This is a genomic window from Lysinibacillus sp. FSL L8-0126, assembly GCF_038630385.1.
In the GTDB taxonomy this organism is placed as follows: Bacteria; Bacillota; Bacilli; order Bacillales_A; family Planococcaceae; genus Lysinibacillus; species Lysinibacillus fusiformis_D.
Genome location: NZ_CP152028.1, coordinates 921456 through 979126, shown reverse-complemented (window position 1 = coordinate 979126; position 57671 = coordinate 921456). Strand labels below are relative to the sequence as shown.

Genomic DNA, 57671 nt, shown 5'->3' with positions numbered 1-57671 from the left:
TCAGCAACAGCCGTGAAGCGTGAAATTTATGAGGCGTTTAAGGGCTCAGATGCATACAGCTATTTCCGCCATGTGAATACATTTGGAGGCTCTCCTGTGGCATGTGCAGTTGCATTAAAAAATATTGAAATTCTTGAGCAAGAAGCGTTGTTTGAGCGTTCCAAGGAAATTGGCGCTGCAACACTACAAACATTGCAGCAACAATTGCAGCATCATCCAAATGTAGGAGATGTGCGTGGCAAAGGTTTATTAATTGGGATTGAATTAGTTGCAGATAAAGTCTCGAAAGAACCTTTACCAGTGGAGAAGGTGAATGCTGTCATTGCCAAATGTAAAGAACAAGGGGTTATCATTGGAAAAAATGGAGCAACTGTTGCAGGGTTTAATAATGTCTTAACGCTATCACCACCACTTAATATTGTACAAGAAGATCTTGATCGTATACTCGATGTGGTTGTGGATAGTGTAAATAAGCTGTAAAGAATATTGATATGGTTCTAAAAGCCTTGGAGTAAAGGCTTTTAGAACTTTTATTTGTGAAGCTTTATAACGCAGATGCTAGATAGCAGTATTTATTATAGCTCGATAAAAATAATTATAAAATTCTGAAATTTAATAAAAAAATACTGGAAAAATTGTATTTCGTAGTTTATAGTTAATAAAAAATTAATTTTTCTGATAATTATATGTAAAAAGTGTCCTGTAGAGAATATTTTTTTGATTACTTATTTTCAGCAGTGGAATAAATAGGTGTTGTTGGTTGAACTATAGTTTCTGATGAAAAGCAATTGTAATAGTTGAGAGAGTCATGTCTTCCTCTAATTGAATTGTCTAATCGTAATGAAAGTATAGTTTATTTTTTGTCTATTTATTTTCATCAGTGGAGAAAATAAGTGATTTTAGTAATTATATTTCTTAATTTAAGTGTTAAGAAATATTTTTATATATTTTTACAAAGGGAGTAGATGAGATGAATTATGTTAAAAAGTTGGTTTTTGTAATTCTATGTATGTTGCTTTTAGCAGCATGCGCAGAGAAAGATAATTCTAATGCATCAAACACTGGGGAGAAGTCTACTACAGAATCAGACACAGCAAGTTCAAAGAATGAACTTGTCATTGCTGTAAATGAAAACTTTATTTCCATGGATCCTCATAATACAGGAGATACAAATTCGAGTTCTGTACAGGAGACCATGTTAGAAGGTTTACTAGGCTTCGATGCTGATGGACAAATTATGAAGGTTTTAGCTGATGATTATTCAATTAGTGAAGATGCTCTGGAGTATACATTTAAGCTACAAGAAGGGGTCACTTTCCATGACGGGGAACAGTTTAATGCAGAGGCTGTAAAAGCCAACATTGAACGAATCATGAATGATGAAAGTTTACGTTTATATTCACGTGGTTTTAGCTTAATCAGCAAAGTTGAAATTCTAGGTGACTATGAAATTAAAGTTACTTTAAAAGAACCATACGGACCAATGATCACGCGTTTCGGAGTGGCTAAAATGATCAGCCCAAAAATGATTAAAGAAAATTTAGCTGATATTCCGAAGCAGCCTGTTGGTACAGGACCTTATAAATTTGTTGAATGGGTACAAGGGGATCATTTAACAATTGAAAACTTCGACGGCTATTGGGGTGGTGGTGATCGTGTTTCTAAAATTACGTATAAGCCAGTACCAGAGAACGGATCACGTGTGGCAATGCTAAAAGCTGGGGATGCACAAGTGATCTATCCAGTGCCAGCACAAAATATCGACGAGCTTTCTAACAATAAAGATGTAGAAATTAATAAAGTTCCTTCTACAATTGCTCATTATGTGTCGCTAAATACGTATAAGAAACCTTTGGATGATATTAAAGTACGACAAGCATTTAATTATGCGGTAGATAAAGAAGCTTATTTAAAAGTTGTAAATGCAGGTCTAGGTTTACCACTAGACTCTATTATTCCTTCCAAAACGGTTTATTATAAACAGCAAAAAATGTATGAACACAATATTGAAAAGGCAAAAGAATTATTGACTGAAGCTGGCTATCCTAATGGCTTCGATATTGAAATCTGGGGGAACACAAACTCAGATACGATGAAGGGCATGCAGTTTATTCAACAACAGTTGAGCCAAATCGGTGTAAAAGTTGAGATCAAATCAATGGAAGAAGGTACTTTGTCAGATGAAATCTACGGTGCACAAACTCCAGATGATGCGAAATTGCAAATGTGGTATGTGAGCTGGTCAGCCTATGCTTCAGATATAACGAATGCGACAAAACCTCTTTTCCATAGTGTATCATTCCCACCAAATGGTGCAAACACAGCCTATTATCAAAATCCTGAGGCAGATCAACTAATGGATGAAGCGAATTCTATTTCAGATGTAGATCGTCAGGCTGAACTGTATGAAAAATTACAGGAAATCGTTTACCAAGATACGCCTTGGATTTTCTTAGGGGTAGATGAGGTCGTATATGGTGTACGTTCAAATGTCAGCGGTGTGTTAGTAAATCCAACAGGTGGACTCGATGTGAAAAACGCAAAAGTTGAGTAATGTTGCACAATAAAAGGAATTGATGATGGTCAATTCCTTTTCTACAACATAGAAAGGAGGAGGTTGTCTTGTGGAAATATACAGCAAAAAGAATTGTTGAAATGATACCAATATTAATTGTTATTTCAATCTTAACATTCTTGTTTATCCATTTAATACCAGGTGATCCTGCACGATTAGTAGCTGGTAAGGATGCCACGTTAGAAGATGTTGAAAATGTACGGCATGAGTTGGGTTTAGATAAACCCATTCTTAAACAATACGTGGATTATATGAAAAATCTGTTGACGGGTGAACTTGGAACATCCTTAACAACTGGATTACCGGTAATTGATATGTTTAAAACAAGGTTTATGCCTTCCCTCCACCTTACTTTCCTCTCCATGTTTTGGGCTACATTAATTGGTTTAATGATTGGCGTTTTTTCAGCCATCAATAAAAACAAATGGCCTGATTATTTTGGAATGGTAACAGCGGTTTCTGGTATTTCAATTCCAGGATTTTGGTTGGGACTATTGTTGATTCAATTATTTTCAGTACAGCTAGGATTATTCCCAACAGGTGGATTGGATGGCTTTTCTAGTTATATTTTACCTTCCTTGACCTTAGGGGCAGGCATTATGTCAATGATCGCTCGATTTACTCGTTCTTCCATGCTTGAAACGTTACAAGCTGATTTTATAAGAACGGGGAGAGCAAAGGGATTAAAGGAACATTCCGTGATTGTGACGCATGCATTACGAAATTCCTTAATTTCTGTTGTAACGGTAGCGGGCTTACAATTTGGTTTTCTACTAGGGGGTTCAGTGGTAGTTGAGACGGTATTTAGCTTTCCAGGAATGGGACGTCTGCTAATCGATTCGATTGCATTTCGAGACTACCCTGTCATTCAATCAGCACTGCTGTTATTCGCATTTGAATTTATTGTAGTGAATTTAATTGTTGATGTGCTTTATACCGTGTTAAACCCAAAAATCCAATTAGATTCTTAAGGGAGGGAATAAAATGACTTCACCAACTACTATGCAAAATAGCCAAGTGCAAAAAACACAAAGGAAATACTCTCCTCTTAAAGAATTTTGGAAGTCCTTTAAAAAACAAAAGGCCGCATTGTTTGCAAGTATCTTTATAGGATTGTTAATTGTAGTTGCTTTTATTGGACCTTATATCGCACCGTACGATCCGTTTGAACCGAATTATGATGCTTTATTAGAGGGACCAAGTGCCAGTCATTTGGCAGGAACGGACGAGTATGGTCGAGACATTTTTAGTCGTTTAATAGTAGGCGCAAAAATATCCTTGATGGTGAGTTTCAGTGCCGTATTTTTAGGCTTAATACTAGGAACTATTTTAGGTTTAATTAGCGGTTACTTTGGTGGTTGGATTGACAAAATCATCATGCGTAGCTGTGATGTACTGTTTTCATTCCCTGATTTATTGTTAGCCATTGCCATTGTCGCATTACTTGGTCCTGGTATTAATAATGTCATCATTGCTGTCATGATTTTTAGTGTGCCATCCTTTGCACGTTTAGTGCGAGGTGCCACTTTGAATGCGAAAGAAAATGTATACGTAGAGGCAGCACAATCAATGGGTGCTTCGCATGTCAGAGTGCTGTGGAAACATATTTTCCCTGAAACGATTAGTGAATTAATTATTTTCGTCACAATGCGTATCGGAACAGCTATTTTAGCAGCTTCTAGTTTGAGCTTTTTAGGCTTAGGTGCCAGCCCTGAAATGCCTGAGTGGGGAGTTATGCTAAGCAGTGGCCGTGACTACTTAGGGACATCTTCTCATGTAGTTATTATGCCGGGTATTGCCATTTTTTTAACCGTACTAGCATTTAACTTAATAGGTGATGGATTACGAGATGTATTAGATCCAAAAATTAAAAATAATTAAGGAGAATGCCTATGACAGAACATGTATTGCGAGTAAGTGACTTAGAAACGTCCTTTACGCGTGATAAAACAGAAATCAAAATTTTAAGAGGTGTCAATTTTTCAATCCATAAAGGAGAGATACTAGGCTTAGTTGGAGAATCGGGTAGTGGAAAAAGCTTGACGTCATTATCCATCATGCAATTATTTCATGGTACTACAGGTAAAATAGTGAATGGCTCTATTCATTTCAATGGAGAGGATTTAACGAAAATGTCTGAATCAGAAATTCGGAAAATTCGTGGTAAGCAAATGGCGATGATTTTCCAAGAGCCTATGACTTCTTTAAATCCTGTTTTAAAGATTGGTAAGCAGTTAATGGAAGCAATCGAAATGCATTTGAAGCTGCCAAAGAACGAAAGTAAACATCACGCCATCCAAATGTTAAAGAGTGTAGGCATAGGAAGGGCAGAGGAAATCATTCATGAATACCCGCATCAGCTATCAGGAGGAATGAGACAGCGAGTAATGATTGCTATGGCAATGGCCTGTCAGCCCAAGCTACTTATTGCTGACGAACCAACTACTGCGTTAGATGTAACGATACAAGCTCAAATATTAGAGTTAATGAAAAAGTTAAAGGAAGAACATGAGACGGCTATTTTACTGATTACACATGATTTGGGGGTTGTTGCTGAAATGTGCGATAAGGTAGTCGTTATGTATGCAGGGCAAGTTGTGGAGGAAGCAGACGTCTTTGAACTATTCGCTAGCCCTAAACACCCGTATACAAAAGGTTTAATTGCATCAGTACCTAAAATAGGAGATAAAAAAGAAGTATTAGATTCTATCAATGGGCAAGTGCCGTCCCCGCAAAATATGCCAAAAGGTTGTAAATTTGCTCCACGATGTGATCATGCGATGTCTATATGTCATCAGGAAAGTCCACCGACATTGAAAATTTCAGCTACACGTCAATGTAGCTGCTGGCTATATGCGAAAAAGGATGTGGAAGCTAATGTCTAACAGTATTTTAAAAGTGGAAAATTTAAAAAAGAGTTTTCAGATAGCAGGTGGACTATTTCAAAAAAGGCAACATGTTAATGCCGTAATAGATGTTTCCTTTGAAATAGAAGAGGGTACGACATTTAGTCTAGTAGGAGAAAGTGGTTGTGGAAAATCTACCACCGGCAGATTAATCACTCGATTAATAGCACCAACAAGTGGAAGTATCGTTGTGGATGGAAAAGAAGTAGCTACTGCAAAACATTCAGACTTAAAGCATTTAAGGCGAACTGTTCAAATGATTTTTCAAGATCCCTATGCTTCATTAAATCCGAGAATGAAGGTAAAGGAATTAGTTGGGGAGCCTTTAGAAATTCATACAAAACTTTCAAAAGCTGAACGTGAAAAGCTTGTACTCGAAATGCTTGAAGTGGTTGGATTAAATGCTGAACAGGCAGATCGCTATGCACATGAGTTCAGTGGCGGACAAAGACAGCGTTTAGGCATTGCACGTGCTTTAATAACAAAACCAAAATTAATTATTGCTGACGAGCCTGTGTCTGCATTGGATGTGTCGATACAATCGCAAATTTTGAATTTATTAAAGCAATTGCAGCAGGAATTTAAAATATCCTATCTCTTTATTTCTCACGATTTAAGTGTTGTAGAACATATAAGTCATTATATTGGTGTCATGTATTTAGGAACCATTGTTGAAATTGGACGAAAAGAAACCATATTTAATGATCCTAAGCATCCTTATACGCAAGCTCTTATTGCTTCTGTACCAATTGTAGACCCAACGTTAAGAAAAAAGAAAAAAGTGTTAATAGGTGATATTCCAAACCCTAAAAATCCGCCAAGTGGTTGTACCTTCCATACAAGGTGTCCCCTTGCATCAGATATATGTAAGCAAGTCATTCCGGAAATGAAAAAAATGAACGAAGAACAAAGTGTTGCATGTCACTTTGTCAATTAATAGAGAGGTGTTCACAAATGAAAGTAGGATTAAGCACATATAGTATGGTCAAAAAAATGAAGCAGGGAGAAATGAATGTTCTTGATGTTCTACAGTGGGTAGCTGACAACGGAGGACAACATGTCGAATTAGTGCCCTATGAATTTACTGTTGTAGATAACTATGAACTGGCATCTCAAATTAAAAAGAAAGCAGCGGAGCTAGGATTAGAGCTATCGGCCTATTCCCTACCTGCTAACTTTATCCATGATACAGAGGAAGCTTTTTTAGAAGAAGTTGAACGCTTAAAAAAACATGTTGATGTAGTACATCATATGGGGATTAGCATTATGCGCCATGACGTTACACTCTTTACTTTACCAAAGGAGCAAACAACCATTCATTATTACAATGACCATTTTGATGAAATGGTTAGAGGCTGTCAATTGATTGCAGATTATGCGAAACAATTTAATATCACGACAACGATTGAAAATCATGGCTTTAATGTTCAAACAAGTGATCGTGTACAGCAATTAATTCATGCGGTTAACAGAGATAACTTTAAAACGACCTTAGATGTAGGAAATTTTTTATGTATTGATGAAGAACCTCTAATCGGTGTCATGAAAAATATTTCTTATGCTGCTACAGTGCATTTTAAAGATTTTTATATTCGTCCTTTTTATGAAAATCCAGGAGATGGCGAATGGTTCCGCACTGTTCATAACAATTACATCAGAGGAGCGATTGTTGGACATGGTGATCTAAATATACGAGAGATTATAAAGCTTGTTAAAGGCTATGGCTACGATGGTTATATTGTGGTGGAGTTTGAAGGTATGGAAGATTGTCAAGTTGGTTCAAAAATAGGGATGGATAATGTGCGTCGTTTATGGGACGAATGCAAGCTCTAAAGGGGGGAAGAACATGAATAAATTAAAAGTTTGTGTAATCGGTACAGGTTCTATTTCCGATTATCATTTAGGCTCCTATATGAAAAATCCAGCGGTTGAGTTATATGGTGTGTATGATGCCTCTATTGAACGAGGCAAAGCAAAGGCTGCTCAATTTGGAGCAACCCATGTTTTTTCTTCTAAGGAAGCGTTATTTGCAGACAAAAATGTAGATGCTGTAAGCATTTGTACATGGAATAATACACATGCCGAATTAGCCATTCTTGCTTTAGAAAATGACTTACATGTGCTTATCGAAAAGCCTTTATCCATGACCTATGCCGAGGCTTTAAACATTCAAAAGGTTGCAGAAAAACATCGTAAAATATTTCAAGTCGGCTATGTAAGACGTTTTGCAACAAATACCAAAGTACTCAAACAATTTATTGACGATAACAAATTGGGGGATATTTATTATGCTAAAGCTTCTTGCCTCAGAAGGTTAGGGAATCCAGGAGGCTGGTTCGCAGAGATTGATAAATCTGGTGGAGGCCCATTAATTGATTTGGGTGTCCATGTGATTGATATATGCTGGTATTTAATGGGTAGACCAAAAGTAAAACGTATAACTGGTCATACCTACAATCAATTAGGAAATAGAAATCATATTGAAAATTTATCCTTTTATAAAGCAGCAGACTATGATGCTACTAAAAATACAGTAGAAGACTTAGCGAATGCTCTTATTACATTTGAAAATGGGTCATCACTAATGGTGGACGTTTCTTATACGCTCCATGCCATAAAAGATGAAATCAGTATTAAATTATATGGCACAAACGGTGGAGCAGAACTAGAGCCTGAGTTGAAAATTGTAAGTGAGGAGCATAACACCATTTTAAATATTTATCCTCAAATTAATGATTTAACCTTTGATTTTGCTACAGCCTTTCAGAATGAAATCAATACGTTTGTTGATTGCTGTCTTCATCAATATGATTCAGTTGCACCTGTGGAGGATGGAGTAGAAATTATGAAAATTTTAGAGGGAATTTATATTTCTGCAATGCAAGGAAAGGAAGTCGTTTATTAAAATGATGAAATTGACCAATGGGATTGGCGTCATTGTAGACAGCTTTAGATTACCTATTCGTGAAGGATTGCAAAAAGCAAAAGAGGTTGGTGCACAAGGTGTGCAGATGTACGCAGTTTCAGGTGAGCTAGATCCAGATCATTTAAACGCTGCACAAAGAGCAGAATTGAAGCAATATATTTTAGATTTAGGGCTTGAGATTTCTGCATTATGTGGTGATTTAGGAGGGCACGGCTTTCAAGATAAAAATGAAAATGCCTGGAAAATAAAAAAATCGAAGGAGATTCTGCAATTAGCAAAAGACCTTGGCACATCGATCGTTACGACCCATATCGGCATCATTCCTGAAAATGAGAATGATCCAATCTATCAAACGATGCTAGAAGCCTGTGAAGAATTAGGGCAATTTGCTACATCATTAGATGCTTACTTTGCGATTGAAACAGGGCCAGAAACGAGTAGAACTTTAAAGGAATTTTTAGATAAGCTTTCGACAAATGGTGTATCGGTTAATTTTGATCCTGCCAATATGGTAATGGTAACGAATGATGACCCTGTAGCTGGCGTTAAACTTTTAAAGAATTATGTTGTACATACACATGTGAAGGATGGCATTCAATTACAGCCAACGAATCCAAAAGATGTGTATGGGTACTTAGGATACGATTCTGGAACATCTCATGATAAAATAGAAGAAATGGTGGAAAATGGAGAGCTTTTCAGAGAACTTCCATTAGGTCAAGGGGATGTCAATTTCGAGCTTTATTTTTCAGCTTTGCATGAAATCGGATACAATGGCTATTTAACTATTGAACGAGAAGTGAGATCAAATCCCGAAAAAGACATCAGAGAAGCTGTACAGTTCATAGAAAAGTTTAAATAGGGGTTGAATCAAATTTGAAAAAGCAAGATCAAGTACAAATGAGAAGACAAAATAAATATATTGTGCTTGACGCAATCAGGCAGATGGCGCCAATTTCAAGAATTCAATTATCAAAGTATACAAAAATGAGCCCTACGACTATTACCCGTATCGTTCAGGAGCTAGAAGCGGAAGGCTTTATTCTTGAAGGAGTATCGGAAGAAACAGCTATTGGTAGACGTCCCACATTAATTCATATGCGTGGAGACGCCTTATACACTATAGGGATAGAGATTGATTGTTTTACTATTCGAATTGGTATATTAGATTTTTTAGGGAAACTTATTGCTTTTCAGGAAATCAAATGCAGCATCAAGCATCAGTATGAAGAAGCTGTACATCTACTAAAACGTTCAATAGTTAATATCATGACAGAATATCAAATTGCTCAGGAAAAATTATTAGGCATTGGAATAGGGATTCCAGGAGTAATTAATAACGAAGAAGGTATGATCGTTTCTTCCGAGCAATTGAAATGGGAAAACTGTCATATAAGAGAAGATTTAAATGGTATTTTTAGTTGTGAAGTCATTGTAGATAATGAATTAAAAATGCAAATCATTGCTGAAATCGGTGATATCTATACACCCCTTTATTCAAATTGCATATTAGTCGGCATTGGAACAGGCATCGGAGCAGCCATATTACTAAACGGAGAAGTGTATCGTGGTATTCAAAATAAAGCAGGAGAGATAAGTCATATTACGATAAATCCATTTGGTGAAATGTGCCACTGTGGTAAGAGGGGTTGCTTATCGATGTATATTTCAGAAGTTACTTTGCTAAAAAGAACACCCCAAAATCTTAATATACAATCAATAGAAGAAATCTTACAATGTGTGGATCAAGGTGAGCAATGGGCAGTAGATATTCAACAAGATGTAGCCACTTTTCTAGCTATCGCCATCAATAATTTAGTTTGTTTATACGAACCAGAGGCTGTCATCGTCAGTGGAGAAATTATTGAGCACAATGTAACATTTCAGAAACTACTTAGTGAAAAATGCAAACAGTATATATGGAAAGAACTACAGCCTTATTTTGATTTGCAGTTTTCAAATCAATTAAAAGAGGGAGTTGTCAAAGGGGCGGCATTACAAGCACAAAAGCAGCTGCTGTCTGTTTAAAGAAAGGTTGGTTGATTCGTGGCTTACTCAGAATTTTTGAAGGAGTATCGTTCAGGATTAATGGAAAATGTGCATTATGGACAAATGAGTGCTGTGAATCTAACAAAGGGAGAATTCGTTTCTGTTGGCCAGGATTATGAGCCTGTGTATTTTCGTTCTGCAGCCAAACCATTTCAAGCCATTCCAATTTTCATGACTGATTTTATAGAAAAGTACGAGATTACTTCAACAGAAAGTGCCTTATTTTTGGCGTCACAAAGAGGGGAATTTTATCATCAAGAGGCGCTGGTCTCATTGTTGGAAAAGATCCCTGTTAATGAAAATGATTTAATATGTGCAGCTTCATATCCATTAAATGAGGAACCAAAAACGCAATATATACAACAGGGATACGAAAAGAGGCGATTATTTCATAATTGTGCGGGCAAGCATTTAGGATTTTTAACTGCATGTCTTGCAAACGGTTATGATTTCAAGCACTACTATCATCCAGACCATCCATTGCAACAAATGATAAAAAAATACATTGCTTATTTGAGTGAATATGATGAGGGGAAAATTCATACAGGAATAGACGGTTGTGGCGCACCAGTCTTTGCCATTCCACTAAAAAATATGGCAATAGCCTATTTAAAGCTAGCGCGGCCAGAATTAATTGATAATCTACCAATTCGTGAAGCAGTAGTAAAGCTTAGCGCAGTCATGAATCAAGAAAATCATATTATTGCGGCTCAAAACTTTATTTGTACAGCATTATTAAAAGATCCTAATATTGTAGCGAAGGGCGGAGCACAGGGCGTATACTGTTTTGCCTTGCGAAATGAAGGAGTAAGTTTTGCTTTGAAAATTATGAATGGCTCAGAAAGTCCGTGGCCGAATGTAATTGCTTCTGTATTGGAACAAATTCAGTATACAAATCAAGAAACGATTGAGCGTATTAAAGCCTTGTCTCCTGCATTTGTGCGTAATGACGCAGGGCAGGAAGTAGGAGAAATTGTTTCTACAATTAAAATCGTATAGAGGTGAAGGTACTTGTATGTTTTGGCAATTGACGGTGGTGGAACAAAAACAATTGCGACAATCTCAACATTTCGTGGGCAAGTTATAGCACTAGCAGAAACAGGTAAAAGTAATCCCACATCTATGAGCTTAGAGCAATTTACGCAGACGATAACAGAACTAATAATTGATTTAAAAAGACAACAACCTTATGATTTTCATCAAATTACGAAGTGCCATGCGGGACTATCTGGCGTAACGGAAAATAATAATGAGGAAATTACCCACACATTATTAACCTCGCTATTACCTGAAGGCTGTCAATTATCACTGTCGAATGATGGGTTGAACGCGCTGTATGCTGGTACATTAGGTCAGTCTGGCATTGTACAGATTTCTGGTACAGGTGCAATTACATTAAGTATAGATTCGTCTGGCAGAGTTGAGCGTACGGCAGGATGGGGCTATATTTTTGATGATGAAGGCAGTGGCTATGATATTGGTATTCGCACATTAAAAGCGGTGTTTAAAGCATTTGATAAAAGAGGACCAGAAACGAGCCTCACATCCGCAGTATTAAATTATTTTCAATTACAATCCATTCCACAAATAATTGAAATTGTTTATGGAAAAGGACATCCGAGAGATACAATCTCTCCTTTAAGTAAGATTGCCATTGATTGCGCTAAAAGAGGTGATGCTGTAGCGAACACGATTCTGGATCAAGTGTGCCATGTTTTTTATCAAAGTATAGATGCTTGTTACAAAAAAAATCCGTTTTCAGATACGCGTGTCAAAGTCGTGCTAGCTGGTGGAGTTTTTAATGAGTTGACGTTATTTATTGAAAAATTAGCCTCCATTGATAAAAATAATAGCAATCAGTATGACTTTATGGGTGCTTATAGCCTACCAGTTGGCGGTGCCGCATTAGCCGCATTAAAACTACCTAATAATGAAGCGAAAATATTTATCGATCAATATAATGCTAGTATTAAGGAGTTTTTAACTAATTAATCCCCCCTTTTAATTTAGCAAGTAGAGAATAGGAAGGTCTTTTCTCTACTTGCATTTTGTTAGTCCTCTACTTTAAACATATTACCTTTATATGACTTATGAATAGTCATAACAATTCCCATAAGCATGATGTTCGATAATATTGATGATGAAGGAGCTTAATTTACCCTACTGGAGTGGACAAAAAGACAGCTAATCCCACCTAGAAGAAGAAAATGAACTACTAAACTTACATCCAACCTCTTGAGTTGAGACAAATATAATACCTCCATTCTTTATTAATACGATAAACGTTTGGAATGCATGGAAGGTTACGGTGGCAGAAATAGTATAATTAAGGATCAATGGTAGGGAGTTATTTGTGTGGTAAATTACCTATATAAAACTAGATAATGGGCATAAATTCTTAATTCTTCTTGCAATCTTTACAAAAACATAACACTGGCTTTATATCTTCATACTATCATTATTGGTAAGAGTTGGAGGAGGAGCCAGGGATCATGCATTTTTTCCGTTTCATAAAGGTGAAGGACAAGTTACTTGTACTCATGATTGTTTGTGTATTATCGAATGTATTGCTGGGTGTGTTTAGTGTGGATTATTTAAGGAAGATGTCGTGGCATGCAAGTGAGAGTTACACACAGGGACTTGTCCCAATCGGTTGGCTGAATGAGCTAGAAGAATCACAGCGTCAATTAGATTTTATCGTAGATGCTCAGGGTGACTATCAAGAAATGACGGTTATTTTAAAAGAGATGGCACAGCCTTTAAAGCAATTGGATAGCCAAGAAATTGATAAAAAAATGAGTCATCAAATTAAAAAATTTAAATCCTTGCTGAAGAAGCAAGGAGAATTGATTGAGAGTTATAAGCAATTGAACCAAGGTGAGCTAGAGCAGTTCTATTCGCTAATATTTCTACCAATAAGTCAGGAAAGCCATACATTATTAGAAGAAACACAAAATTATTTGGTTGAAAAAGCGAAGGATCAACAGAAGTATTATCAACAAGATGTGCAATTTGGTTATTGGTTACTAGGTGGCGTATGCTTAGCGGTGGTGTTGCTTGTCATTCTGATAGGATTTATCGCAACTAAGGCAGTCAATGTACCAACACGTCAATTGAAATCATTATTAAAACGAGCAGAACAAGGCGATTTCACTGCGAATGCAAGTTATGTTGCCCATGATGAGCTTGGTGAGGTAGTACTGTCTTACAATCAAATGGTCACAGAGGTAAAACACCTACTCCATACTGTAACGGACAGCGCCTATGAAGTAGAAGAAATGACAGGTAAATTGCAAGGATCCTCAGAGCAATCATCAACAACAACGTTAAAAATAGCAAAAGATGTACAATCTATTTCAGATTCAACGGCTGCTTCTACTAGTAAATTGGCTTCCAATACAGCTTCTTTAGAGGAAGTTTTAAATGATGTACAAGTCATTTTAGAAAAAGTGCAGGTCGTGGAAAGCTTTGCGCATCAAACAGCAAGAGATGCTGAGAGTGGAACTGAAATTGTACAGGCTAATTTAATGCAAATGCAGGTCATTAAGCAGGCCGTAGAAAAGTCGAATACAGCTATCTTTAACTTGGTTGAGCGTGCCTCATCAATCGATCAAATGATTGAGGTCATAGAAAAAATAACAGCACAAACCAACTTACTAGCGTTAAACGCATCCATTGAAGCAGCAAGAGCAGGAGAACATGGAAAGGGGTTTGCGGTTGTAGCCAATGAGGTGCGGAAGCTTGCGGAACAAACAGTCCAATCAACACAAACGATTACATCCATTGTACAAAACATCCATTTAGATTCGAGCTATGCAGTACAAATGATGGAGGGCGTGTTGTTGGCTACTGAAAAAGGTGTTGCCGTAACAGGACAAACAGCGACAAGTTTTGATCAAATTTTAGAAAAAGTACATACAATCAAGCCTTATATGATGGAAGTATCTGCTACAGTTCAAGAGATAGCCACTCACACCCAAAAGGTGAGTGAGGATGCGGTTATGTTAACAGCTATATCGGATACGAATGCCGTATCCACTAAGCATGTTGCTACATTAACAGCAGATCAATTAACAGCTCAACAACAATTCCATAATTACATTAAAGAATTGCGCAAAGTATCAAAAGTTTTGCAAATTGCTGTTAAACGTTTTTCAATCTAATTTAATATTAAAGAATAATGTTGAAAAGGAGTCTTTTTTGCGGAAATTAGCAAAGAAGGTTCTTTTTTTGCGTGGTTACAAAACTAGTTTATGAAAGATTTAATTTTTTGTATTTTTGAGGTGTACAATTGTATTTTTTATATTTTTGTAGCACAATATTTTTTGAGTGCTCATATACTGGAAGTAAGGGATTGTATGTTCCTTTTAATGAATATTATTAATATAATTGTTGTATTTTCAAAACGAACACATTATAATGAGTTTCATTGAAAGTGTTATTAAATCAATGTTTATCAATATATATTTGTACTTTCAGCAAGTACAATTGTTCATATGTGGAGGTTTTGAGAAATGAAAAAGATTATTGTTACTGGGGCACTTGGTCAAATTGGTTCTGAGCTTGTAGAAAAACTTCGTGGTATTTATGGAGAGGACAATATACTTGCTACAGACATTAGAAAGCTTGAACATACTAAGGGCCCATTTGAAATATTGGACGTGACAGATGGACAAAGAATGCACGATTTAGCAAAGGACTTTGGTGCAGATACGATGATGCATTTAGCAGCATTACTATCAGCCACAGCTGAAAGAAATCCATTGTTAGCTTGGAATTTAAATATGGGCGGTTTAATGAATGCATTGGAAGTTTCTCGTGAGTTAAATATGCAATTTTTCACGCCAAGTTCAATTGGAGCATTTGGTCCATCTACACCGAAGGAAGATACACCGCAGGATACTTTGCAACGTCCAACAACTATGTATGGTGTAAATAAGGTAGCGGGTGAATTATTATGCGATTATTACTTCAATCGTTTTGGTGTTGATACACGTGGTGTACGTTTCCCTGGATTAATTTCTTATGTAACACCTCCAGGTGGTGGTACAACTGATTATGCAGTAGAAATTTTCTATGAAGCAATTGAGCAAGGTAAGTACACATCTTATATTCAGGAAGGTACGTTTATGGATATGATGTACATGCCAGATGCCTTACAAGCTATTGTAGATTTAATGGAGGCAGATGGTAGTAAGCTCGTTCATCGCAATGCCTTTAATATTACAGCGATGAGCTTTGAACCATCACAAATCGCAGCTGAAATCAAGAAGCATTTGCCAAATTTCACAATGGATTATCAGGTTGATCCAGTGCGTCAAGCGATTGCAGACAGTTGGCCAAACTCTTTAAATATTGACGCAGCTCAAAAAGAGTGGGGCTTCAAAGCAGAGTATGATTTAGCCAAAATGACGATAGATATGTTAGAAAAACTAAAAATGAAACTGCATAAAAAGGCAATTTCCTAATCGTTAAAGGAACGGATGTAGAATTAGTCTACATCCGTTTTTTATGTGTCTGTAAAAGAGAATTGTTGGAATATATTAATTAAATTATGAAACCAAAATAGCTAAGCTTCGATATAGTATTGCCGAAATATACCCTCGATTATTGGCATAGTTAAAAGAGCGCTTTCCTTTTATGGAAGTCGCTCTTTTATTGAATTATTTAGTTAACATGTGGAAAACCTGTTCCACGTCTTTATCACCACGACCTGAGATATTAATAATAATGCTTTCTTCAGATGATAAAGTTGGTGCTAATTTTAGAGCATGTGCGACCGCATGTGAGCTCTCAAGGGCAGGAATAATCCCTTCAACCTTCGAAAGTACTTGAAATGCCTCAAGGACTTCTTTGTTTGTCACAGTCACATACTCAGCACGGCCAATTGTTTTTAAATGACTATGTTCTGGACCTGCTCCAGGGTAATCTAAACCAGCAGCTATTGAATAGGTTGGTAGTGGATTGCCGTCTGCATCCTGTAATACTAAGCATTTGAAGCCATGTAGCTCTCCGGGCGAACCTTCGTTTAATGTAGCAGCTTGATCTGGCTCTATTCCAATAAGACGAACCTGTTCATCTGCAATGTAGTCTGCAAATGCTCCAATGGCATTACTGCCACCGCCAACACAGGCAAGGATCGCTGCGGGTAGCTTTCCTTCTTTTTCTAAAATCTGTTCACGACTTTCGCGACTAATCACAGATTGGAAGTGTTTAACCATTGATGGGAAGGGATGTGGCCCAACTGCTGAACCTAATAAGTAAAACGTTGTTTCATAGTTTTCGACTAAGTCAGCGAATGCTTCATCAACTGCATCCTTTAGGCGACCCTGTCCTTTATCAACCGCTACGACTTTCGCGCCAAGAAGCTCCATGCGAAACACGTTCAATGCTTGACGTTTTGTATCCTCTAAGCCCATATAAATAGTGCAATCCATTCCAAACATGGCACAAGCAGTCGCAGTTGCTACACCATGTTGACCTGCACCTGTTTCGGCAATAACGCGATTTGCCCCCATACGTTTGGCTAGTAAAATCTGTCCCAATACATTATTAATTTTATGTGAGCCTGTATGGTTAAGATCTTCACGTTTTAAATAAATTTTTGCGCCACCCAATTGCTTTGTTAAATTTTCTGCAAAATAAAGTGGGGATTTACGACCAACATACTCACGGAAATAGTAATCCAATTCTTTTTTAAATTCTTCATCATCTTTAAACTTTTGGAAATGCTCATCTAGAATAGTTAAGACATTTTGAAGCTCCTTTGGAACAAAGCTTCCGCCAAATTCTCCGAAATAACCTTTTTTCTCTACTACTTTACTCATCTTTACTCGACTCCTCTATGCTAATTTTTCCATAAAAAAAAGCCACTCTAATCCTCTTAAAAAGGACGAGTAACCGTGGTGCCACCTTCATTCGCAATTTTTGCGCGCTTTCTTACTCCGATAACGGGGAGTGAATCGGCCTTACATTTAATAAGGCTGCTCTGAAGTCCATTCACAAGTATCTACTACTGGTTTGCACCATTCACCAGCTCTCTGAAAGTAACCATGCTTGCTACTACTCTTCTTCCTTGCATTTATATTAGAAAGAATTGTAGTTTATTTTCAGAATAGTGTCAAGAAAAAAAGACGAATCTAAAAAGACTCGTCTGTTAAATCAAATGATGAAAGTGAAGGCGTTTATTGAGTGCATACATAATCGGTGCACCAACAGCTAACACAACAAATTCACCTGCCGCCACTGTTAGCCAAGTCCAGAAGAATGGTAGTTCTAAGGCCAAATTCAACTCGAAGGCAATAATAAACATTGTGCAAGTAAATAATAATGTATTAATAATTAAACGTGCCCAAATATTTTTGACATATTTACAGATTAAAATGAACAGTCCAAGTGTAATCATCGAATGACCAACACCAAACACTAAATCGTAAATGCCAAGTGGTGAAAATAGATTAGAGATCAATACACCAATAATGATCCCTACGGCAAAGCGTGGGTTAAAGGCAACCAAATGGTTAAACATTTCAGATACACGGAATTGTACCTCTGTAAAACCAAACGGTGCAACAAGCATTGTCACCGCAATATATAGCGCTGCAATAATACCACTTGCTGCTAAAAATTTTATCTTCATATTCATTTCTCCTTAGTTTTTTTGCGTGGGATGGTTACGAACCACGGTGCTTTCACACAAGATAATATTTTATTATAGATATCTAGCAGAAGTCAAATGTCAGACTTTTTGTCTATATGACACACTTCGTAAAATTGTCATAAATATTTTTTACTATTTTTTAAAAAGAAAGCAATTAACTAAAATAGCGTAGTTTAGCGGTTTAAAGCGGCGAATTGAATGAAAAACTAAAATGTTTCGTGAGTTTTAAAAGTCAGAACATTCATAATGTTGTTGACGGAGCTTGATAATAACGATAATATAGCGATACATTCACACTTTGTTTGGATAAAGTGTGATAGATATTGAGAATATAATCGGGGGGATTATTTGTGAAGAACAGTGTAAAAAAGCTTTCATTCCTTCTTTTTGGATTAGTGTTACTACTTGCTGCTTGCGGTAGTAGCGGATCTAGTTCAACAGATTCAAAAGGGAATGAATCAAACAATGCAAGTGAGAGCGGGAATACAGAGGATAAAACATATAAAATCGGGATTACTCAAATTGTAGAGCATCCATCATTAAACGCAGCAACGGAAGGCTTTAAAAAGGCAATTGAAGATGCTGGCTTAAAAGTAGACTACGATCCACAAATTGCACAAGGAGATAACAGTCTTAACACAACGATTGCTAACAATCTAGTAAGTGCAAACGTAGATTTAATTTTTGCTAACTCCACACCTTCTGCACAAGCAGCGGCAACAGCCACAAGTGATATTCCAATTATCTTCACATCTGTCACAGATGCTGTTGGTGCACAGTTAATCGAATCAATGGAGAAGCCAGGAAAAAATGTTACAGGAACAATTGATTTACATCCTGAAACGATTTCTAAAACAGTCGCATTCCTAAAAGAGCTTGGCGCCAAAAAAGTAGGGATGGTCTACAATGCTGGTGAGCAAAACTCTGTTGCACAAGTTAAAGAAGTGAAAAAGGTGATGGATGAACAAGGCTTAACAGTAGTAGAAGCGTCAGCATCTACTTCGGCAGATGTAAAACAAGCAACAGAATCACTAATTGGTAAGGTAGAGGCTTTCTATATTATTACTGATAATACAGTAGTTTCTGCTTTAGAGTCTGTTATTGATGTTGCCAATACAAATGAATTACCACTTGTTGTGGGAGAGCTAGATTCTGTTGCACGAGGCGGTTTAGCTGCTTATGGTTTTGAATATTTCGATATCGGTTACGAGGCTGGTCAAATGGCTGTGAAAATTTTAAAAGGTGAAGCAACACCTGCCGAGACGCCAGCACAATATCCACAAAATCTGAAACTATTAATCAATAAAAAAGTAGCGGATGATTTAGGAATTGAAATAAAAGATTCTTGGGGTGCAGAACTTCTAGAAAAATAAATGGAAGCGGGGGAGAACTATCCCCGCTTTATCTTCATTTATAAGCAGTAGAAATAATAAAAAGATTTAGGAGATGATTCAACGATGTTTTTAGCATTATTTGGCGCAGTGGAGCAAGGAATCATCTATGCAATTATGGCACTTGGTGTATATTTAACGTTTCGGGTGTTAGATTTTCCGGATTTAACGGTTGATGGAAGCTTTGTAACAGGGGCGGCAACTGCAGCAACAATGATTTTGCTTGGCTACTCCCCAATCTTAGCGACTTTAGTGGCAATTGTTGCTGGATTTATTGCTGGATGTATGACAGGAATTCTTCACACGAAAGGAAAGATTAATCCACTATTATCAGGGATTTTAATGATGATTGCGTTATACTCGATTAACCTGCGCATCATGGGGTTAACTGCAGAAAATACGATAGGTCGCCCGAATATTCCACTACTAAACTCAGAAACGATTTTTTCAAAGTTTCAAGCATTTTGGAGTGATTTAGGGATCGATGCTGCTCTCAATAACCTATTAAAAGGCATGGGCTTTCAGCATGTACCAAATACATGGAGTGTGCTGATAGTCGTATTAATCATCACGATTTTAATTAAGTTAATAGCAGACTGGTTCTTGAAGACTGAGGTCGGGCTAGCTATCCGAGCAACTGGTGATAATAAACGAATGATTCGTAGCTTCTCTGCAAATACAGATACACTTATCATTTTAGGGCTTGGACTTTCCAATGCGCTTGTCGCATTTTCTGGAGCTTTAATCGCACAATATTCGAAGTTCTCCGATGTTAGTATGGGGATTGGTATGATTGTCATCGGTCTTGCATCGGTTATTATTGGTGAAGCTATTTTTGGGACAAAGACCATTATCCGTACAACTTTTGCAGTCATTGCAGGAGCTATCATTTACCGTATTATTTTAGCATTAGCATTACGTGTAGATTTCCTTGATTCAGGAGATATGAAATTAATTACGGCTATCATCGTTATTTTGGCGCTGATCTTACCACAATTTATCAATAAGAGTAAGGAACGTAAACGTAAGGCGAAGCGTGCTGCAGAGCTGTCACGAGTAAAAACAGTAGAGCAAGGAGGAAAAGGTCTTGCTTAAATTACATGGTATTAATAAGGTGTTTAATGAAGGAACACCAGATGAAAAAATTGCACTAGCAGAGATTAATCTACACTTAAAGCCAGGTGATTTTGTGACAATCATTGGTAGTAACGGTGCAGGGAAATCAACGATGATGAATATGATTTCAGGCGCCTTAACACCTGATTTTGGCACAGTTTCTATTGATGGTAATGATGTCACGAATTTGCCTGAATATAAACGCTCTCAATACATTGGTCGTGTGTTCCAAGACCCAATGGCGGGAACAGCTCCTACGATGACAATTGAAGAAAACTTAGCACTGGCCTATTCACGAAATAAGGGTAGAGGACTGCACATCGGTGTGGACAAAAAGCGTCGTACCTTGTTCAAAGAATCATTAGAAATGCTTGGTTTAAATCTGGAAGATCGGCTTTCTGCAAAAGTAGGCTTACTTTCAGGTGGGGAACGGCAAGCATTGTCACTGTTAATGGCTACTTTCACAAAGCCCTCTATTTTATTGCTGGATGAGCATACGGCTGCACTTGATCCATCACGTGCAGAATTAATTACCCGTATTACGAAGTATTTAGTTGAAAAAGATCAGTTAACGACATTAATGGTAACGCACAATATGCAACAAGCTTTGGATTTAGGGAATCGTCTTATTATGATGGACAAAGGCCAAATTATTTTAGAGGTTGCTGAAGACCGTAAGCATGAATTAACGATCCCAGATTTAATGGCCGAATTTGAACGCATTCGTGGGGAAAAAATGAATTCAGACCGTGCTTTATTAGGTTAATGACGAAACGCTCATACATTTGTATGGGCGTTTTTTATAGTGTTAAAAAAATCCATCAATAGCGTTTTTGTCAATGGTGAAAATGAATGTCCGTTGCAGGCTACTTGATTTCCTGTGGGGGAATGCCGATCTATCCGACGGGAGTCAAGTAGCCTTCCACTCCAACCTATTAATTGAGCAAAGGGGTTCACTACTGTTAGTATGAAAGAAAATGAAAAGACACATTTGCAGAATAGTTGATTGGAGTGGAGCCAGCGTCACTCCTAGGGGATTTAGCGTCATATAGGAGAAGCTGGAGCGAACGGAAGTGAGTGAAGCGGGCCTATCGGAAGCTGGCGGAACGGAGATTAACCCCTCGCATTGCCAGAATGTCACTTTCCGCAGGTAATATTATTTTTTTCAACAATATATATAACGCTCATGCACTAGTTTGAATGTTTTTTATTTAGGGTAATAAAAACGATTGATAAACTTTATCACAATAAAAAAGTCTCACTTGCTGAGAAGTGAGACTCTTCATTTTAAACGAGTAAGCCAAATAGTTGAATGTCGTTGTTTACTTCTTTGTATTTGAAGCCGAATTCATCCATTCGTGCAAGCAGCCCTTCATAATCCGCTTGATCGCCAAGCTCAATACCAACGAGGGCAGGACCACTTTCTTTATTGTTTTTCTTTGTGTATTCAAAGGTAGTAATATCGTCGTTAGGTCCTACAACGCTTGTGAGGAATTGACGTAATGCCCCTACGCGCTGAGGGAAGCTGACGATGAAGTAGTAAAGTAAGCCTTCGTGAATAAGCGACTTTTCTTTAATCTCCTGCATCCGTCCAATATCATTATTACCACCGCTAATAATGACCACGACTGATTTCCCTTTAATTTCTTCTTTATAAAAATCAAGAGCTGCCACTGATAGTGCCCCAGCAGGCTCGGCAATAATGGCATGTTTATTATATAGATCTAAAATCGTTGTACAAACTTTGCCTTCTGGTACAAGAATAATGTCGTCTAAATAGCGGCGACAAACATCATAAGTGTGATGGCCGACGCATTTTACGGCAGCGCCATCGACGAATTTATCAATCCAATCAAGAGCCACAGCGCCCCCTTCAGCAAAAGCAGCTTTCATACTGCCAGCACCAGCGGGCTCTACGCCAATAATTTTAGTAGAAGGGGAGAGGTTTTTAACGTAGGCAGAAACGCCAGACATTAAGCCGCCACCACCAATACTGCCAAAGACGTAGTCGATTGGCTCCTCCATGTCATTCATAATTTCTACTGCAACAGTTCCTTGACCAGCAATGACATCGAAATCATCGAATGGATGGATGAATATTTTATCGTGTTCTTCGCAATAGCTTAAGGCGCTTTCAGCAGAGTCATCGAACGTATCGCCTGCTAAAATAATCTCTACAAATTCGCGCCCAAACATTCGCACTTGGTCTATTTTTTGCTTTGGTGTTGTTTGAGGCATAAAAATGCTAGCCTGGATTTTTAATTGAGCACAGGCATAAGCTACACCTTGTGCATGATTGCCTGCGCTTGCACAGACAACACCAGCGTTGCGTGCTTCTTCCTCGATTTTTTTAATTTTATAATAGGCACCTCGGAGCTTGAATGAGCGCACATGTTGTAAATCTTCGCGTTTAAAGTAAATAGTAGCTCCGTATTTCTCGGATAAATAATCGTTTTTTTGTAGTGGTGTATGGACAACTACATCTTTTAAAAAATGATGTGCAATCAGGACATTCTCCACTTGCACGGTTCTAGTATCAGCAACTTCCATAGTATTCATCCTCCGTTATACGTTTAAAACATTTATCTATGATAGCACACTTTATTTGCTTTTGGTGGTTAATTTTTAGTAAATTCTAAATTTTCCGTGTCTATTTTATGATGTAAGCGTTTTATCGAATAAATGATGCCTCGAGCAATTGCTGAAACGTTACTTTTGGGACAAAAAGCATTTGCTGAATCAGGATAAATACAATTCTCATAACAAAAATGGTCAAGCATATACTAGATTAGCTGAGGACAAGTAGGAGGGTAAGTAGTGGAAATCATTCAAGGAATTCTATCTACATATTGGCAATTTTTTGATTGGGCGATGTGGCAGGAAGTATTAATGGACCCTGTATCCTGGGGGCTAATATCCTCATTAATTATTATAGAAGGGCTACTGTCAGCGGATAATGCACTTGTATTGGCAGTTCTTGTTAAACATTTACCAGATAAACAACGAAAGCGGGCATTAATGTACGGTATGCTAGGTGCCTATTTTTTTAGATTTTTATTTATTGGTATAGGTGTTTATCTTGTGGAATTTTGGTTTATTAAAGTGTTAGGTGCATTATATTTAGGCTGGCTCTGTGTAGCTCATTTTCTTCAAATTGGGAATGAGGATAGCGTGAAGGAAGTGAAAAAATCAGGATGGATGGTGCGACTCTTTGGAACCTTTTGGGCCACCGTCATTTCTGTCGAGCTAATGGATATTGCATTTTCGATCGACTCTATCTTTGCAGCCTTTGCCATATCAGATCAAGTGTGGGTACTTTTAATTGGGGGGATGTTAGGCATATTAATGATGAGGACAATTGCAGGTGTGTTTTTAATCATTATCGAAAAAATTCCAGAGCTTGAAGCAACGGCCTTTATTATAATAGGTGTTATTGGCTTAAAAATGCTAGTGAGTGTTGTTAATATTCATATCCCGCATTACTTATTCTTCCTATTCTTGGTGATTGCTTTTTCCATCACAATCATTGTGCATATGATGAAGAGGGTAAGAGCTGCCTAATTAAAAAGTACTGTTCTCCAAAAATGAGAACAGTACTTTTCTTATTGTCGAAAAACAGTCAATTGACAGATAGAAATGGATTTACGTTGCAGGCTACTTGCTTTCCTGTGGGCGAGCGTCGAGCTGTCCCACCGGAGTCAAGTAGCCTTCCACTCCAATCCACAAAAGTGTTACCTTTTTAGCAAAGATTTTCAAATAAAGTAAAGGTGTTCACTACTCTTTTATGAGATGTTGTCACTCATCACTTCTCTACATTGAAAATAAAAGCTTATCCCCTCTAAGAATAAAGGTAATGGGCGATTGGATCGCTATGCTACTACGAAAAAAAGTAAAGACACTTTGCAGAATGGTTGATTGGAGTGGAGCGGCACATCAGGGCGTTGGCGGAACGGAAATCAACCTCTCACCTTGCAAAGTTGCTTTTTCTGCCATTGACATCATCTTTTTTTATTTTACATATTTATCTGGGTCAACAATATAAAACTTTTCAACATTTAGCCAGCTTTCACTCATTGGTTCACCATCATCAATGCGCTTTTCAGTTTCCTGCATCATCCAACCAGTTTGGGATGAATGGGCTTGTAATGCTTTTAATTTGTCCATTTTCATTTCAGAAATATCATAGACAACATGTGGATCACCATTTTTTTCAATTGTATCATTGGCAAAGGCACAGCCTAATACTTGTGGTCGGGCAGCCTTAGGCATTCGACGAACAGCTTCAACTACAGCACGTGCTGTGGCTTCGTGGTCTGGATGGACAGCAAAGTCAGGTAAGAACGTGAAGATTAATGAAGGCATTAGCTCTTCGATTAACCCTTCAACTATTTTTACCATTTTCTCATCGTCTTCAAATTCGATTGTTTTATCTCGTAAACCTAGCATACGTAAATCTTGAATACCCATTGCCTCTGCTGCTGCTACCAATTCTTTGCGGCGGATTTCAGGCAAAGATTCGCGTGTTGCAAAGGGTGGATTACCTAAATTACGTCCCATTTCGCCTAATGTTAAACAGGCATATGTAACAGGTGTATTCATCTTCTTTGTATAGTAGGCGATTGTCCCAGCAACTGAAAAAGCTTCATCATCTGGGTGAGGGTACACAATTAAAATATGACGTTGTGGTTGTAAATTCAAATAGTCGTCCCCCTTAGTAAGTAAATGGCGTTTCGCTAATTTCAAGCGCAATCGCCAGTTTCCCTGAGTAGTCTAGTCCAGCCATTAATAAACGGCCTAAATCATCTAATTCAAAATGTGTAATGCCTTGTGCATAAACCCAGCCGTGAGGTAATTTTAAACCAACACGATGCGGTGCATGATCTACCACTTTAGCAAGCTCATAATTAATCTTAGCATTGCGAATAAAAGCACCTGCATTAAAGAATTTTTCATCATAGTGTGCTGCATAAGATCCATTTGTCGTCTCAAGATGAATATAAACGTCTTTGTTGGCGAAAGAATTCAGCAATTCCTGTAACGTCTCTACCTGTACTTCTTGCATCTTAACACTCCTCTCGATCATTTCTCCTTTTAGTATAGTAAAAAAAATTCGCAAAGGGAAATTGATTGCATTGTTATGACAATTTAATGACTCATGAAAAAATGAATCATTATCTATAATTCTATGATAAGTATTTAAGCAATATTCTTGAAAAAATTATTGTAATGTATCAATATAGGGAGTGTGAAAATAGTATGTACAAAATGTGTCGTTCTGTATTGTATCCGTTTTCACATCCGAAAAGATATTGCAACCATGACTTCTTCCTAATTCGTGTGTGTAGACAGCCCCGCCTGTTGAAGGGAGTATTATTTTAGTAATAACGGATTCTATCTTGGTACAATAGATGACGTTCCTTAGACAGGTGAAACAGGGTAGCTGTGAAAAGAGGAAGAAAAGTGAAGCTCATTATCATAGTATAGTAAAAAACCGCGATTCTCTTTTATGACGGAGAGTCGCGGTTTTTTGTCTTGATTCAGCAAATGTTTTTTTATACCAAAAGCGAAGCGTCCTATAAAGAGACTACCTCATCTATTGGTTATGTATTTATTAGTATCGATTAAGCTTTCGTTCGATTGTATCTAAACGGTTGTTGACATTTTGTAACTGTTTAAACATTTGCTTCATATAAAGATTTTGATCTTGTGTTTCAGTTGTTTTGGCTTGTGCCAATTCTTCCTCCTCCTGCAGAGCTAATATTGTGGCAAGGGTGGATAATGAGTAACCAAGTGTTAATATAATGGAAGCAATTACTTCAACTTTTGAAGCGGTGATATCCCCAGCTAATAAACCTGATTCTTCCGTTAAGTCCTCTGCCTTGTTTTTTTTCATCTTTTCCCCTCCCATACAGCTAATATATGGGATATGTAGCCCTAACGTATCTTGTCCACTTTTTATCTTTAGCAAGCAAATGATTCATCATGAACAGAGTGTTTACCATTGGTAATTTTTAAAAAGGATGTCTCCAAAATTCTTTGAGACATCCTTTCTATGTTAAATTTCAGTTACTGTTACTGGAGGAGCACCAAAGCGAGATTTCGCTCCATGCATGACTGGTCCTACATATTCATTTAGCGCCCAGCCATGGGCAATGGCAGCAGATACAAATTCTTTCGCTTCAATGACAGAATCTTTAATAGAAAGACCGTTAGCAAGGTTGGCTGTTACAGAAGCTGCAAATGTACAACCAGCGCCATGATTATAAGTAGACGCGACCTTTTCCGATTCTAATAAGAAGAATGTTTCACCGTCGAAGAAAAGGTCTGTTGCTTTTTCAGTAGCTAATGCTTTTCCACCTTTAATGACAACAGCCTTAGCCCCTAATTCGTGAATTTTACGAGCAGCAATTTTCATGTCGTCAATGTTTTTTGGTGTACCTGTGCCAGCTAATTGTCCTGCTTCAAAAAGGTTTGGTGTTGTTATAGTTGCTAGTGGTAGAAGATGTTGCACCATAGCATCAGTATTTCCAGGATTCAGTACTTCATCGTCACCTTTACATACCATAACAGGGTCGATGACGACATTTGAAGTGCCAGATTTTGCGATAGCTTCTCCAGCGATACGAATAATCTCTTCTGTTGAAAGCATTCCTGTCTTAATGGCATCAATTCCTGTTGAAAGGGCGGTATCAATTTGTTTTTGAAGAAGCTTTGTTGGCAATGGTGTGACGTTATGTGTCCAGCCATTCGGATCCATTGTTACGACTACTGTTAAAGCCACCATCCCATATGTACCGTGCTCCTGGAATGTTTTCAGGTCAGCTTGCATACCTGCGCCACCTGATGTATCTGAACCAGCAATTGTTAATGTTTTTTTTAGAGTCATGTGAAAGATCTCCTTTAGCATTGAGAGTTGTAAAATTACCATCTAGTATAATCCGAAACTGATTCTATAAAAATAGTCAGAATATGATATTTACATATGGTCAGTTTGAACTGATGCTTGAATTCATGTTTGATTTTTTGTACCGTTGTAAGAAGAGAAAGGGGCTTAAAGAACGATGAAACAAGTATTCCCGAATGATTGGCAAGAAATACTCGCAGAAGAATTGAAAAAACCATACTATCACAAACTACGTCAATTTGTAGCAAATGAATATTCGACGCAAATGATTTATCCACCAATGACTGATGTGATGAATGCCTTTTATACAACAGCTTACCATGATGTAAAGGTTGTTATTTTAGGACAAGATCCTTATCACGGTCCGAATCAAGCACATGGCTTAAGCTTTTCCGTTAAACCAGGTATTCCACATCCACCAAGCTTGCGAAACATGTTGCAAGAGCTGCAAGATGATTTAGGCTGTCCTATTCCTCCAAATGGAACATTAACAAAATGGGCAGAGCAAGGTGTTATGCTTTTAAATACTGTGCTTACTGTTCGAGCAGGACAGGCTCATTCTCATAAAGATCAAGGGTGGGAGCAATTTACCGACGCTGTTATCGACCAATTAGCAGCAAGGGAAGAGCCGCTAATTTTTGTACTGTGGGGTAAACCAGCACAGCGTAAAAAGCAATTGATACGTAAATATAAAACACCACATGTTATACTCGAAGCGCCACATCCGAGTCCACTCAGTGCTTACCGAGGATTCTTTGGTAGTAAACCTTATTCAAAAATTAATCAACAATTGGTGGAATGGGGCAAACAGCCAATTGATTGGTGTCTAGTATAGATTGGCACAAATCGTTTTCTTTATACACTTTATAAATCATGATACAGTTAATATAGAAGAAAGTGTGGGACAATAATGAAGGTGAATTGTTTCAAGTGTCAATTTTTCAAAGTAACCTGGGACACTCAAACGCCACGAGCCTGTGCAGCATATGGCTTTAAAACAAAGCAAATACCATCCGTTGTCGTGAAGCAATCTTCAGGCATGGAGTGTTTAAAATTTGTACCAAAAATAGAAGGGGGGAGAATGTCATGATTCCTTATCAAGCCGTGATACAGCAACTTGAAAAACAATTATCTGGCGCAAAAAATGCAGGAAATGATCAGCAAATTCGCGAGGCACTTACAGCTATTCGAGCATTATGTGATGTGGTATTAGATTCTCCAAACGATACGCCAGCCATCACAACACCTAAGCATATACCTCAAATGCTTGTGTCTGAGTCAAAACAAGCAACTTTATACACATCAAAAATTGAAGAAGATGGAGCAAATGGTGACTCCATTTTTGATTTTTAATCCATTTAAAAGGTAGGGTACGAGAAATGAAAAGATTCATCGTGACAGGTGCTCTTCATGGCCTATTAGCAGTGGCATTGGGTGCATTTGGTGCACATGCGTTAAAGGAAATATTAGATGAATATAGCCGAGGAATTTGGGAGACTGCTGTTCAATATCAAATGTTTCATGCAACAGGGCTGCTGGTCATTGGTCTATTAATGAGCTCTAAACTATTAGGTGAAGTAAAGCAATTAAATGTAGCAGGTATTTTCTTTAATCTGGGCATTGTGTTCTTCTCAGGTAGCTTATATGTACTGGCGATAAGTGGAATTAAAGTATTGGGTGCCATTACACCAATTGGTGGCGTCCTATTCTTAGCTGGATGGTTACTCATTATTTTATCTGCTTTAAAACATGCTCGCTAATTTAAAGTTAAGACTCTCTTACATTATTTGTAGGAGAGTTTTTTTGTTATAAACGAATTTTTTACGTTGGCGATTTAAATCCTATTCATTTTGTAAGAATTTATAGTACACTACTATTATTACTTGCAATATTTCGAAAATACAAAAAGAGAGGTTATGTAGTATGGAAAAACTATTTGCATTAATAGATGGGTACTATAATGAAATGGTAGGGATTCGTCGTCATTTACATGAATACCCTGAATTATCCTTTGAGGAAGTGGAGACGCCAGCCTATATAGCTGCTTTTCATAGAGAATTGGGTCATGAGGTTCGTGAAGGAGTAGGGGGACGTGGCGTAGTAGCTATATTATGTAGCGGAAAACCTGGTAAGACAGTAGCATTACGTGCTGATTTTGATGCATTAGCGATACAAGAGGAAAATGATGTACCTTATAAATCTAAAGTAGCTGGAAAAATGCATGCATGTGGACATGATGGTCATACAGCAACATTGCTTGGGCTAGCTAAAGCACTCAATGCGATGAAGGATGAAATAACAGGCAATGTGGTGTTTATTCACCAGCATGCAGAGGAAGTAGCACCAGGTGGCGCAAAGCCAATGATAGAGGATGGTTGTTTAGATGGCGTAGATGTTATTTTTGGTACGCACTTATGGGCGCCTACACCACTAGGAGAAATTTTAGTGAAGGATGGAGCCATTATGGCAGCTGCGGATAAAGTAGAAATCACGGTTCAAGGGAAAGGCGGTCATGGCGCAGAGCCACATCATTCCATCGATGCTGTTACCCTTGCCTCACAATTTGTGGTCAATGCTCAACAACTTGTTTCAAGACGCATTGATCCATTAAAATCAGCTGTTTTAACAATTGGTCATTTGGAGGCTATTAATCCGTTTAATGTGATTGCGGATCGAGTGATTTTAGCAGGAACAATTCGTACCTTTGAAGAAGAAGTACGTTCACAAATGGAGCAGGAACTAGAAGCAGTTTTAAATGCGACATGTCTGGCATTTGGGGCAAGCTATGAATATCGTTATACAAGAGGTTATCCGCCTGTATATAACCATCAAAAAGAAACAGAGTTTGTAGCACAGTTGGCGTCTACTGTTCCAGGTGTGGAGCAAGTAATAACATGTCCACCGTTTATGATTGGGGAAGATTTTGCCTATTATTTAGAAAAGGTACCGGGTACTTTCTTCTTCACAGGTGCTAAAAAGCCGGAATGGGAAACTGCCTATCCACATCATCATGCACGCTTTGATTTTGATGAACGTGCCATGCTAATAGCTGCGAAAACTTTAGGGAAAGCAACTTTAACGTATCTAAAAGAGCACTAAATATAGTGAATGATAAAAATCCGCCTACACTCATCGACTTTTGTCAGTGAGCGTATAGCGGATTTTTACATTACAAGATGGCATTATGGATTTTGATTAAAGTAAGCCATTTCCTCATCGTATTCAGCAAAATCGAAATAAATCATAGGGAATAGGAAGCGATGATTGGATTTTAGTTCACGAATAATGACATGATCACGACCAGCGGCTTCTACCACACCACGAACAGTTTTTGTATTTTTTCCCTGTTCCACAGCATGTTCGAAAGAAAAATGGAAGGTAGCTGGTTTTCCGCGATTCAAACGTAAAATATTTTCTATATAGGACTCCTCACGACCAGGTGGTCGTCCGCTCGGAAGAGTGACTGGAGGAGGAGTCATTTGTTGTTGCGTTGTTGGTGTCCAATAATAAGGCATCATCAATTATCAACCTACTTTCTTTTTAAATTTGAGGACAATCTTGTTCAGATGGCGAGAAAAAGCAATGAGATTTGAATCTGCCAGTATTCCATTGACCATACCATTGTGCGGGACAATCCCCCGCTGGCATGAAAAACCACAAGGAGCGAGTAGCTGGATGAAATCTTTCCCCTTGAATCACCCTTTTCGCTAAACGAATGTCTTGTTCACGGGCCCGCTGATAAAAATAACCCTTTTGTGTTGCTTCAAATCCTCCCGGACGCTGATAAACCATTTGCTCAATCGTTCGAATATCACCAAAATCTAAACAGTCACCTCTTACACGATTAACGCCAACATTCCCAACCATCAGCATGCCTAGCTCTCCTTCACCTTCTGCTTCGGCACGCATTAGCCTTGCTAGTAGGGCAGTCTGTGCATCATTCGTCTTGATAACAGCGATTTTCATACCTCCTCGCAGACAGTATATGCACGAGGGTATTGTAGACATGTTCAATTTTGATAAGAAAGACAATCACACATTAAAGTTACTATGCATATAGTAATCATAACGATAAGTGCCTAGAAAATAATTGAAAACGCTACAAGATCCGATAGTCTTTTAGTCAAAACGGGTAAATAGAAAAAGATAGAATTAGGGGAATGTGAGATGGATGATTTGCATGTGTATTCAATACATGTGAGGTGAGTACTTATGGAAATTGGAGTTTGGTTTGGAATTTTATTAAGTGCGGTACTGGCTTTTCTATTGGGCGAGTTTTATGGACAGCCGCTCCATTGGTATCTCTTTATTGTCATAATTGTAATCGGTTTTTTTATTCAAACTGTTATTTTGATTTTAAAAGTAAAGGACGAACACTCTTGAGGAAGTATGCAAAAGTTGAATGGATGAATGAACAAAGTGTCATCGCAGAGAGATGGCACTTTTTTATATTACAAGTATATTAAAGATAGAGCGAGACATACTAAAAGTGACTTTATTTTTGCTTTCAAGAAGGAGCGTTTTCATGCGTATTTTTAGTATGTTTGTAGCCATTATCATCAGTGCTTTTTTAGCAGTTGGGATAGCAGAATACTATCATCAACCATATAATTGGTATTTAGTTTTTCTCATGGTTCTTACTGGGTTCTTTATTCACATCATTATTTTAATATTTGAATCTGAGAATGCTGAAGAAAACGAAATTTAAAAATGCGAGTCCGTTGTGGAGGACTCGCATTTTCTATGTGTATTAAACAGTTAAGAACTTAACTAATTTATCGTTATCAAGTAGGTTTCCGACGAAGAATGCACCGAACTCACCATAGCGAGCAGACACTTCATCAAAGCGCATTTCATATACTAATTTTTTGAATTGTAATACATCGTCTGCGAATAGTGTTACGCCCCATTCGTGATCATCGAAGCCTACTGAGCCAGTAATAATTTGTTTCACTTTACCTGCATAGCCACGACCAATCATTCCATGAGAACGCATTAATGATTTACGCTCATCCATTGATAGCATGTACCAGTTATCGTTGCCTTGACGGCGTTTATCCATTGGGTAGAAGCATACATATTTGGCACGTGGAAGTTCTGGGTATAAACGTGCACGTACATGTGGGTTTTGGTAAGGATCCTCATTTGATTCGCCAGCTAAATAGTTTGAAAGCTCCACAACAGATACATAAGAATATGTAGGAATTGTAAAATCAGCAATTGCTAATTTATTGAATTCTGCTTCAATCTCTTGTAGTTCATCCATTGTTTCACGCAATGTCATAACCATAAAGTCAGCTTTTTGACCCACGATAGCATAAAAGGCATGAGCGCCTGTTTTAGCGATATCTGCTTCGTTCAATTTTTCTAAATAAGCAATAAATTCCTCTATTGCTGCTTGACGTTCTTCTGCAGAAACAAGTTTCCAAGAAGCCCAGTCGATTGAGCGGAAATCATGTAAAGCGTACCATCCATCTAATGTAATTGCTGCTTCATTCATTATTGAAACACTCCTTTATAAGTGAATACCATTCAAAATTAGTTTATCATAGTTTGTACAAAATCCCTAAGTTCATGACAGTAATTCACGAATTTGACACCAACTAAAGATGATGTATTCTAAGAAGAAGATATGTGACTAGAGGAGTACCAATATGAAAAGTATTTTACAACAGCCAATTTGGCGTTTTTATGATCAATCCATTAGTGCCAAGCAACGATCACCATTAGAATCGTTTGCAACGGATGATACGTTGTGCCAATTAGTTGGACAATTAACTTCTCCGCCAACTATTCGTACATGGGTCCATGAGGCATCCGTTGTGCTTGGTATTCAAGATCATCGTTTGCCGTATGTTCAGCAAGGTATGGATTTACTAGAGTCTAGAGGCTATCATCCAATCGTTCGTAACTCTGGTGGATTAGCAGTTGTGCTAGATGAAGGAGTCCTCAATATTTCTATTGTATTGTCTGAACAATCAGAGTCGCTTAGTATAAACGATGGCTATGATGTGATGGTAGACCTTGTGAAGGGATTGTTTCCAGAAGTAGCTGATAAAATAGAAGCTTATGAAATTGTAGGCTCCTATTGCCCTGGCTCTTATGATCTAAGTATTGAGGGGAAAAAATTTGCTGGTATATCCCAAAGACGCTTACGCCAAGGAGTGGCTGTGCAAATTTATTTATGTATTGAAGGAAGTGGCTCACAACGTGCGGCACTCATTCGTGACTTTTATGAAGTAAGCTTGCGACAAGAGGAGACAAAGTTTATTTATCCTCAAATCGTACCTGAAGTGATGGCATCATTATCAGAGCTTGTTGACCCCGATTTAACAGTAGAAGGGGTGGTTATTCGTCTACAGCAATTACTTCATCAGTTGTCCGAGGAAGTTCGTCCACAATCTTTCTATGATGAAGAATTAATATTATACGGTTTCTATTTACAGCGAGTATTTGAGCGTAATGCCAAAATGCTTGAACGAAAATAATAGGCTGATTATATGAAACATAAAAGGGAAAAGCGATGCTGCTAATTTAGCGCATCGCCATTTTCTGATTGATAAACTGGGCCACTTGTTACGAGATTTCCGTTTTTCTCCATTTTGAAAACGGGTGCAATTCGCTCTTCTTCTTCATCCAGTGTTACAAGACGTCGAGCACGATTCATAATTTGAACAAACTGCTCGTAATCTTTGCGGATTGCTCGATTTTCTTCCTCTAGTTTTGTAATAGTTTTCTCTAGTTTTTTATTTTTCTCAGATGTTACATGTACTAGCTGTCTCCATTTTGAAGATTCATTTCCTACTTCACCAGAATGCTGTAAACGTAGTAAATAAGCTATCACAATATCAAGAGAAAGAGCAGATAGCGGAATTGATTTTCCTTCCGCAGCACTATTATTCACGGTAAACATACTAGAGGCACGACGTCTCGCTGGTGCTCCTAACACTCGCATTCTCTCTTTTCTTTCTTTTTTAGCCTCTGCTAATTGTTCCTCATATTCTTTACGAACAACCGCATTCCAACGGAAACCACAGGCTGCAGCAGTACGATTTAATGCATCACCAGCTTCTTCAAAAGCATTGAGCTGTGTGCTACCTTCCGTCACATGACGAATAACCGCCTCTGCTAATAATTCATCGTTTTCTTGTAACCAAGCATCTTGTCTTATTTTACTCATCTTAAAATCCTCCCACCTTTATTTGGAACTTGTTATGTAAGACTAGCATGACCAATCTTTTAACCTTTTATTCATCTATGTAGAAGGAATTATGCTTGAATAGAAGGGGAAAAGTACGATACAATACCCGATGTAGGTTTGTGCACATGCTGCATACTTAAATATGTGAAGGTCATGTGTTCAATAGAGCGATATTTTGTTGAAAAAATACTATATAGAAAGGGTTGTTGACAAAATGGCAAACGAATTTAAAGTTTGCGATGAATGTCAGGCCGTTAACTTAAAGACGTTAATTCCAAAATTAAAGGAAATCGATCCTGATGCAACCATCGAAATTGGCTGTCATTCTTATTGTGGCCCAGGACGCAAAAAAACATTCACCTTTGTAAATAGTCGCCCTGTTGCAGCACTAACAGAAGACGAACTAATGGAAAAGGTTTTAGCAAAATTAAAGAATAAGTAAAATAAAAAGCTATCTCTATTTGTTAGGGATAGCTTTTCATGTTGTTGAAAAAAGATATTGTCATTAGTAGAAAATGACCTTTTGGCAAGGTGAGGAGGTGATTTCCGTTCCGCCAGCGTCCTTTCCAGGGAGACGTCACTCTAATCAACCGTACTACAAAAGTGTCTTTTTTGTCTTACATACTAGTAGTAGTGAATAAAATAGCCCATGATTTCTATTTTTAAAGAAAGGATAGCCTCTTAATTTTCAATGTGGAGAAGTGATTGATTTCAACAACCATCATCTTCGTTTGATTTGTAAAAGCTTTGCTAAATTTTGTTGAACGGAAAATCTTTCCCACCTCTCATCTTTCATAAAAATGCCATTGTTTTTCAACACTTTGCTATCTCTACATATTAGGTATAGCATTTGCTTTGTATATTTTTAAGTTGCTGTGAATATTAGATCAATAGAAATTTACAATAAATAGGCATATGGCGAAAAAAGGTTGTTAGTATCTATAGAAAAAAGTTAATAAGTATGCTAGTCCTAGATTTATGGCATATAATAGAACTATCACAAAATGGAGGTGCTATCCAAATGACATATGCAAACGCTAAATTACAAGAAGAGAAGGTATTTAAAGACCCTGTTCACCGATATGTACATGTTCGCGATCAAGTGATATGGGATTTAGTGGGTACAAGAGAATTTCAGCGTTTACGCAGAGTTCGTCAGCTAGGTACCACATTTTTAGTATTTCATGGGGCGGAACACAGCCGCTTTAGTCATTCACTTGGTGTTTACGAAATTGTACGCCGCATAGTAGATGATATCTTCGTCGGTCGTCCCGATTGGGATGAAGGGGAAAGACTATTAGTATTATGTGCAGCCCTTTTGCATGATTTAGGGCACGGTCCATTTTCACATGCCTTTGAAAATGTCTTCGAGCTGGATCATGAATACTATACAAGGCAAATTTTATTAGGGGATACAGAGGTAAATGCTGTTTTAAGAAAAGTAGCAGATGATTTTCCAGAAAAGGTCTCGCAAGTGATTGAAAAGACATATCCGAATAAGCAAGTCATCAGTTTAATTTCCAGCCAAATTGATGCGGATCGTATGGATTACTTACAACGTGATGCTTATTTTACAGGTGTCAGCTATGGTCACTTTGATATGGAGCGGATTTTAAGAGTAATGCGTCCACGTAAAAACCAAGTGGTTATTAAAGCAACAGGCATGCATGCAGTGGAAGATTATATTATGAGCCGCTATCAAATGTACTTGCAAATTTATTTCCACCCTGTGTCACGGAGTGCGGAAGTTATTTTAAATAATATTTTAAAAAGAGTTAAACAATTAAGCCAAGAAGGTTATACATTTAAGCATGAACCTACTCACTTCTTAGCATTTTTTCGCAATGCTATTACATTAGAGGATTATCTTGCTTTAGATGAGAGTATACTTTTTACATATTTTCAGCTATGGATGCAAGAGGGGGATGCTATTCTAAGTGATTTAAGTCGACGCTTTGTTAATCGTAAGCTATTCCAATACATTGATTTAGATCCCGGTGTTGAGCTAGATAAATATCAAAAACTACAAGAGCTTTTCAAGCAAGCAGACCTGAATCCAGATTATTATCTTGTTCATGATACAACGGCAGATTTGCCCTATGATTTTTATAGACCTGGGGAGGAAGAGGTGCGTGTGCCGATTTTTCTAGAAATGAAAAATGGCGAGCTACGAGAGCTTTCGCGTGAATCCATCATCGTTGATTCCATTTCAGGTCGTATGAAACGAGACCATAAAATCTATTTTCCATTAGATTTCTTAGAGGATGACTCTATTCACTCAACTATTAAAAAACAAATCTTAACACTGTTAAGAGAAGACAGCAAATAAAATAAGAATAAACAAAGCAGTAAACACGTTCAAATAAGAGCGTTGTTTACTGCTTTTTTGTATGTATACATGATTTGTTTAGAATTTGTTCAGGACCCCTAGTTATAATGGAACAAAAATCCTAAAGGGGGGTGAGGCCAATTATTGTAGGTGTCACAAAAGTAGTGCTTATAAAATAAAAAGTGAAAAAGGCTATAATTTGTTAATTCTTATGACCTATGTTAGCATACAATTTGGCTTTTATTCACAAGAGTGACAAGTTAATTTTAGGAAAGAGGGAGCAACTGATTGTTTGTAGCACGCCTTTCCTAAACAGTGAAAGGAAGCTATCGTCATAGCAAACAATTCAAGCTCTCTATCTATTAGAAAAGAGGAGAGACATGAGGAAAAAAATGAACATTGCTATGCTGACCATGTTGTTAGTGTTCCAAACACTACTAAGTCCACTGTCAGCATTTGCAGCAGATGACCTTTCAACACCACCAGTCGCAAATGACAATGGTGCGGAGGCCGGAATGGCAGAAAACCTATCTACGCCTGTCGACGATGGCACAGATTTGACAGAAGACAACACAGGTGAAGAAGACCTTTCTACAACTCCATCGGAAAATGAAAACACGGAGCAAGCTCCTGAGGGCGAGGCTCCTGAAGAAGAAAAAGCAGCAGATGAGCCTGTGAAAACATTGCCAATGAATGAGGCACCATTAGCGGCTCAAGAAATTCCAGCTTCACTATCATCATTTGTGATGAAAATTGGTGGAACAACGGTTGGAGCAGGTGAATTTGGTACAGAGCTAGATCCAAATACAACAGCTAACTTCACTGTTAAATTTTCCGTACCAATGCAAGATAGTCAAGGCGAAGCATGGGGAGACGGGAGCTGGTTTGAATTCCAACTGCCGCAATCATTAATTGACTTTGATGGGGCATTTACAGGAAGCAGAACAGTGAACGGTATCACATATAATTATGTAACTACAGATAATAAAGTACGTGTAGAGTTAAGCGGTATGGAACCAGGCTCAGGCAGCTCTCAACCGGAGGAATTAAGCATTACATTTAATTCTGGATTTAACCTCCTTTCTGATAACATTGAGCAAGAGCTGGAAATTCCAGCAGCCACTGGTGGTAGTGAGATAATTAAAGCTCAATTTAGTTTTTTACCTTCAACGAGCAACAAAAAGGTAAGTAAGTCAAAACTAGGCACTCCTACACCAACAGCAAGTGGTAACCATGAAATGGAATGGCAAGTATGGGTTAATGAAGCGGGTAAATCATTAAGCAATCCAACTTTGACAGACGATCCAACATCACATGAAATTATGGCTAATTCCGTGAATGTATATCAATATGTGGTTGGTCTTAATGGTGTAAGAACAAGTACTGAAATAAATGTTCTTACAAATGGTAGTTGGAGCGATATTGAAAGTAAGTTGACTGGTAAATATGCATATAAAATTACGTACAAAACGTCTGTAACATTAGATGCTGATAAACGTGATGGTGCAGTTAACTTTCATAACAAGGTACTATTTACTAACAATGGGCAACTAGAAACTTCTAATACGGCTACTCACACCATTACGTATGGTAAAGCACTAGATAAAAAGCTAGTGAGCAATACAAACTATGAAACAAAATGGCGTATTGATTATAATCATAATCTGTTAAGTATCGATCAAGCTGATGCCTATATTGAAGATACAATCCAAGGTCCTCACGAAATTGATGCATCAAGCATTAAAGTATATAAAATGAATGATGCGGCTGGCAATGTGGCGACAACAGTTTCGGAAGCTAATAGAGTAACAAGTGGATTTACTATTACTCCTACTCCTGCAACTGGAGATGTTAAAAGTTTCACATTAACCTTTGATAACGGTATTTCAGATGCCTATACAATAGTGTATGATGCGAACTATACTAAACAGGATTTTTATGAAAATGAAGCAGGTCTGTTTAACAATAGTGTGACAAGTGGTTCAGGTAAAGAGAAGAATATAGACTATGCACTTACAGAAAACTTATTAAAAAAATCATATACAGTTGATTTTGATAAAAAAGTAATTACATGGACGGTCGACATTATATCTGATAATCCAACTAAACCAATTAACAACCTAAAACTAACAGATACATTTACAGCAGGTGCTGCAGATGGGGTGCATGAGTTAATAGATAACACTGTAAAGCTTAATGGTATAGCAACTACTTATACTCTAATTGATGGAGATAAGAAAAAAGGCTTTACAATTTCAGGTATTAATGTACCAGCAGGTAGTACATCAACTATCACTTATCAAACGAGCTTCGCAATTGGTGATGAGGGTACTGTACAAAAGCAAGGGTATGGCAATACAGCTGCTACAGAGTGGACTAGTGGAGGTAAAACATATAAAAAGTCATCTTCAACGAGTTATATCCCACAGTCAACTACTGTTAACAATGGCAGCAAATCGGGAACCTTTAACTACTCCACGCAGCGATTTACATGGGATGTGAAAGTGAATATCAATAAAAAGGATATTAATGGAGCCGTTTTAATTGATACAGTTGGTGAGGGACATAAGTATTTACCGGGAACAATTGAAGTATTACCTTTAACTGACTTAGGTGGTAGTGATACAGGTGGAACGATTGGTACTACACCGATTAACTCGAGTAATTACACAATCTCGGCTGAATCAGATAAAGGCTTTACATTAAAATTCAGTGATTCCTTAGCAGGAGACATAAACTACCAAGCATACGTTGTTCGTTATAACACAATGGATGACGATCATATTTTAGGTATTGGTTCTGATACGGCTACTGATAGAGGGAATGTTTACACGAATGATGCCACATTTAAAACAAAAGGTACGCAAGAATTTACGCTTGAATCAAAGCCAGTAACGATTGACGAGGATGTAGCGAATAATTTAGTGACAAAAAATACACCACAACAAAACGCGAATACAGAAACAATTACTTGGACATTAGATGTGAATAGATCTCATTCTAATTTAGGTCAAAATGTCATCTTAACAGATTTACCAGGTAATAATTTAATGTTATTGGAAAGTAGTATTCTATTAACACCATATACAGTATCTAAAACTGGTATTCAAAAAGGAACTACTTGGCAAACACCTTCGCAATTAGGGGTAACGGTCATATTCGATACACAAGGTGGCTTTAGCCTCGAATTTCCTGATTTAAATCAAAAGGGGTATCAAGTACAGTATAAAACAATAGGCTTTGGTCAATTTGGGGATGCATTGGAAAATACAGCAACATTGCATTATACGGGTCAAACAAAAGCTAATCAAAAAACAGAGAGCGACTATAAGGATAAATTTAGCTTTAGTAGCTCTGAATCAGATTTTACGTCAACACGAGGCAGTGCTAAATTTAAAAAGATTGGTATCGATTCAGCTACAGGCCAATTTAAAGAAAATTTAGCTGGTGTTGAATTCCAACTTATTAAAAAAACTGCAAAACCGAATGAATATATTATCCAAACAGCTACTACAGATGTAAATGGTGAATTCACATTTGAAAATGTACCGTACAACGATTATCTTATTCGTGAAGTAGCTGCACCAACTGGTTATAGTAAAATGTCTGACTTTAAATTTAAGTTAGATGAAAACACGACACTAGATAAGCAACCAGACTTCATTACACAACTTGTCAATACAACACCAATCATTGGTGGTAGTTGTACACAATTTGAAATAGCTATTAAGGATGTTGATGGTCATTCCATTACAACAGGCACAGTTACATTAAAGGATCACAATGGTATAGAAACAGCGCCGTACACAGTAACAAATGGCAAAGTGACATTACCGAATCATTTTACTGCTGGTGAGTATACAGTAACTCATTCAGTTGAAGGTGAATTAGGGAAGGTAACAGTGAAATATGACGGCGGATGTAAAGCTGAGGTTCAACCAGTACCAAAATGTGAAAACTACACAATTGTTGTGAAAGATGATCAAGGTAATATTCGTACTAATATTTTAGAATTAACATTAAAGCAAGGTACTACAGTAGTGACAAAGGTATCTCCTGACGCATCAGGTAAGTTTATTGTTGAATCCAATCAAAACGATCCTACTAATGGTGTAAAACCTGGTGAATATACATTGTATGAGGGTAATCAATTCTTAGGTACAGTCACACTAACGTACAAGAAAAGCTGCGATTATGAATTTACAATTATACAAGCACCGAAGTGCGAAACATTCGAATTAACGGTCAAAGATGTTGATGGAGAATTAGTAGCAGATAAAACGGAAGTAACAATTAAAGATATAGATGGCAAGACGGTAGCTACTGAAGAAACAAAAGACGGTAAAGTAGAATTAAAAGATTTAGAACCAGGTGTTTACGTAGTATTTGATAAGGATGGCAATAAAATTGGCGATTTCGCAAGTAATATTCATTGTCAAGCAACGGTTCAACCAAAACCGGCTTGCGAGCGCTTTACTGTAGCATTGAAAGATGAAAATAATGTGTTGGTTAAGGCTGGTAAAGATGTTGTCATTAAAGATAAACAAGGTAACATTATTTCAACAGTAATAGAAGCAGATGGTAGTATTACATTTATTTCTGAAGATGTACCTGCAGGAAAGTACGAGGTTTACGACAACAAAGTTTATTTAGGCGAAATTGAAGTTTCTTATAAACAAACTTGTAAAGCTGAATTACCTATTGCTCCAGCTTGTCCAAACTTCACATTAACAATCAACAATATGTATGGTCAGCCACGTGAAGGTGTGAAAGTTACGTTTACAGATGAAAATGGTAAAGCGGTAGAAGAGAATGGGTTAATAGAATTTGTTACAGATAGCAAAGGGCAAATTAAGATTAACCACTCATTGATCAAACCAGGTAAATATATAGTTAGGGAGAATGGTAATACCATTATTGGGACAGTTACAGTAGGTAATACATGTGAGGCTAAAATACAGCCGACACCACCTACAACAGATCCAGGACAACCAGTAGAGCCAAACAATCCAAACCCAGATCCAACTAAACCAGTAGATCCAACTAACCCAAATCCAGATCCAACTAAACCAGAAGATCCAAACAATCCAAACCCAGATCCAACTAAACCAGTAGATCCAAATAATCCAAATCCAGATCCAACTAAACCGGTAGATCCAAATAAGCCGAACACAGATTCAAATAAACCAGTGGATCCAAGTAAGCCAACGACAGATCCTAACAAACCAACGACCCCTGATAATGGTGGTACATCAGTACAAAATGTGATTGATCAAGGGAAGCAATTACCACCATATCATCCATCTAACGCTACAAAAGATACGTTAGATGCCTATAAAGATTTCCTTAATAGATATAGTAAGCTATCTAAAGACCAACAGGCAGAGGTAGCCCAAGCGATTGATATTAATCAAATCAAGGCAGACACAGCACGCTTAGAAGCGCTGCTAAGAGCACAAGGTAAATTACCACAAACAGATGGAGCAAATCAAACAGCTCTTGTCTTTGTTGGTTTACTACTTGTAGCTGGGGCAGTATGGTTTATGCGCCGCCGTGAAACAGAGGTATAATAAGAAAAAGCGTCATCCTTTTTAGGATGGCGCTTTTTGCGTATTGCTTGCATCAAAAGGTTCCTTTGGCATTTTCTAACGAGTAGCTTTGAACAAAATCTGCTTGTAATGCCAGTCGTTTAGAACCTTTTTCTGCACATGTAATCAATGTTAGTGTAGTTTGATTGGGAATATCGTCAATGATATAAACATCAGTTGCAGCAATGATTTTTTTCGTTGTTAATTTATACTCATAGACATCTTTCATATCCGTGATATAGATGATACCGCCAATTTGTGCTTGATAGAGTGGGCTGAATAAAATATCTTTTTCCTCAAAGTAGTGACCAGCCAATGCATAGTTCCCTTGACCGAGCTGTTGGTTGGGTTTCATCGTACCTGCTCCAATAGCAAGTACAGAATGGCCGACACCTTTTAAAATTGGTAGCTGCATATGTACACTTGGAACAGCAATACTGCCGATAACAGGCATATTACTAGCTTTTACTTGTGCTTGGAGTACCTCAGCGATAGATAATGATTGAACGGCTTCAAACTCAAAATCAGCTGCTGCTTTTTTGTTTTTTTCAATGTCTTTAACGCTGTAGTCAGTTGTATTTAATTGGTCACTCAAATGAGCGATAATAGCATGTTGAATCGGATTAATAAATATTAATAATAGGCCAAAAAGTAACACGCAAACGAGCAAGGTCAGTCTAAATTTATTCATTTTGTATAACACATCCTAGTTATTGAAATAACGGAACGATGATTGTCAGTTTAAAAATGGGTAGAGCTAAGATGCTCTACCCATCTTCATCTTATTTATCACTAAAACGAACGCCTGCAACCCCATAATGGTTTTTTGACATTTCTTCGATAAAAACTGTTACATTTTCTGCAGGTGCATTAACTGTACGCGAAACGGCCTCTGTTACTTCCTTTACAAGGGCGCGTTTTTGCTCCTCTGTACGACCTTCAAGCATTTTCACTGTTACGTATGGCATAATATTGCCTCCTTTATAGAATAATGTTGTATAGTTAGTTTATAAGAAAGTATAAACTTCTTACTTGCGTTGAGGCATAAGTGCGCGTTAGAAATAGTGTGTTATACGACAAAATATACGCGATATGCTTTCCTTTATAATAGCAGAATGGAGGATATTTAAGTATGGCAAATGAAGAAAAACCAAAACAAAAAATGGGTTTTACCATTATAAAAAACGATCCAACAGATGGACATAAAGGGTTTGGAATTGGTTCACTTTCATTAGAGAATGTATCGCCTGTTATGATTGATGTAGAAGAGGGGACAGCTACTGTTGAAATTGGTGCCATGCATGCACGAAGTGATGTTGAGCGAGGTATTAAATTTACGATGGACCGTGCTGATTCAGAAGGTGGGAAATCCTATTGGTTAGTGTGGGTGACGGTAGACCATAAAGAAGATGGACCCTATTATGCGGGTGTAACAGCTTGTGAAATGGTCGTTAACCGTGAAAAAAGACGTGGCTATAAAATTCTAGCTGACCATGTGAACAAAATGGATAAATCCATGAAGCGTCAGATTATTGTAGAGCATATGGATGCACCGTCTAAAAAAGTGTTGGCTACTTTCCTAGAGCAACTTAATCCAGATTTGTGGGGACGTAGTGATGAGCAACTGCGTCAAGACTTATTTGTCGAATAGACCAATAATGATTGAACAATCTGTGACATTTTGCGATCGCTTTCGATATTAGGTTGAAAGTGGGTTTGAAACAAAGTACACTTGAGGCAGAGCTTACATTTTAGTAAGCTAGGACACTTGGTATCGCGAATATGATGAGCGCTATGCGGCATTTGAATAACCCAAACCCAAGCCAAATGCCCCATGATGCTCATACTTCGCGTACCATAAAAAAAGAAAAGCTTTCTGTTCCCACGGACACGTCTCCGGGGAAGAGAAAGCTTTTCTTATTTATTCGTCTATTAGTTACTTTGTCGAGAGCCTTCATAACATAGAACGAGAGCTGTTCAAAAAGGTTTCCGCATTATTGTTTATTTTTATCATCACCTTTAAAAAGTGAGAATGGCAGCATGTTCCAAAATTCTCCCCATGTATCACTGTCGAGAATATCGAAGTTTGTACATTTTTCAGTTGGTACATCCTTAGCTTCTACATAAACAAGACGTTGTTTTGGACAAGCATCAGTAGCGAGTTTACCTGTTTCGATATCAATGACAACGCCCTCTACACCTTTAGGTTTTTTGAAATCCTCATTTTTCGTTCCTTTGTTGACGCTCTCCATAAAGTCAATCCAAATTTGCTTAGTGGCAGCAGTATCTTCCTTCGTTGTAAGGTTTTTACCCTGATCATAGCCGTTCCACACACCAGCAGTTAGACTTGGTGTAAAACCAATTAGCCATTGGTCACTATTGGTAGAACCTGATTTAGCCGCATAGGTGTGTGTCATGCGGGAACGAATACTAATGCCTGTAGCAGGAGAATAATCACTGAAAACCGGGTCAAAAATACCTGTCATCATCTCAGTTAAAATGTATGCATTTTCTTTTGAAATGGCCGTTTCCGCCTTGCTTGAAACATCTTTATTTTCATAAATAACGTCTCCATGAGCATTTTTTATGGACACAATGGTTGTTGGAATGGTTTGCTGTCCCTGAGATGCTAAAATATTATAAGCATTCGTCATCTCATATAATGTCGTTTCAATTGTACCGAGTGCGATAGATAAATTATCTTTAGCACCAATCCCTACACTAAAACGGTTTGCCATATCATGAAATTCCTTGAAGCCAATGTCCTCTAACGTTTTTACGGCGTAAATATTGTCTGAGATCGCAATCGCTTGAGCCATCGTCATATCATGATCTGCAAACTGACCATTGACATTTTTAGGTGCATAAGTGCCACGCCCATTATCATAGGTAAAGGTTGTTTCACCAACATCTAAAAATGTAAGCGGTGTGTAACCATTTTCTAGTGCCGCTGCATATAAAATCGGCTTGATAGTAGAGCCTGGTTGACGTTTAGCCTGTGTGACACGGTTAAATGAACTTACTGAATAGTCACGACCTCCAACTAATGCAGTGACAGCACCTGATTTCGATTCCATACTAACGAATGCTGTTTGAAGATCATTGGCAGGCATGTTTTTTACTACTGCTTCTTCAGCGGCTTTCTGGTGTTCCAGATTAAGCGTTGTTTGAATTGTCCAGCCACCTTCGCTAATATCGAGATTTTTTGACTTTAAAATTTCGCTAGCCTCTTGCCATGCCACATCAAGGAAATAAGGGGCGACAGATTTTGTGGCAACCCAGCTATCATTTTTTAAGACAAGCTGTTCATTTTCAGCTCGTGTTTTTTCTTCTTGTGTAATGGCACCTTGATCCGCCATTAGTTTTAAAATTACGTTTTGGCGATTCGTAGCCTTTTCTAAATTGGCAATAGGTGAATAGATACTTGGTCCCTTTGGTACGCCTGTTAGCATTGCAGCTTCCGCAAGTGTTAAATCAGCGGCAGATTTACCGAAGTAAAATCGACTGGCTGCTTCTACTCCATACATGCCGTGTCCATAGTATACCGTATTTAAATAGCCCTCTAATATTTCGTCCTTGTCATAAAAAACTTCTAATCTATAAGCATACAGGGCTTCATTTAATTTACGTGTCCAAGATTTTTCATGGGAAAGATAAAGATTACGTGCATATTGTTGCGTAATGGTACTAGCCCCTTGGACTTTTCCGCCCGCCTTAATATCCACTAAAATGGCACCAGCAATACGTGAATAATCAAAACCACCATGTTTATAAAAATCTTTATCCTCAACAGCAACTACTGCTTCTTTTAAATAAGGTGACATCTCATCAAGACCAACCCAATAACGTCGTTGATTTGTAAAGTGATCTCCAATTTGGTTCTCATTTTCATCTAAGAAGATGGAAGCTTTCGGTACGGTTAAAGGCGGTGCACCAGCCACTTGAACATAGATGCGTAGAGCGACAAATGCTACGACAATTGCAGATGCAAAGGCGACAAAAAGAGTAAGGGATTTCCGTGTGCGCTTTACACGCTTTTGCTTTCGATGATAGCTTTTTCGTTTCATCCGACTTCACCTCGTTTTCTTACAACTTCTAATTTTAGCTTTAGTATGTGTTTGAACACTCATCTTTAATCGAAATTCTAACTAAAAACTATTGCACTTTATTCAAAAACATCTATACTTTTTTTGTACTACTTGAAATGCGAGCATTCGACAGAAAAATCACACCTTGTAGATTTTAATCGAAATTTGCTAGATGTTCCAATAATGTATACGAGGACGAAAGGATACAGGTTTCATTACAATCCTGTAAGCCATAATAGAAGAAGTTGAAGAGAATTGATAATCAATACAATTTGTTAATGATACGGAGGGCAAGCAATGAGATTTGATGAAGCTTATTCAGGAAATGTTTTTATAAAAAGTCATCCTACCTATGAGGATGCACAAGCCGTTATTTATGGCATGCCAATGGACTGGACAGTAAGTTACCGTCCAGGATCACGTTTCGGTCCACAGCGTATCCGTGAGGTATCGATCGGTCTTGAAGAGTATAGCCCATATCTAGATCGCGAGCTTGAGGAAGTAAAGTACTTTGATGCTGGTGATATTCCACTACCTTTCGGGAATGCACAGCGCTCATTAGATGAAATCGAAAAATTTATTGAAACATTATTAGCAGATGGCAAGATTCCTGTCGGTATGGGTGGGGAGCATTTAGTGTCTTGGCCAGTTATGAAGGCTGTCTCTGCTAAATATGATGATCTTGCCATCATTCATTTTGATGCACATACCGATTTACGTGTGGAATATGAGGGAGAACCACTTTCTCACTCAACACCAATTCGTAAAATTGCGGAACATATTGGACCGAAAAATGTTTATTCTTTCGGCATTCGTTCAGGCATGAAAGAAGAATTTGAATGGGCAAAGGAAAACGGCATGCACATTTCAAAATTTGAAGTGCTTGAGCCGTTAAAAGAGGTTTTACCAACATTAGCTGGGCGCAATGTGTATGTAACGATTGATATTGACGTTTTAGATCCAGCACACGCTCCAGGCACTGGTACAGTAGATTGTGGAGGTATTACATCAAAAGAATTACTAGCTTCCATCCACGCGATAGCAGCTAGTGGTGTAAATGTTGTAGGCTTTGATCTAGTAGAAGTCGCACCTATCTATGATTCATCAGAAATGACGGCAAACACAGCTTCTAAATTATTACGAGAAATGATTTTAGGCTGGGTAAAATAAGTAAGGCATTGAAAACAGATTGATTGGATGGGGTTAGCTATAGGCTTGCCCCATTTTGTATTTTCTATTGAAATGAAGAATAGCTATACGTCATAAATTTGAAACTTATTTTACGTAGTTGCGTAGATAAGTTAAGTAATAGTTTCTATTTTATAGAAGAGAGAAAAATTGATGAAACAACTGTCATCTATTGGTCAGTAGAATGTATGGTTCTTTAATTTAATTAGTGATAGGAAGGAGGAGTATTATGATTTGGTCACTTCTCATCAATGATTTATTCATCTTTGTCAGTACAATGGAATACTTTTGGCTATTAGCTTCTTTGGTTTTAACTGTGCTAAGTGTTCATTTGCATCTGTATCTGGTTAATAAAATAACAGTTCAAGAAGTAAAGGACGAAGCGTTTGAAGTTGACTATAATATCACGAATACTTGGACTCCACCTATGCTAACGTGGTTTGTTCTATGTATTAGGACGTCGGAAAACAGTGAGGAAGAAAGTGTATCTCCTAGTTTCATGTAAACTTTTAAACTAGGAGGAATATTATTGTTAACCTTTTTAGCACAACCGATTATTTACTTTATTCATTTCATCCATTCATTTACAGGTAGCTATGCAGTGAGTGTCATTGGCATTACGATTGCAGTAAGATTAATTCTAATGCCGCTATTTATTCAATCTGCAAAACATCAAAAGCGCTCGAAAGAACTAATGTCAGCCATTAAGCCTGAACTAGATGCGCTTACCACTAAATATAAGAACAGTCAAAATGAATCTGAAAAAATAATAGTACAACAAAAAATGCAAGCATTAACGTCAGATTCATTGAAAAGTTCTTTATTAGGCTGTTTACCTATTATTGTTCAATTGCCTGTATTATTTTCACTGTATTACGCGATTAAGTTAGATACCGTCATCGCAAGTGAAAATTTCCTATGGATGAATTTAGGTACGATAGATATTGGCATTTCGATTATTGCTTGTTTGATTTATTTGATGCAAAGTGTTTTCTTCTTAGAGAAAAGCCAACCACTTAATATGAAGATTATGGTGTTCATTAATCCAATCATGATCCTCATTTTTAGTTTGTTCAATCCAGCGATTATCCCTATCTATTGGACAGTTAGTGCTATATTATTAATAGTTCAACAATTAATCATTAAAAAATGGTATAGATAAAATGAAACTTCTCTCTTTCGATTATGTAAAGAGAGGAGTTTTTATTTATTCTCCATCTATATTTGTGAGATGCTTTACATGACTTCTATCTTGAAAAAACAGGAGTATTCATCCTATAATAAAAAGGTTATAGTAAAAGACTAAAAGGGAGCGTCCATTATGGCGAACGAAATAAGATCGCAAGTGAACATTAAGCTCATTTCTACAATTCGTCCAAGTGATGGAGAGTCCGAAAGTTATGAAATGTGGCTCAAAGGGCAGCTACTTGAAAAAGCAGGAAGCTTATATTTGAAATATGATGAGGTGCAGGAGGATAAAACTATCCGCACAACAATGAAATTAGGACATGAGAAAGCGCTAATTATGCGTGCTGGCTCGGTCAATATGCGCTTACCACTTAACATAATTGAGCAACAAAAAGGGCATTATGAAAGTGAGTTTGGTTCCATGCCACTCATTATTGACACGAAAAAAATGACCTTTACGAAACGGGCATTAAGCGGAGATTTCCATGTACAGTACGATTTACTAATGGGTGGGCAATCCGTTGGCAACTATACATTAGATATTACATTTACGGAGGTACAATGATGAACGCAGTAGAACAAGTACAACAGGCTATAAAAGCAGCAATAGCTAAGGCTGTTGAAAAAGCAGGCTTAGTTGAGGCTGGTACAGAATTATCGATTCACTTGGAATCACCAAAGGATAAAGCAAATGGGGACTATGCAACAAACATTGCAATGCAATTAACGAAATTAGCTAAAAAACCACCTCGTGCTATTGCGGAAGCTATTTTAGAAAATCTTGAAACAGCAGGTATAGATATTGAAAAAATCGACATTGCTGGTCCTGGCTTCATGAATATCACAGTACGTAAAGATTTCCTAACTGGGGTAATTACACAGGCTCTTGAACAAGGTACTGACTACGGCCGTTCAAATGCTGGTGCTGGGGAAAAGATTCAAGTGGAGTTTGTTTCAGCAAACCCTACAGGGGACCTTCATCTAGGACATGCACGTGGAGCTTCTGTTGGAGATTCATTATGTAATGTATTAGATATGGCTGGTTACAGCGTCTCTCGTGAATATTATATTAATGATGCGGGCAATCAAATTAATAACCTAGCTTACTCATTAGAAGCACGCTATAAACAAGCACTAGGTATGGAAGCGGAGATGCCAGAAGACGGCTATCATGGGCAAGATATTATTGATATTGCGGGTAAATTAGCGGAGGAGCATGGTGAAGCTATTTTAGCAAAATCAGAGGATGAACGTTTTGCATTCTTCCGTCAACACGGTTTAGCCTTAGAATTAGATAAATTAAAAACAGACTTAGCAAACTTCCGCGTGAACTTTAATGTCTGGTATTCTGAAACGTCTCTATATGAAAACGGTAAAATCGAAGTAGCGTTAGATAAATTAAAAGCAAATGGTCATGTCTTTGAAGAAGATGGTGCTACTTGGTTCCGCTCTACAACATTTGGTGATGATAAAGACCGTGTGTTAATTAAAAATGATGGTTCGTTCACATACTTAACGCCAGATATTGCTTACCACGAAGACAAAATTGTCCGTGGTTTCGATAAATTAATCAATATTTGGGGAGCCGACCACCACGGTTATATTCCACGTATGAAAGCAGCTATTCAGGCCCTTGGCTATGATCGTGATACATTAGAAGTAGAAGTTATTCAAATGGTTCAGCTTTATAAAAACGGTGAAAAATTCAAAATGTCTAAACGGACAGGGAACGCGGTAACAATGCGTGAGCTTGTAGAAGAGGTTGGCCTTGATGCAGTACGATACTTCTTCGTGAAAACTGCAGGCGATTCTCATATGGACTTTGACCTTGATCTTGCTGTATCACAATCCAATGAAAACCCAGTGTACTATGCACAATATGCACATGCTCGTATTTCATCTATTTTACGCTCGGCAAATGAGCAAGGATTTGCTGCAGCAACAGATCATCTTAATCTGTTAACAGCAGAAAAAGAAATTGATTTACTGAAAAAGATTGGCGATTTCCCGAGAGTGGTAGCAGAAGCGGCGAAACACCGTACACCACACCGAATCGCTAACTATATTCAAGAGACAGCAGCAACATTCCATAGCTTTTACAATGCAGAAAAAGTATTGGATGCTTCCAACAAGGAGTTAACAGAGGCTCGTTTAGCATTGATTACAGCTGTACGCACAACAATTGCTAATGCACTACGTTTAATCGGCGTATCTGCACCAGAAAAAATGTAATACTTTTTAAGCCCCTAACATGACGAATGTTAGGGGTTTTTTAGTGGATAGAAGGCCAAAAATGGGCGATAACATTCTAAAAGTGGTTGAAAAAACAGTAAATGTGAGAGATAAAAAGGCATAAGGAACGGATAGCACTAAAAATTAGCTGTTTCAAACTTAATTTTTCTGTTAATTTCGAAAATTTTGTTGAAGTTTACGTCAACGTCAATGATATACTGTTGACAATAAGGAAAGGGGAGATGGTTTTGAAGACGATTCAGGAGGTAGCAAAGGAATTCAATGTATCTACTCGCACAATTCGTTATTATGAAGAACTTGGTCTTCTTCGTCCCGATCGCTCATCTACCAATCAACGAACCTTTTCAAAAAAAGAATTGGCGAAGCTCAAGCTTATTTTCAGAGGCAAGCGTTACGGGTTCTCACTAGAGGAAATCAAAGAGATGGTTTTACTTTTTGATTTTGATCGCTCAGGTATTCAGCAATTAGAGCGGACAGTAGAGTATGGAGAACAAAAAATTCAAGAGATTGAGAGTAAAATTGCTGAGCTGACGCAAATGAAACAGGAATTACAGCAAATGCAAGGCATGTTTAGTGAAAAATTAGCTACTTTAAAGGGAGAGATGCATGATGAATAGTTCCAGTTTGTTAGCACGAAATGCCCGTAAGTATCCAAAAAATGAAGCCATTATTTGTCATGGCAGAAGAGTGACCTATCGTGATTTAGATGAACAAGTAACACGTTTTAGTCATGCTTTGCTAGAGCAAGGAGTAAGTCAGGATGATAAGGTTTTAATCTTTATGCCGAACGTTTTAGAGTTTGTTGTAAGCTATTTTGCTATTCAGCGTATCGGGGCAATCGTTGTTCCAGTCAATGCGAAATTTACATTGCAGGAAGTAGAGTATGTGGCACAGCATGCCGAAGCGAAGGCGATTGTTGTTCATGAGGCGATTTTTGCCGCAGTGGAACAACTAGCTGCTGTACCATTAAAAATTAAAACCGGCCAAGAAAAAGCAGGTTGGCAGCATTACGAAACAATGCTTCAAAATGCGAGCACACAAACAATTGATTGCCAGCTACAAGAAGATGACCCTTCGACTATTTTGTATACATCTGGTACGACAGGAAAACCAAAGGGTGTGTTATTTAGCTACCGTAATATTTTAACAGTGGCACAAATGATTGCTGTTGAAATGGAAGTGAAACCTGAAAGCCGTATATTGCTCATGATGCCATTAACTCATTCAGCACCATTGCATTTATTTTTAATGGCGGGCGTATTTGTAGGGTCAACAAGCGTATTAACACCAACCTTTACACCAGACCTTTTTATCGATGCCATTGAGCAGGAAAAAACGACGCATTTCTTTGGAGCGCCTGTTGCTTATTTATTAACGGCTCAGATGCCGAGGCTACAAACGGCTGATTTGTCTTCCATGAAGTGGTGGGTATATGGTGGAGCACCATTATCTCAAAATGAGGTTCGCTTCATTCAACAGGCATTCCGAACAACTAATTTAACCTGTGTTTATGGATTAACAGAGGCGGGTCCGAGTGGCTCACTGTTATTTGGCAAGGAGCATGAAACGAAGGCTGGGAGTATTGGCCAACGGGCGCCACTTGGCACAGAGCTTCGTATTGTCAATGACAATGGAGAAGATGTAAATGTGGGCGAAGTAGGAGAAATTGTCTTATTTGGTGAGGGTAATATGCTTGGCTACTTCAAGGATGAAATAGCAACCAAGGCTGCTTACATTGATGGGTGGTTAAAAACAGGAGATCTGGCTCGGATGGATGAGGACGGCTTTATTTGGATTGTGGATCGCAAAAAAGATGTCATTATTTCAGGTGGTGTCAATATTTATCCGAAGGAAATTGAAGATTGCCTATTAAGCTTTGAAGGGATATTTGAAGTTGCTGTCATTGGTATACCACATCCGCAATGGGGGGAAACCGTGAAGGCTGTATATGCTACGAAACAAGACATAGATGAGGATGCATTGAAAACTTATTTAGAGGAACGGCTTGCGAAGTATAAACTACCACGTATTTTCGAAAAAGTGGAAGCGCTACCACGCAATGCTTCAGGCAAAATTTTAAAACAATCCTTGAAAGGACAAGAGGTGAGATAGCATGAAGGTTTTACAGCAGGAAGAAATGCGTGCAACAAACTTTTTTACAGAGGAAGAAACGCTTCAAAAAGTGTTAGAAATGATGTTAGATAAAGAGTTTTTGTCTTATGCACACAAAGAACTGACAGATTTCGGTGAGTTATGTGCAGGTGATATTGACGTAAGGGCAAAACATACTGATCGGCAGGGAGAGCCCCGCCTTGAACGGTATAATGCTTATGGAGAAGAGGTATCAGAGGTTTGGGTGAATGACGGTTACAAAAAAACAATTGAAGAGACATATAATACGGGAATTGTTGGCTATGTGCACAAAGAAATTCCACAGTTAGGTCACAAAGGGAATTATGTCTATAGCTTTGCACAAGGTTATTTACTATCTCATGCAGAGCCCGGTTTTTATTGTCCCGTGACTTTGACGATGGCTACGGCTTATCTATTAGATCATTATGCTGATGAGGATGTAAAGCAGCGTTTCTTGCCACATGTTTGTGCAACAGGAGAGACGGAGCTATACGAAGGGGCAACATTTTTAACAGAACGTCAAGGAGGGTCAGACGTTGGGGCGAATGTTGTGGAGGCCAGAAAAGTAGGCAATGAGTACCGTCTCTATGGAGAAAAATACTTCGCATCCAATGCAGGTATGTGTGGCGTAGCAATGGTGTTGGCACGTTTAGAAGGCGCACAAGCAGGCTCTAAAGGGTTAACATTATTTGCAGTTCCATGGAATAATGAAGATGGTACGGCCAATCATCTTCGTATTCGTCGATTGAAAGATAAATTAGGCGTTCGAGCAGTCCCATCGGGCGAGGTAGAGTTTGATGGTGCCCTTGCTTATATTGTAGGGGAACAAAATAAAGGGATTTATTACATGCTAGAAGCACTAAATCTTTCAAGAATTTGTAATGCAGTCGCATCGATTGGTATTATGCGTCGAGGCTTTTTAGAGGCAAAGCATTATGTGACCAATCGATATGCATTTGGCAAGCCCTTAACACAATACCCAATGATCCAGGATACATTAGGGAAGTTTGCTGCTAAGCTGCATGTGGAAGTAGCGACAGTATTTGATCTTATTCAATTATACGATAAAGTGACAAGTGGGCAGGGAACACAACAAGATCTCATTATGAATCGTTTATATATTGCCATTATGAAAAAGGAAACGGCAGAGCAAGCCGTTCATTATGCTAGTGAAGCGATTGAATTACATGGTGGTAATGGCTATATTGAAGACTTTGTGACACCACGCTTACTAAGGGATGCACAAGTATTGACGGTATGGGAGGGGACGGCAAATATTTTGGCTTTAGAACTTATTCGTTTAGTGGATAAATTCCATGCACATGAACTGTTTGTCCGTGAAATGGAGACAAGGCTAGAGAAGCTAGCGGATAGTCCACTAGTGCGAATTGTGGAAGAGCAGTTGGTAAATCTTGCGGCTACACTACAAATTTTTAGCGCTTTAGATGAAGCAACTAAAACTTTTGAAGCAAAAGATATAGCGAAAAAGATGGGCCATCTTTATGAAAGTGTTGTAGCGGTGGAATGGGCACTAAAATTTGGCGGGAAGTACGAAAAGCTAGCGGATATCTATTTAGAGCAAACGTGGTCATTGCGACAAATAGGTGCACAAATGAAAACCGTACAATATTTTTCTGAAATTGTATAATTGCCAAGGAGTCGTCTGGAATGGAGGCGACTTCTTTTATTTTCATGTATAATGAAATCAACTGAATATTATAAAGGTTCTTTACTTAAGTAAAGTGAAAAGGGAAGTCGGTGTAATTCCGATGCGGTCCCGCCACTGTAAGTGTGAGTTTTTTCAAATAATGCCACTGAAGATTTCGGGAAGGCTTGAAAAACGCAATAAGCACGAGCCAGGAGACCTGCCTTTATAGTATAGACATGACAGCCTACGAGGATAGGGTGGTGGATTTTGTATCAGTTTTTTGGTGCGATTTTGACCCCTCATCATTCGAAGATGAGGGGTCTTATTTTGATGGAGAAAATATTTCTAACCAATTGACGCACGGATCAACAAAGGAGGATTCATATGAAGAAATTTTGGAAAATAGGATTATCAGCATTTTTAGCAGTAGGTTTGTTAGCAGCATGCGGGCAAGAAGCCAAAAATGACAAGCCAGTAGCTACGGAGCAGCAAACACAGCAAGAGACTCCACAGGTGGATGAAGCAACATTCCCAATGACCATAACAGATGCCATTGGCAAGGATGTTACACTTGAAGCACCGCCTGAAAAAATTGTTTCTCTTATTCCAAGTAACACAGAGATATTATTTGAACTTGGTTTAAATGATGAAATAGTTGGGGTGACAGACAATGATGATTATCCACCAGAAGTCGCTGAAAAGGATAAAGTTGGGGGCATGGAGTACAATATTGAAAAAATTATTGCCTTAAAGCCAGATATCGTGTTTTCGCATGAATCTAGCATGTCCCTTTCAGAAGCGGCGATTGAACAGCTTGAGTCAGCAGGTTTGAAAGTATTTGTTGTAAAAAATGCACAAGACTTTAATGAAACTTACACAACGATTGAGCTGCTTGGTCGTGCAACAGGGAAATTACCAGAGGCTGAAAAAATTATTGCTAATATGAAGGAAAAAGTGGAAGATGTTCTGACAAAAGTAAAGGATGTCGAACCCAAAAAAGTGCTAGTCGAAGCATCGGATGAACCTACTATTTATACGGCGGGTAATGGCACATTTATGAATGCTATGCTGGACATGATTCATGCAGAAAACGTAGCGGCAGATGCGAAGGATTGGTATGAAATTAGTTCAGAACAAATTATTGCGAAAAACCCAGATGTCATCGTTGTGACATATCATTATGTACCAGATATTTTAACAAAAATACCACAACGTGCTGGTTTCGATACTGTTAATGCCGTGAAAAATAAGGCAATCGTTCAAGTAGATGAAAGTACAACAAGTCGTCAAGGTCCTCGTTTAGGAGAAGGTCTTGAAGAATTAGCAAAAGCTATTTATCCAGAGGTATTTAAGTGAAAAAAATAGCACTAGCCTATGTACTAACATGTACGCTTCTTGTCATTAGTATCTGGTGTGGCGTAGCGATAGGCTCAGTTCATATTCCGTTAGAAGTTTTATGGAATCAAGCAGTTGATGAAACGGCTGCTAATATCTTTTGGAAAATCCGTCTGCCACGCGTGTTGTTAGCGGGACTAGTGGGAGCTTCTCTGGCCATTGCTGGAGCAGCTTTCCAAGGGTTGTTAAAAAATCCATTGGCAGATCCATATACATTAGGCGTTTCATCGGGGGCATCTGTTGGTGCTGTTATTACGATCTTTTTTAGTATATCTATACCGGTCGTAGGCTTGTATGCCCTACCCACTTTTAGTATGATAGGCGCAATCATCACGATGGTAGTGGTCATGAGCTTCGCTAGAATGGTAGACCGTTCATTGAAGATGGAAACGTTAATTTTAACAGGTGTTATTTTTAGCTCATTTCTAGGTTCTCTCATTTCATTAATGATCGCTTTATCTGGAGAAGAGCTACGCCAAGTAATTGGCTGGTTACTAGGTTCTGTGTCAATGCGTGGATGGCCATATGTCCAAATGATCACGCCATTTGTTATTGTTGGTTCCATTATGCTTTGGACGCAAAGACGAGAGCTAAATGTTTTGTTATATGGTGAAGAGCGCGCGAAGCATTTAGGTGTCAATGTAAAACGTAGTAAGTATTTGATTTTAGCGGGTGGCTCCATGTTAACGGGAGCTGCTGTAGCGGTTTCTGGCACAATTGGCTTTGTAGGATTAGTTGTACCGCATATGACAAGGATGATTTGGGGTTCTGACCACCGTCATTTATTGCCATTATCGTTTTTCAATGGCGCAACTTTACTCATTGTTTGCGATTTAGTAGCACGAACAATTATTGTGCCAAGAGAGCTACCTATTGGTGTTATTACGGCGTTTATTGGTGCACCTGTTTTCTCCTATATTTTTTATAAGCAACGAAGAAGTAAGGGGGTACGGGCATGATTATTGTCGAACATCTATCAGGTGGTTATGAAGATGTACCAATCGTCAAGGACATTAGTTTTACTGTGGAAAAAGGGAAAATTCTTGGTATTCTGGGACCGAATGGTAGTGGGAAATCTACATTATTAAAGGTAATGAGTGGGATATTACCAGCTACTGCTGGAACAATCACAA

55 protein-coding genes, 2 riboswitches and 1 other annotated feature (2 of these 58 cut by a window edge) are annotated in these 57671 nt (G+C 38.0%); of the genes, 41 read left to right on the top strand and 14 right to left on the bottom strand.

Translation table 11 applies throughout. From position 1 onward, the window contains the following. From MHI34_RS04655 to MHI34_RS04590, 14 genes are all read left to right on the top strand, one after another. A protein-coding gene (locus MHI34_RS04655; protein ID WP_342504453.1) for an aspartate aminotransferase family protein crosses the window boundary here: on the top strand, nt 1-480 show its end. It extends 873 nt beyond the left edge of the window; only the last 480 of its 1353 coding nucleotides appear in the window; its start codon lies off the left edge, out of view; it ends in the stop codon at nt 478-480. Between the two features lie 490 nt (nt 481-970). Next, complete coding sequence (locus MHI34_RS04650; RefSeq protein WP_058843624.1) at nt 971-2554, top strand: glutathione ABC transporter substrate-binding protein; 1584 nt, start codon at nt 971-973, stop codon at nt 2552-2554. Between the two features lie 68 nt (nt 2555-2622). Continuing rightward, nucleotides 2623-3546 carry a nickel ABC transporter permease gene (gene nikB / locus MHI34_RS04645; protein ID WP_058843625.1) on the top strand — a complete coding sequence of 308 codons (924 nt, stop codon included), beginning with the start codon at nt 2623-2625 and terminating at the stop codon, nt 3544-3546. A gap of 13 nt (nt 3547-3559) precedes the next feature. After that, a complete protein-coding gene (locus MHI34_RS04640) occupies nt 3560-4456 on the top strand; it encodes an ABC transporter permease subunit (RefSeq protein WP_342504155.1) in 897 nt (298 codons plus the stop codon). 11 nt (nt 4457-4467) lie between these two features. Beyond that, a complete protein-coding gene (locus MHI34_RS04635; RefSeq protein WP_342504154.1) occupies nt 4468-5460 on the top strand; it encodes an ABC transporter ATP-binding protein in 993 nt (330 codons plus the stop codon). Continuing rightward, a complete protein-coding gene (locus MHI34_RS04630) occupies nt 5453-6418 on the top strand; it encodes a dipeptide ABC transporter ATP-binding protein (RefSeq protein WP_342504153.1) in 966 nt (321 codons plus the stop codon). Before MHI34_RS04635 ends, MHI34_RS04630 begins: the two co-directional genes overlap by 8 nt. A 17-nt stretch (nt 6419-6435) precedes the next feature. Continuing rightward, the gene (locus tag MHI34_RS04625; protein ID WP_058843629.1) at nt 6436-7314 is read left to right on the top strand and encodes a sugar phosphate isomerase/epimerase family protein; all 879 of its coding nucleotides are present in this window, start codon (nt 6436-6438) and stop codon (nt 7312-7314) included. A 13-nt stretch (nt 7315-7327) separates the two neighbouring features. Beyond that, complete coding sequence (locus MHI34_RS04620) at nt 7328-8386, top strand: Gfo/Idh/MocA family oxidoreductase (protein ID WP_058843630.1); 1059 nt, start codon at nt 7328-7330, stop codon at nt 8384-8386. Nucleotide 8387: 1 nt separating this feature from the next. After that, a complete protein-coding gene (locus tag MHI34_RS04615; protein WP_342504152.1) occupies nt 8388-9269 on the top strand; it encodes a sugar phosphate isomerase/epimerase family protein in 882 nt (293 codons plus the stop codon). 14 nt (nt 9270-9283) lie between these two features. Next, complete coding sequence (locus MHI34_RS04610; RefSeq protein WP_342504151.1) at nt 9284-10435, top strand: ROK family transcriptional regulator; 1152 nt, start codon at nt 9284-9286, stop codon at nt 10433-10435. Nucleotides 10436-10453: 18 nt separating this feature from the next. Beyond that, complete coding sequence (locus tag MHI34_RS04605; RefSeq protein WP_271912319.1) at nt 10454-11455, top strand: asparaginase; 1002 nt, start codon at nt 10454-10456, stop codon at nt 11453-11455. Nucleotides 11456-11467: 12 nt separating this feature from the next. Beyond that, nucleotides 11468-12448, top strand: a complete 981-nt coding sequence (locus MHI34_RS04600) for a BadF/BadG/BcrA/BcrD ATPase family protein (protein ID WP_342504150.1) — start codon at nt 11468-11470, stop codon at nt 12446-12448. 500 nt (nt 12449-12948) lie between these two features. Continuing rightward, entirely contained in the window at nt 12949-14619 is a 1671-nt protein-coding gene (locus MHI34_RS04595; protein ID WP_342504149.1) for a methyl-accepting chemotaxis protein, read from the top strand. A gap of 351 nt (nt 14620-14970) precedes the next feature. Beyond that, nucleotides 14971-15924: an L-threonine 3-dehydrogenase gene (locus MHI34_RS04590; RefSeq protein ID WP_141903905.1), complete on the top strand. Its 954-nt coding sequence runs from the start codon at nt 14971-14973 to the stop codon at nt 15922-15924. A 195-nt stretch (nt 15925-16119) separates the two neighbouring features. Here MHI34_RS04590 and trpB read toward each other — a convergent pair whose 3' ends face one another. Together trpB and MHI34_RS04580 are read right to left on the bottom strand one after the other, a co-directional pair. Continuing rightward, entirely contained in the window at nt 16120-17283 is a 1164-nt protein-coding gene (trpB, locus tag MHI34_RS04585; RefSeq protein ID WP_036117429.1) for a tryptophan synthase subunit beta, read from the bottom strand. Nucleotides 17284-17341: 58 nt separating this feature from the next. Then, nucleotides 17342-17541 (bottom strand) — a binding site (T-box leader). Nucleotides 17542-17612: 71 nt separating this feature from the next. After that, nucleotides 17613-18095 (bottom strand): QueT transporter family protein, encoded by a 483-nt coding sequence (locus MHI34_RS04580; protein ID WP_036117427.1) that lies wholly within the window; start codon nt 18093-18095, stop codon nt 17613-17615. Nucleotides 18096-18101: 6 nt separating this feature from the next. After that, nucleotides 18102-18146: riboswitch (PreQ1 riboswitch) on the bottom strand. 320 nt (nt 18147-18466) lie between these two features. Here MHI34_RS04580 and MHI34_RS04575 point away from each other — a divergent pair. The 3 genes from MHI34_RS04575 (at nt 18467) to MHI34_RS04565 (ending at nt 21389) form a co-directional block, all read left to right on the top strand. Next, on the top strand, nt 18467-19489 hold the full coding sequence (locus MHI34_RS04575) for an ABC transporter substrate-binding protein (protein ID WP_036117426.1): 1023 nt from the start codon (nt 18467-18469) through the stop codon (nt 19487-19489). An 84-nt stretch (nt 19490-19573) separates the two neighbouring features. Further along, on the top strand, nt 19574-20602 hold the full coding sequence (locus MHI34_RS04570) for an ABC transporter permease (protein ID WP_036117424.1): 1029 nt from the start codon (nt 19574-19576) through the stop codon (nt 20600-20602). Beyond that, a complete protein-coding gene (locus MHI34_RS04565) occupies nt 20595-21389 on the top strand; it encodes an ABC transporter ATP-binding protein (RefSeq protein ID WP_036117422.1) in 795 nt (264 codons plus the stop codon). The genes MHI34_RS04570 and MHI34_RS04565 overlap by 8 nt, the downstream gene beginning before the upstream one ends. Nucleotides 21390-21910: 521 nt before the next feature. Here MHI34_RS04565 and ilvA read toward each other — a convergent pair. After that, nucleotides 21911-23173, bottom strand: coding sequence for a threonine ammonia-lyase IlvA (gene ilvA, locus MHI34_RS04560; RefSeq protein ID WP_342504148.1), 1263 nt, complete (start codon nt 23171-23173; stop codon nt 21911-21913). A gap of 267 nt (nt 23174-23440) precedes the next feature. Here ilvA and MHI34_RS04555 point away from each other — a divergent pair, with 267 nt between their 5' ends. Continuing rightward, entirely contained in the window at nt 23441-24184 is a 744-nt protein-coding gene (locus MHI34_RS04555; protein WP_036117400.1) for a TerC family protein, read from the top strand. A 447-nt stretch (nt 24185-24631) separates the two neighbouring features. Here MHI34_RS04555 and bshB2 read toward each other — a convergent pair whose 3' ends face one another. From bshB2 to thiD, 4 genes are all read right to left on the bottom strand, one after another. Next, a complete protein-coding gene (bshB2, locus tag MHI34_RS04550; protein ID WP_036117397.1) occupies nt 24632-25321 on the bottom strand; it encodes a bacillithiol biosynthesis deacetylase BshB2 in 690 nt (229 codons plus the stop codon). A 13-nt stretch (nt 25322-25334) separates the two neighbouring features. Further along, the gene (locus tag MHI34_RS04545; RefSeq protein ID WP_036117395.1) at nt 25335-25685 is read right to left on the bottom strand and encodes a YojF family protein; all 351 of its coding nucleotides are present in this window, start codon (nt 25683-25685) and stop codon (nt 25335-25337) included. 549 nt (nt 25686-26234) lie between these two features. Then, nucleotides 26235-26516, bottom strand: coding sequence for a hypothetical protein (locus tag MHI34_RS04540; protein ID WP_036117393.1), 282 nt, complete (start codon nt 26514-26516; stop codon nt 26235-26237). A gap of 162 nt (nt 26517-26678) precedes the next feature. Then, a complete protein-coding gene (gene thiD, locus MHI34_RS04535; RefSeq protein WP_036117391.1) occupies nt 26679-27509 on the bottom strand; it encodes a bifunctional hydroxymethylpyrimidine kinase/phosphomethylpyrimidine kinase in 831 nt (276 codons plus the stop codon). A gap of 175 nt (nt 27510-27684) precedes the next feature. Between thiD and MHI34_RS04530 the strand changes: the two genes are divergently transcribed. The 5 genes from MHI34_RS04530 to MHI34_RS04510 all read left to right on the top strand — a co-directional run bounded on the left by MHI34_RS04530 (nt 27685) and on the right by MHI34_RS04510 (nt 30626). Further along, nucleotides 27685-28362 carry a uracil-DNA glycosylase gene (locus tag MHI34_RS04530; protein ID WP_036117389.1) on the top strand — a complete coding sequence of 226 codons (678 nt, stop codon included), beginning with the start codon at nt 27685-27687 and terminating at the stop codon, nt 28360-28362. Between the two features lie 75 nt (nt 28363-28437). Next, nucleotides 28438-28617, top strand: coding sequence for a uracil-DNA glycosylase (locus tag MHI34_RS04525; protein WP_342504147.1), 180 nt, complete (start codon nt 28438-28440; stop codon nt 28615-28617). Then, on the top strand, nt 28614-28880 hold the full coding sequence (locus tag MHI34_RS04520; protein WP_036117384.1) for a YwdI family protein: 267 nt from the start codon (nt 28614-28616) through the stop codon (nt 28878-28880). Before MHI34_RS04525 ends, MHI34_RS04520 begins: the two co-directional genes overlap by 4 nt. 26 nt (nt 28881-28906) lie before the next feature. After that, nucleotides 28907-29287, top strand: a complete 381-nt coding sequence (locus MHI34_RS04515; protein ID WP_036117383.1) for a DUF423 domain-containing protein — start codon at nt 28907-28909, stop codon at nt 29285-29287. 163 nt (nt 29288-29450) lie between these two features. Continuing rightward, a complete protein-coding gene (locus MHI34_RS04510; protein ID WP_036117381.1) occupies nt 29451-30626 on the top strand; it encodes a M20 family metallopeptidase in 1176 nt (391 codons plus the stop codon). Between the two features lie 83 nt (nt 30627-30709). Here MHI34_RS04510 and gerQ read toward each other — a convergent pair whose 3' ends face one another. Beyond that, the gene (gene gerQ / locus MHI34_RS04505) at nt 30710-31045 is read right to left on the bottom strand and encodes a spore coat protein GerQ (RefSeq protein ID WP_004227629.1); all 336 of its coding nucleotides are present in this window, start codon (nt 31043-31045) and stop codon (nt 30710-30712) included. 22 nt (nt 31046-31067) lie between these two features. Continuing rightward, nucleotides 31068-31493 (bottom strand): cell wall hydrolase, encoded by a 426-nt coding sequence (locus tag MHI34_RS04500; protein WP_036117377.1) that lies wholly within the window; start codon nt 31491-31493, stop codon nt 31068-31070. A gap of 246 nt (nt 31494-31739) precedes the next feature. On the opposite strand from MHI34_RS04500, the gene MHI34_RS04495 reads away from it, so the two are divergent. Both MHI34_RS04495 and MHI34_RS04490 read left to right on the top strand, forming a co-directional pair. Next, a complete protein-coding gene (locus MHI34_RS04495) occupies nt 31740-31910 on the top strand; it encodes a hypothetical protein (RefSeq protein ID WP_170829838.1) in 171 nt (56 codons plus the stop codon). Between the two features lie 142 nt (nt 31911-32052). Continuing rightward, entirely contained in the window at nt 32053-32235 is a 183-nt protein-coding gene (locus tag MHI34_RS04490) for a hypothetical protein (protein WP_036117367.1), read from the top strand. A gap of 42 nt (nt 32236-32277) precedes the next feature. On the opposite strand, the gene hemQ is transcribed toward MHI34_RS04490, so the two are convergent. After that, nucleotides 32278-33027: a hydrogen peroxide-dependent heme synthase gene (gene hemQ, locus MHI34_RS04485; protein ID WP_036117365.1), complete on the bottom strand. Its 750-nt coding sequence runs from the start codon at nt 33025-33027 to the stop codon at nt 32278-32280. Between the two features lie 154 nt (nt 33028-33181). Here hemQ and MHI34_RS04480 point away from each other — a divergent pair, with 154 nt between their 5' ends. Beyond that, nucleotides 33182-34015, top strand: a complete 834-nt coding sequence (locus MHI34_RS04480) for a lipoate--protein ligase family protein (protein ID WP_058844320.1) — start codon at nt 33182-33184, stop codon at nt 34013-34015. 41 nt (nt 34016-34056) lie between these two features. On the opposite strand, the gene MHI34_RS04475 is transcribed toward MHI34_RS04480, so the two are convergent. Further along, nucleotides 34057-34707, bottom strand: coding sequence for an RsfA family transcriptional regulator (locus MHI34_RS04475; protein ID WP_036117361.1), 651 nt, complete (start codon nt 34705-34707; stop codon nt 34057-34059). Between the two features lie 235 nt (nt 34708-34942). On the opposite strand from MHI34_RS04475, the gene MHI34_RS04470 reads away from it, so the two are divergent. The 3 genes from MHI34_RS04470 to MHI34_RS04460 all read left to right on the top strand — a co-directional run bounded on the left by MHI34_RS04470 (nt 34943) and on the right by MHI34_RS04460 (nt 42627). After that, complete coding sequence (locus MHI34_RS04470) at nt 34943-35170, top strand: DUF1450 domain-containing protein (RefSeq protein WP_036117359.1); 228 nt, start codon at nt 34943-34945, stop codon at nt 35168-35170. A 579-nt stretch (nt 35171-35749) separates the two neighbouring features. Further along, the gene (locus tag MHI34_RS04465) at nt 35750-37057 is read left to right on the top strand and encodes an HD domain-containing protein (protein WP_080717019.1); all 1308 of its coding nucleotides are present in this window, start codon (nt 35750-35752) and stop codon (nt 37055-37057) included. Between the two features lie 380 nt (nt 37058-37437). Further along, on the top strand, nt 37438-42627 hold the full coding sequence (locus MHI34_RS04460; protein ID WP_342504146.1) for a collagen binding domain-containing protein: 5190 nt from the start codon (nt 37438-37440) through the stop codon (nt 42625-42627). A gap of 52 nt (nt 42628-42679) precedes the next feature. On the opposite strand, the gene MHI34_RS04455 is transcribed toward MHI34_RS04460, so the two are convergent. Together MHI34_RS04455 and MHI34_RS04450 are read right to left on the bottom strand one after the other, a co-directional pair. Further along, nucleotides 42680-43336: a class A sortase gene (locus MHI34_RS04455; RefSeq protein ID WP_342504145.1), complete on the bottom strand. Its 657-nt coding sequence runs from the start codon at nt 43334-43336 to the stop codon at nt 42680-42682. A gap of 91 nt (nt 43337-43427) precedes the next feature. Next, a complete protein-coding gene (locus tag MHI34_RS04450) occupies nt 43428-43613 on the bottom strand; it encodes a 2-hydroxymuconate tautomerase (protein WP_004231516.1) in 186 nt (61 codons plus the stop codon). 164 nt (nt 43614-43777) lie between these two features. On the opposite strand from MHI34_RS04450, the gene MHI34_RS04445 reads away from it, so the two are divergent. Continuing rightward, nucleotides 43778-44296, top strand: coding sequence for a YwhD family protein (locus MHI34_RS04445; protein WP_036121521.1), 519 nt, complete (start codon nt 43778-43780; stop codon nt 44294-44296). Between the two features lie 343 nt (nt 44297-44639). Here the strand turns inward: MHI34_RS04445 and MHI34_RS04440 are convergent, their stop codons facing one another. Next, nucleotides 44640-46712, bottom strand: a complete 2073-nt coding sequence (locus tag MHI34_RS04440) for a transglycosylase domain-containing protein (protein ID WP_271912331.1) — start codon at nt 46710-46712, stop codon at nt 44640-44642. Nucleotides 46713-47030: 318 nt separating this feature from the next. On the opposite strand from MHI34_RS04440, the gene speB reads away from it, so the two are divergent. The 11 genes from speB to MHI34_RS04385 form a co-directional block, all read left to right on the top strand. Further along, the gene (gene speB / locus MHI34_RS04435) at nt 47031-47903 is read left to right on the top strand and encodes an agmatinase (RefSeq protein ID WP_036121512.1); all 873 of its coding nucleotides are present in this window, start codon (nt 47031-47033) and stop codon (nt 47901-47903) included. A 247-nt stretch (nt 47904-48150) separates the two neighbouring features. Next, nucleotides 48151-48426 carry a hypothetical protein gene (locus tag MHI34_RS04430; protein WP_340809894.1) on the top strand — a complete coding sequence of 92 codons (276 nt, stop codon included), beginning with the start codon at nt 48151-48153 and terminating at the stop codon, nt 48424-48426. Between the two features lie 24 nt (nt 48427-48450). Then, a complete protein-coding gene (gene yidC, locus MHI34_RS04425; protein ID WP_089933031.1) occupies nt 48451-49083 on the top strand; it encodes a membrane protein insertase YidC in 633 nt (210 codons plus the stop codon). A 159-nt stretch (nt 49084-49242) separates the two neighbouring features. Then, nucleotides 49243-49674, top strand: coding sequence for a DUF1934 domain-containing protein (locus MHI34_RS04420; protein ID WP_330493599.1), 432 nt, complete (start codon nt 49243-49245; stop codon nt 49672-49674). Continuing rightward, nucleotides 49674-51341 carry an arginine--tRNA ligase gene (gene argS / locus MHI34_RS04415; RefSeq protein WP_342504452.1) on the top strand — a complete coding sequence of 556 codons (1668 nt, stop codon included), beginning with the start codon at nt 49674-49676 and terminating at the stop codon, nt 51339-51341. The genes MHI34_RS04420 and argS overlap by 1 nt, the downstream gene beginning before the upstream one ends. Before the next feature lie 248 nt (nt 51342-51589). Beyond that, nucleotides 51590-51979, top strand: a complete 390-nt coding sequence (locus tag MHI34_RS04410; RefSeq protein WP_036121497.1) for a MerR family transcriptional regulator — start codon at nt 51590-51592, stop codon at nt 51977-51979. Beyond that, on the top strand, nt 51972-53474 hold the full coding sequence (locus MHI34_RS04405) for a long-chain-fatty-acid--CoA ligase (protein ID WP_342504451.1): 1503 nt from the start codon (nt 51972-51974) through the stop codon (nt 53472-53474). Before MHI34_RS04410 ends, MHI34_RS04405 begins: the two co-directional genes overlap by 8 nt. Nucleotide 53475: 1 nt before the next feature. Further along, the gene (locus MHI34_RS04400; RefSeq protein ID WP_342504144.1) at nt 53476-55143 is read left to right on the top strand and encodes an acyl-CoA dehydrogenase family protein; all 1668 of its coding nucleotides are present in this window, start codon (nt 53476-53478) and stop codon (nt 55141-55143) included. 57 nt (nt 55144-55200) lie between these two features. Continuing rightward, nucleotides 55201-55383: riboswitch (cobalamin riboswitch) on the top strand. A 144-nt stretch (nt 55384-55527) separates the two neighbouring features. Continuing rightward, on the top strand, nt 55528-56499 hold the full coding sequence (locus tag MHI34_RS04395; protein ID WP_089933021.1) for an ABC transporter substrate-binding protein: 972 nt from the start codon (nt 55528-55530) through the stop codon (nt 56497-56499). Next, a complete protein-coding gene (locus MHI34_RS04390; RefSeq protein WP_058844294.1) occupies nt 56496-57497 on the top strand; it encodes an iron ABC transporter permease in 1002 nt (333 codons plus the stop codon). Before MHI34_RS04395 ends, MHI34_RS04390 begins: the two co-directional genes overlap by 4 nt. Next, nucleotides 57494-57671, top strand: partial view of an adenosylcobinamide amidohydrolase gene (locus MHI34_RS04385; RefSeq protein ID WP_342504143.1) — the 5' portion only. The gene runs 1283 nt beyond the window's last position; the window shows 178 of its 1461 coding nt (coding positions 1-178); it begins with the start codon at nt 57494-57496; the stop codon falls past the right edge of the window. Before MHI34_RS04390 ends, MHI34_RS04385 begins: the two co-directional genes overlap by 4 nt.

Coding starts and splice junctions, on each gene's coding strand:
- MHI34_RS04595 (WP_342504149.1), top strand. CDS start 12,949: ATGCATTTTTTCCGTTTCATAAAGGTGAAGGACAAGTTACTTGTACTC.
- MHI34_RS04490 (WP_036117367.1), top strand. CDS start 32,053: ATGCGTATTTTTAGTATGTTTGTAGCCATTATCATCAGTGCTTTTTTA.
- MHI34_RS04615 (WP_342504152.1), top strand. CDS start 8,388: ATGATGAAATTGACCAATGGGATTGGCGTCATTGTAGACAGCTTTAGA.
- MHI34_RS04520 (WP_036117384.1), top strand. CDS start 28,614: ATGATTCCTTATCAAGCCGTGATACAGCAACTTGAAAAACAATTATCT.
- trpB (WP_036117429.1), bottom strand. CDS start 17,283: ATGAGTAAAGTAGTAGAGAAAAAAGGTTATTTCGGAGAATTTGGCGGA.
- ilvA (WP_342504148.1), bottom strand. CDS start 23,173: ATGGAAGTTGCTGATACTAGAACCGTGCAAGTGGAGAATGTCCTGATT.
- MHI34_RS04455 (WP_342504145.1), bottom strand. CDS start 43,336: ATGAATAAATTTAGACTGACCTTGCTCGTTTGCGTGTTACTTTTTGGC.
- MHI34_RS04500 (WP_036117377.1), bottom strand. CDS start 31,493: ATGAAAATCGCTGTTATCAAGACGAATGATGCACAGACTGCCCTACTA.
- argS (WP_342504452.1), top strand. CDS start 49,674: ATGAACGCAGTAGAACAAGTACAACAGGCTATAAAAGCAGCAATAGCT.
- MHI34_RS04495 (WP_170829838.1), top strand. CDS start 31,740: ATGGAAATTGGAGTTTGGTTTGGAATTTTATTAAGTGCGGTACTGGCT.
- MHI34_RS04580 (WP_036117427.1), bottom strand. CDS start 18,095: ATGAAGATAAAATTTTTAGCAGCAAGTGGTATTATTGCAGCGCTATAT.
- MHI34_RS04465 (WP_080717019.1), top strand. CDS start 35,750: ATGACATATGCAAACGCTAAATTACAAGAAGAGAAGGTATTTAAAGAC.
- MHI34_RS04405 (WP_342504451.1), top strand. CDS start 51,972: ATGAATAGTTCCAGTTTGTTAGCACGAAATGCCCGTAAGTATCCAAAA.
- MHI34_RS04480 (WP_058844320.1), top strand. CDS start 33,182: ATGAAAAGTATTTTACAACAGCCAATTTGGCGTTTTTATGATCAATCC.
- MHI34_RS04445 (WP_036121521.1), top strand. CDS start 43,778: ATGGCAAATGAAGAAAAACCAAAACAAAAAATGGGTTTTACCATTATA.
- gerQ (WP_004227629.1), bottom strand. CDS start 31,045: ATGATGCCTTATTATTGGACACCAACAACGCAACAACAAATGACTCCT.
- MHI34_RS04525 (WP_342504147.1), top strand. CDS start 28,438: ATGAAGGTGAATTGTTTCAAGTGTCAATTTTTCAAAGTAACCTGGGAC.
- MHI34_RS04420 (WP_330493599.1), top strand. CDS start 49,243: ATGGCGAACGAAATAAGATCGCAAGTGAACATTAAGCTCATTTCTACA.
- MHI34_RS04400 (WP_342504144.1), top strand. CDS start 53,476: ATGAAGGTTTTACAGCAGGAAGAAATGCGTGCAACAAACTTTTTTACA.
- speB (WP_036121512.1), top strand. CDS start 47,031: ATGAGATTTGATGAAGCTTATTCAGGAAATGTTTTTATAAAAAGTCAT.
- MHI34_RS04640 (WP_342504155.1), top strand. CDS start 3,560: ATGACTTCACCAACTACTATGCAAAATAGCCAAGTGCAAAAAACACAA.
- MHI34_RS04530 (WP_036117389.1), top strand. CDS start 27,685: ATGAAACAAGTATTCCCGAATGATTGGCAAGAAATACTCGCAGAAGAA.
- MHI34_RS04650 (WP_058843624.1), top strand. CDS start 971: ATGAATTATGTTAAAAAGTTGGTTTTTGTAATTCTATGTATGTTGCTT.
- MHI34_RS04460 (WP_342504146.1), top strand. CDS start 37,438: ATGAGGAAAAAAATGAACATTGCTATGCTGACCATGTTGTTAGTGTTC.
- MHI34_RS04470 (WP_036117359.1), top strand. CDS start 34,943: ATGGCAAACGAATTTAAAGTTTGCGATGAATGTCAGGCCGTTAACTTA.
- MHI34_RS04450 (WP_004231516.1), bottom strand. CDS start 43,613: ATGCCATACGTAACAGTGAAAATGCTTGAAGGTCGTACAGAGGAGCAA.
- MHI34_RS04440 (WP_271912331.1), bottom strand. CDS start 46,712: ATGAAACGAAAAAGCTATCATCGAAAGCAAAAGCGTGTAAAGCGCACA.
- MHI34_RS04430 (WP_340809894.1), top strand. CDS start 48,151: ATGATTTGGTCACTTCTCATCAATGATTTATTCATCTTTGTCAGTACA.
- MHI34_RS04475 (WP_036117361.1), bottom strand. CDS start 34,707: ATGAGTAAAATAAGACAAGATGCTTGGTTACAAGAAAACGATGAATTA.
- MHI34_RS04570 (WP_036117424.1), top strand. CDS start 19,574: ATGTTTTTAGCATTATTTGGCGCAGTGGAGCAAGGAATCATCTATGCA.
- MHI34_RS04590 (WP_141903905.1), top strand. CDS start 14,971: ATGAAAAAGATTATTGTTACTGGGGCACTTGGTCAAATTGGTTCTGAG.
- hemQ (WP_036117365.1), bottom strand. CDS start 33,027: ATGAATGAAGCAGCAATTACATTAGATGGATGGTACGCTTTACATGAT.
- MHI34_RS04630 (WP_342504153.1), top strand. CDS start 5,453: ATGTCTAACAGTATTTTAAAAGTGGAAAATTTAAAAAAGAGTTTTCAG.
- MHI34_RS04620 (WP_058843630.1), top strand. CDS start 7,328: ATGAATAAATTAAAAGTTTGTGTAATCGGTACAGGTTCTATTTCCGAT.
- MHI34_RS04635 (WP_342504154.1), top strand. CDS start 4,468: ATGACAGAACATGTATTGCGAGTAAGTGACTTAGAAACGTCCTTTACG.
- MHI34_RS04515 (WP_036117383.1), top strand. CDS start 28,907: ATGAAAAGATTCATCGTGACAGGTGCTCTTCATGGCCTATTAGCAGTG.
- MHI34_RS04545 (WP_036117395.1), bottom strand. CDS start 25,685: ATGCAAGAAGTACAGGTAGAGACGTTACAGGAATTGCTGAATTCTTTC.
- MHI34_RS04395 (WP_089933021.1), top strand. CDS start 55,528: ATGAAGAAATTTTGGAAAATAGGATTATCAGCATTTTTAGCAGTAGGT.
- MHI34_RS04510 (WP_036117381.1), top strand. CDS start 29,451: ATGGAAAAACTATTTGCATTAATAGATGGGTACTATAATGAAATGGTA.
- MHI34_RS04540 (WP_036117393.1), bottom strand. CDS start 26,516: ATGAAAAAAAACAAGGCAGAGGACTTAACGGAAGAATCAGGTTTATTA.
- thiD (WP_036117391.1), bottom strand. CDS start 27,509: ATGACTCTAAAAAAAACATTAACAATTGCTGGTTCAGATACATCAGGT.
- MHI34_RS04625 (WP_058843629.1), top strand. CDS start 6,436: ATGAAAGTAGGATTAAGCACATATAGTATGGTCAAAAAAATGAAGCAG.